This window comes from Ornithinimicrobium pratense, from assembly GCF_008843165.1.
GTDB classification, from domain to species: domain Bacteria; phylum Actinomycetota; class Actinomycetes; order Actinomycetales; family Dermatophilaceae; genus Ornithinicoccus; species Ornithinicoccus pratensis.
This window is the reverse complement of the sequence record NZ_CP044427.1, coordinates 1,203,304-1,259,408: the sequence shown is the minus strand read 5'-3', so window position 1 is coordinate 1,259,408 and position 56,105 is coordinate 1,203,304. Positions and strand designations below refer to the sequence as shown.

Annotated in this window: 56 protein-coding genes (2 of these 56 only partly in view); 19 read left to right on the top strand and 37 right to left on the bottom strand. The window is 71.2% G+C overall.

What is annotated here, in order from left to right; genetic code table 11:
* Positions 1-332, bottom strand: partial view of a hypothetical protein gene (locus tag FY030_RS05670; RefSeq protein WP_158060661.1) — the 5' end (the start) only. Its footprint begins 634 nt before the window's first position; the window shows 332 of its 966 coding nt (coding positions 1-332); the start codon lies at positions 330-332; its stop codon lies off the left edge, out of view.
* Positions 333-464: 132 nt separating this feature from the next.
* Here FY030_RS05670 and FY030_RS05665 point away from each other — a divergent pair, with 132 nt between their 5' ends.
* Both FY030_RS05665 and FY030_RS05660 read left to right on the top strand, forming a co-directional pair.
* Positions 465-1,853 carry a UTP--glucose-1-phosphate uridylyltransferase gene (locus FY030_RS05665; protein WP_238348571.1) on the top strand — a complete coding sequence of 463 codons (1,389 nt, stop codon included), beginning with the start codon at positions 465-467 and terminating at the stop codon, positions 1,851-1,853.
* A 5-nt stretch (positions 1,854-1,858) separates the two neighbouring features.
* The gene (locus FY030_RS05660) at positions 1,859-2,722 is read left to right on the top strand and encodes a helical backbone metal receptor (protein ID WP_158060660.1); all 864 of its coding nucleotides are present in this window, start codon (positions 1,859-1,861) and stop codon (positions 2,720-2,722) included.
* Here the strand turns inward: FY030_RS05660 and FY030_RS05655 are convergent.
* Positions 2,705-3,097, bottom strand: a complete 393-nt coding sequence (locus FY030_RS05655; protein ID WP_158060659.1) for a hypothetical protein — start codon at positions 3,095-3,097, stop codon at positions 2,705-2,707. The two genes, FY030_RS05660 and FY030_RS05655, sit on opposite strands and share 18 nt — an antisense overlap.
* A gap of 43 nt (positions 3,098-3,140) precedes the next feature.
* Positions 3,141-4,046 (bottom strand): DUF429 domain-containing protein, encoded by a 906-nt coding sequence (locus tag FY030_RS05650; RefSeq protein ID WP_158060658.1) that lies wholly within the window; start codon positions 4,044-4,046, stop codon positions 3,141-3,143.
* 57 nt (positions 4,047-4,103) lie between these two features.
* Here FY030_RS05650 and aroQ point away from each other — a divergent pair, with 57 nt between their 5' ends.
* The 3 genes from aroQ (at position 4,104) to FY030_RS05635 (ending at position 6,365) form a co-directional block, all read left to right on the top strand.
* A complete protein-coding gene (gene aroQ, locus FY030_RS05645) occupies positions 4,104-4,562 on the top strand; it encodes a type II 3-dehydroquinate dehydratase (RefSeq protein WP_158060657.1) in 459 nt (152 codons plus the stop codon).
* Positions 4,563-4,644: 82 nt separating this feature from the next.
* The gene (locus FY030_RS05640) at positions 4,645-6,234 is read left to right on the top strand and encodes a sodium-dependent transporter (RefSeq protein WP_158060656.1); all 1,590 of its coding nucleotides are present in this window, start codon (positions 4,645-4,647) and stop codon (positions 6,232-6,234) included.
* A complete protein-coding gene (locus tag FY030_RS05635) occupies positions 6,231-6,365 on the top strand; it encodes a methionine/alanine import family NSS transporter small subunit (RefSeq protein ID WP_158060655.1) in 135 nt (44 codons plus the stop codon). The genes FY030_RS05640 and FY030_RS05635 overlap by 4 nt, the downstream gene beginning before the upstream one ends.
* Before the next feature lie 70 nt (positions 6,366-6,435).
* Here the strand turns inward: FY030_RS05635 and FY030_RS05630 are convergent, their stop codons facing one another.
* The 4 genes from FY030_RS05630 to FY030_RS05615 all read right to left on the bottom strand — a co-directional run bounded on the left by FY030_RS05630 (position 6,436) and on the right by FY030_RS05615 (position 14,172).
* Positions 6,436-7,980: a phytoene desaturase family protein gene (locus FY030_RS05630; RefSeq protein WP_158060654.1), complete on the bottom strand. Its 1,545-nt coding sequence runs from the start codon at positions 7,978-7,980 to the stop codon at positions 6,436-6,438.
* A 14-nt stretch (positions 7,981-7,994) separates the two neighbouring features.
* On the bottom strand, positions 7,995-9,347 hold the full coding sequence (gene gdhA, locus FY030_RS05625) for an NADP-specific glutamate dehydrogenase (RefSeq protein ID WP_202879766.1): 1,353 nt from the start codon (positions 9,345-9,347) through the stop codon (positions 7,995-7,997).
* Positions 9,348-9,421: 74 nt separating this feature from the next.
* The gene (locus FY030_RS05620) at positions 9,422-11,872 is read right to left on the bottom strand and encodes a DEAD/DEAH box helicase (protein WP_158060652.1); all 2,451 of its coding nucleotides are present in this window, start codon (positions 11,870-11,872) and stop codon (positions 9,422-9,424) included.
* 197 nt (positions 11,873-12,069) lie between these two features.
* Positions 12,070-14,172 (bottom strand): DNA gyrase/topoisomerase IV subunit B, encoded by a 2,103-nt coding sequence (locus FY030_RS05615; protein ID WP_158060651.1) that lies wholly within the window; start codon positions 14,170-14,172, stop codon positions 12,070-12,072.
* Between the two features lie 195 nt (positions 14,173-14,367).
* Between FY030_RS05615 and FY030_RS05610 the strand changes: the two genes are divergently transcribed.
* Together FY030_RS05610 and FY030_RS05605 are read left to right on the top strand one after the other, a co-directional pair.
* A complete protein-coding gene (locus FY030_RS05610) occupies positions 14,368-14,583 on the top strand; it encodes a DUF7455 domain-containing protein (RefSeq protein ID WP_158060650.1) in 216 nt (71 codons plus the stop codon).
* Positions 14,584-14,684: 101 nt separating this feature from the next.
* Positions 14,685-15,167, top strand: a complete 483-nt coding sequence (locus FY030_RS05605; RefSeq protein WP_158060649.1) for a DUF456 domain-containing protein — start codon at positions 14,685-14,687, stop codon at positions 15,165-15,167.
* A gap of 98 nt (positions 15,168-15,265) precedes the next feature.
* On the opposite strand, the gene FY030_RS05600 is transcribed toward FY030_RS05605, so the two are convergent.
* From FY030_RS05600 to FY030_RS16315, 6 genes are all read right to left on the bottom strand, one after another.
* Positions 15,266-15,694 (bottom strand): DUF3040 domain-containing protein, encoded by a 429-nt coding sequence (locus FY030_RS05600; RefSeq protein ID WP_158060648.1) that lies wholly within the window; start codon positions 15,692-15,694, stop codon positions 15,266-15,268.
* A 136-nt stretch (positions 15,695-15,830) separates the two neighbouring features.
* Positions 15,831-17,066 (bottom strand): DNA polymerase IV, encoded by a 1,236-nt coding sequence (gene dinB / locus FY030_RS05595; RefSeq protein WP_475475137.1) that lies wholly within the window; start codon positions 17,064-17,066, stop codon positions 15,831-15,833.
* Entirely contained in the window at positions 17,033-20,983 is a 3,951-nt protein-coding gene (locus FY030_RS05590; RefSeq protein WP_192498780.1) for a DNA polymerase III subunit alpha, read from the bottom strand. Before FY030_RS05590 ends, dinB begins: the two co-directional genes overlap by 34 nt.
* A gap of 2 nt (positions 20,984-20,985) precedes the next feature.
* Entirely contained in the window at positions 20,986-21,432 is a 447-nt protein-coding gene (locus FY030_RS05585; protein ID WP_158060646.1) for an SAV_6107 family HEPN domain-containing protein, read from the bottom strand.
* A 98-nt stretch (positions 21,433-21,530) separates the two neighbouring features.
* Entirely contained in the window at positions 21,531-21,872 is a 342-nt protein-coding gene (locus FY030_RS05580) for a DUF6504 family protein (RefSeq protein WP_158060645.1), read from the bottom strand.
* Positions 21,873-22,126: 254 nt separating this feature from the next.
* The gene (locus tag FY030_RS16315) at positions 22,127-22,300 is read right to left on the bottom strand and encodes a hypothetical protein (protein ID WP_192498811.1); all 174 of its coding nucleotides are present in this window, start codon (positions 22,298-22,300) and stop codon (positions 22,127-22,129) included.
* On the opposite strand from FY030_RS16315, the gene FY030_RS05575 reads away from it, so the two are divergent.
* Positions 22,283-23,257: a polyprenyl synthetase family protein gene (locus tag FY030_RS05575; RefSeq protein ID WP_238348570.1), complete on the top strand. Its 975-nt coding sequence runs from the start codon at positions 22,283-22,285 to the stop codon at positions 23,255-23,257. The two genes, FY030_RS16315 and FY030_RS05575, sit on opposite strands and share 18 nt — an antisense overlap.
* A 33-nt stretch (positions 23,258-23,290) precedes the next feature.
* On the opposite strand, the gene FY030_RS05570 is transcribed toward FY030_RS05575, so the two are convergent.
* Positions 23,291-23,647 carry an Rv2175c family DNA-binding protein gene (locus FY030_RS05570; protein ID WP_238348569.1) on the bottom strand — a complete coding sequence of 119 codons (357 nt, stop codon included), beginning with the start codon at positions 23,645-23,647 and terminating at the stop codon, positions 23,291-23,293.
* A 143-nt stretch (positions 23,648-23,790) separates the two neighbouring features.
* Between FY030_RS05570 and FY030_RS05565 the strand changes: the two genes are divergently transcribed.
* From FY030_RS05565 to FY030_RS05555, 4 genes are read left to right on the top strand one after another with little or no spacing between them, the layout of a single operon-like run.
* Positions 23,791-25,083, top strand: a complete 1,293-nt coding sequence (locus tag FY030_RS05565) for a lytic transglycosylase domain-containing protein (RefSeq protein WP_158060643.1) — start codon at positions 23,791-23,793, stop codon at positions 25,081-25,083.
* 49 nt (positions 25,084-25,132) lie between these two features.
* The gene (locus FY030_RS17035) at positions 25,133-25,267 is read left to right on the top strand and encodes a hypothetical protein (RefSeq protein WP_272950544.1); all 135 of its coding nucleotides are present in this window, start codon (positions 25,133-25,135) and stop codon (positions 25,265-25,267) included.
* Complete coding sequence (pknB, locus tag FY030_RS05560; protein WP_158060642.1) at positions 25,213-26,952, top strand: Stk1 family PASTA domain-containing Ser/Thr kinase; 1,740 nt, start codon at positions 25,213-25,215, stop codon at positions 26,950-26,952. Before FY030_RS17035 ends, pknB begins: the two co-directional genes overlap by 55 nt.
* A gap of 5 nt (positions 26,953-26,957) precedes the next feature.
* A complete protein-coding gene (locus FY030_RS05555) occupies positions 26,958-27,164 on the top strand; it encodes a PASTA domain-containing protein (protein WP_192498734.1) in 207 nt (68 codons plus the stop codon).
* A gap of 15 nt (positions 27,165-27,179) precedes the next feature.
* Here FY030_RS05555 and FY030_RS05550 read toward each other — a convergent pair whose 3' ends face one another.
* From FY030_RS05550 to FY030_RS05535, 4 genes are read right to left on the bottom strand one after another with little or no spacing between them, the layout of a single operon-like run.
* Positions 27,180-27,770: a molybdopterin-dependent oxidoreductase gene (locus FY030_RS05550; protein WP_158060640.1), complete on the bottom strand. Its 591-nt coding sequence runs from the start codon at positions 27,768-27,770 to the stop codon at positions 27,180-27,182.
* On the bottom strand, positions 27,767-28,831 hold the full coding sequence (locus FY030_RS05545) for a threonine aldolase family protein (RefSeq protein WP_158060639.1): 1,065 nt from the start codon (positions 28,829-28,831) through the stop codon (positions 27,767-27,769). Before FY030_RS05545 ends, FY030_RS05550 begins: the two co-directional genes overlap by 4 nt.
* 1 nt (position 28,832) lies before the next feature.
* A complete protein-coding gene (locus FY030_RS05540; RefSeq protein ID WP_158060638.1) occupies positions 28,833-30,206 on the bottom strand; it encodes a class II 3-deoxy-7-phosphoheptulonate synthase in 1,374 nt (457 codons plus the stop codon).
* A gap of 35 nt (positions 30,207-30,241) precedes the next feature.
* The gene (locus FY030_RS05535) at positions 30,242-30,940 is read right to left on the bottom strand and encodes a lysophospholipid acyltransferase family protein (protein WP_158060637.1); all 699 of its coding nucleotides are present in this window, start codon (positions 30,938-30,940) and stop codon (positions 30,242-30,244) included.
* A gap of 114 nt (positions 30,941-31,054) precedes the next feature.
* Between FY030_RS05535 and FY030_RS05530 the strand changes: the two genes are divergently transcribed.
* Positions 31,055-31,453: a hypothetical protein gene (locus FY030_RS05530; RefSeq protein WP_158060636.1), complete on the top strand. Its 399-nt coding sequence runs from the start codon at positions 31,055-31,057 to the stop codon at positions 31,451-31,453.
* A gap of 104 nt (positions 31,454-31,557) precedes the next feature.
* Here FY030_RS05530 and FY030_RS05525 read toward each other — a convergent pair whose 3' ends face one another.
* Genes FY030_RS05525 through FY030_RS05515 form a run of 3 tightly spaced genes read right to left on the bottom strand, consistent with a single transcriptional unit; the run spans position 31,558 to position 34,263 of the window.
* Complete coding sequence (locus tag FY030_RS05525) at positions 31,558-32,250, bottom strand: endonuclease/exonuclease/phosphatase family protein (protein ID WP_158060635.1); 693 nt, start codon at positions 32,248-32,250, stop codon at positions 31,558-31,560.
* A gap of 29 nt (positions 32,251-32,279) precedes the next feature.
* Positions 32,280-33,251, bottom strand: a complete 972-nt coding sequence (locus FY030_RS05520; protein ID WP_158060634.1) for an ROK family glucokinase — start codon at positions 33,249-33,251, stop codon at positions 32,280-32,282.
* A 28-nt stretch (positions 33,252-33,279) separates the two neighbouring features.
* Positions 33,280-34,263: an ROK family glucokinase gene (locus FY030_RS05515; protein ID WP_158060633.1), complete on the bottom strand. Its 984-nt coding sequence runs from the start codon at positions 34,261-34,263 to the stop codon at positions 33,280-33,282.
* A gap of 167 nt (positions 34,264-34,430) precedes the next feature.
* Here FY030_RS05515 and FY030_RS05510 point away from each other — a divergent pair, with 167 nt between their 5' ends.
* Entirely contained in the window at positions 34,431-36,233 is a 1,803-nt protein-coding gene (locus FY030_RS05510) for an AMP-dependent synthetase/ligase (protein ID WP_158060632.1), read from the top strand.
* Positions 36,234-36,390: 157 nt separating this feature from the next.
* On the opposite strand, the gene FY030_RS05505 is transcribed toward FY030_RS05510, so the two are convergent.
* Positions 36,391-36,696: a hypothetical protein gene (locus FY030_RS05505; protein ID WP_158060631.1), complete on the bottom strand. Its 306-nt coding sequence runs from the start codon at positions 36,694-36,696 to the stop codon at positions 36,391-36,393.
* A 392-nt stretch (positions 36,697-37,088) separates the two neighbouring features.
* On the opposite strand from FY030_RS05505, the gene FY030_RS05500 reads away from it, so the two are divergent.
* On the top strand, positions 37,089-38,699 hold the full coding sequence (locus FY030_RS05500) for a DEDD exonuclease domain-containing protein (RefSeq protein ID WP_420371872.1): 1,611 nt from the start codon (positions 37,089-37,091) through the stop codon (positions 38,697-38,699).
* A 27-nt stretch (positions 38,700-38,726) separates the two neighbouring features.
* Here FY030_RS05500 and FY030_RS05495 read toward each other — a convergent pair whose 3' ends face one another.
* The 6 genes from FY030_RS05495 to ctaE all read right to left on the bottom strand — a co-directional run bounded on the left by FY030_RS05495 (position 38,727) and on the right by ctaE (position 43,954).
* Complete coding sequence (locus tag FY030_RS05495) at positions 38,727-39,011, bottom strand: Lrp/AsnC family transcriptional regulator (RefSeq protein WP_158060630.1); 285 nt, start codon at positions 39,009-39,011, stop codon at positions 38,727-38,729.
* A gap of 100 nt (positions 39,012-39,111) precedes the next feature.
* The gene (locus tag FY030_RS05490) at positions 39,112-39,453 is read right to left on the bottom strand and encodes a metallopeptidase family protein (protein WP_158062658.1); all 342 of its coding nucleotides are present in this window, start codon (positions 39,451-39,453) and stop codon (positions 39,112-39,114) included.
* Positions 39,454-39,541: 88 nt separating this feature from the next.
* On the bottom strand, positions 39,542-41,353 hold the full coding sequence (qcrB, locus tag FY030_RS05485; protein ID WP_158060629.1) for a cytochrome bc1 complex cytochrome b subunit: 1,812 nt from the start codon (positions 41,351-41,353) through the stop codon (positions 39,542-39,544).
* A complete protein-coding gene (gene qcrA, locus FY030_RS05480) occupies positions 41,350-42,444 on the bottom strand; it encodes a cytochrome bc1 complex Rieske iron-sulfur subunit (RefSeq protein WP_158060628.1) in 1,095 nt (364 codons plus the stop codon). The genes qcrB and qcrA overlap by 4 nt, the downstream gene beginning before the upstream one ends.
* Before the next feature lie 3 nt (positions 42,445-42,447).
* Complete coding sequence (qcrC, locus tag FY030_RS05475) at positions 42,448-43,254, bottom strand: cytochrome bc1 complex diheme cytochrome c subunit (RefSeq protein WP_158060627.1); 807 nt, start codon at positions 43,252-43,254, stop codon at positions 42,448-42,450.
* Positions 43,255-43,318: 64 nt separating this feature from the next.
* Complete coding sequence (gene ctaE, locus FY030_RS05470) at positions 43,319-43,954, bottom strand: aa3-type cytochrome oxidase subunit III (RefSeq protein ID WP_238348639.1); 636 nt, start codon at positions 43,952-43,954, stop codon at positions 43,319-43,321.
* A gap of 129 nt (positions 43,955-44,083) precedes the next feature.
* Between ctaE and FY030_RS16775 the strand changes: the two genes are divergently transcribed.
* The 3 genes from FY030_RS16775 to FY030_RS05460 are packed head-to-tail and all read left to right on the top strand — an operon-like array spanning position 44,084 to position 46,575.
* Complete coding sequence (locus FY030_RS16775) at positions 44,084-44,503, top strand: response regulator transcription factor (protein WP_238348568.1); 420 nt, start codon at positions 44,084-44,086, stop codon at positions 44,501-44,503.
* Positions 44,500-45,567, top strand: a complete 1,068-nt coding sequence (gene trpD / locus FY030_RS05465) for an anthranilate phosphoribosyltransferase (RefSeq protein ID WP_238348567.1) — start codon at positions 44,500-44,502, stop codon at positions 45,565-45,567. Before FY030_RS16775 ends, trpD begins: the two co-directional genes overlap by 4 nt.
* Positions 45,568-45,603: 36 nt before the next feature.
* Entirely contained in the window at positions 45,604-46,575 is a 972-nt protein-coding gene (locus tag FY030_RS05460) for a quinone oxidoreductase family protein (protein ID WP_158060625.1), read from the top strand.
* A 143-nt stretch (positions 46,576-46,718) separates the two neighbouring features.
* Here FY030_RS05460 and FY030_RS05455 read toward each other — a convergent pair whose 3' ends face one another.
* The 9 genes from FY030_RS05455 to FY030_RS05415 all read right to left on the bottom strand — a co-directional run bounded on the left by FY030_RS05455 (position 46,719) and on the right by FY030_RS05415 (position 55,890).
* The gene (locus FY030_RS05455; protein WP_192498733.1) at positions 46,719-47,120 is read right to left on the bottom strand and encodes a cytochrome c oxidase subunit 4; all 402 of its coding nucleotides are present in this window, start codon (positions 47,118-47,120) and stop codon (positions 46,719-46,721) included.
* Between the two features lie 4 nt (positions 47,121-47,124).
* On the bottom strand, positions 47,125-48,900 hold the full coding sequence (gene ctaD / locus FY030_RS05450; protein WP_158060623.1) for an aa3-type cytochrome oxidase subunit I: 1,776 nt from the start codon (positions 48,898-48,900) through the stop codon (positions 47,125-47,127).
* On the bottom strand, positions 48,900-49,784 hold the full coding sequence (gene ctaC, locus FY030_RS05445; protein ID WP_238348566.1) for an aa3-type cytochrome oxidase subunit II: 885 nt from the start codon (positions 49,782-49,784) through the stop codon (positions 48,900-48,902). Before ctaC ends, ctaD begins: the two co-directional genes overlap by 1 nt.
* An 89-nt stretch (positions 49,785-49,873) precedes the next feature.
* Entirely contained in the window at positions 49,874-50,557 is a 684-nt protein-coding gene (aat, locus tag FY030_RS05440) for a leucyl/phenylalanyl-tRNA--protein transferase (protein ID WP_158060622.1), read from the bottom strand.
* A gap of 129 nt (positions 50,558-50,686) precedes the next feature.
* Entirely contained in the window at positions 50,687-51,037 is a 351-nt protein-coding gene (locus tag FY030_RS05435; protein WP_158060621.1) for a HesB/IscA family protein, read from the bottom strand.
* A gap of 148 nt (positions 51,038-51,185) precedes the next feature.
* A complete protein-coding gene (locus FY030_RS05430) occupies positions 51,186-52,313 on the bottom strand; it encodes a glycerate kinase (protein ID WP_192498732.1) in 1,128 nt (375 codons plus the stop codon).
* A gap of 13 nt (positions 52,314-52,326) precedes the next feature.
* Entirely contained in the window at positions 52,327-53,454 is a 1,128-nt protein-coding gene (trpS, locus tag FY030_RS05425) for a tryptophan--tRNA ligase (RefSeq protein ID WP_158060619.1), read from the bottom strand.
* Positions 53,455-53,478: 24 nt separating this feature from the next.
* On the bottom strand, positions 53,479-54,486 hold the full coding sequence (locus FY030_RS05420; RefSeq protein ID WP_158060618.1) for a glutathione S-transferase family protein: 1,008 nt from the start codon (positions 54,484-54,486) through the stop codon (positions 53,479-53,481).
* 3 nt (positions 54,487-54,489) lie between these two features.
* A complete protein-coding gene (locus tag FY030_RS05415) occupies positions 54,490-55,890 on the bottom strand; it encodes a dipeptidase (protein WP_272950543.1) in 1,401 nt (466 codons plus the stop codon).
* A gap of 103 nt (positions 55,891-55,993) precedes the next feature.
* On the opposite strand from FY030_RS05415, the gene FY030_RS05410 reads away from it, so the two are divergent.
* Positions 55,994-56,105, top strand: the start of a protein-coding gene (locus tag FY030_RS05410; protein ID WP_238348565.1) for a DUF3043 domain-containing protein. 506 nt of this gene lie beyond the right edge of the window; the window shows 112 of its 618 coding nt (coding positions 1-112); the start codon lies at positions 55,994-55,996; its stop codon lies beyond the right edge, outside the window.

The window sequence follows — 56,105 nt, the reverse complement described above, 5'->3', positions numbered from 1 at the left end:
GGACGAGGCCCCGGCGAGCGGGCGGTGATCAGCTCACCTACGCCCGTCGCGGCCACGAGCACGAGACCGAAGACGAGCGGCGTGAGCAACAACCCCCGACCCAGGTCGTCCGCTCCCGCGATCAGCGCGACGGCCACCACCGCCAGGGCGGCACCCACCCACCACGCCGTCGCGGAGAGCGTCCGCCAACGCTGCGCCACCGGATCGGGGATCTGCGACCACCGGACCCCGCGCCTCGTCAGCCGCAGGATCAGTAGTCCGACACCCAGGACGACGGCCACCCCGACCCCCAGCGGGACCAGGAAGAACAGGTAAACCCCGACGCCTCTCATAGGCACCCCTCTTGTAGCGACCAAGTGATACAAGCCATATCGTGGACGCACTAGGCGGTTGTGTCAACCCCCCACTACAAACGCCGAGGCGGCCGTGCCCGATGGCCACCCGCCCCCGCTAGGTTGGTCCCCATGACCGCACGTGACCTCGCCCTGACCCGCATGCGGGAGGCCGGCGTGAGCCAGCCCGCGATCGACACCTTCGCCCTGCACTACGACGCCCTCGCAGCGGGCGCGACCGGCCTCATCGCCGAGGCAGATGTCGAGCCGGCGCTGCCGGCCGTGCACCTCGCCGACCTGGACGCCGGTAAGGACGAGGCCCGCGCCGCCCTGGACCGCACGGTGGTCATCACCCTCAACGGCGGCCTGGGCACCTCGATGGGATTGGCCGGTCCCAAGTCGCTGCTGCCCGTGCACGAAAACCTCACCTTCCTCGACATCACCGTCCGGCAGGTGCTGGCTCTGCGCAAGCGGCTCGGGGTCCGCCTGCCGCTGTTGCTCATGAACTCCTTCTCCACCCAGCAGGCCACCGGCGAGGTGCTGACCCGTTACCCCGAGCTGGCTGTCGACGGCTTGCCCCTGGAGTTCCTGCAGAGCCAGGAACCCAAACTGCGCGCCGAGGATCTCAGCCCCGTGGAGTGGCCGGACGACCCACGCCTGGAGTGGTGCCCGCCCGGCCACGGCGACCTCTACCCCTCGCTGCTGGCCAGCGGGTTGCTGGACCAGCTGCTCGAGCAGGGCTACCGGCACGCCTTCGTCGCCAACGTCGACAATCTGGGTGCCGTCCCCGACGCCCGCATCGCGGCGTGGTTCGCGGACAGCGGGGCCGGGTATGCCGCGGAGGTGGTGGGGCGCACCGAGATGGACAAGAAGGGTGGCCACCTGGTGCGGCGACGCTCCGACGGCCGGCTCGTGCTGCGCGAGACCGGGCAGACGGCGCCAGAGGAGCTGGTGCACTTCATGGACGCCGAGAAGCACCCCTACGTCAACACCAACAACCTCTGGTTCGACCTCGAGCGGCTGCACGCCATGCTCACCGAGCGGGACGGGGTGCTGGCCCTGCCGCTCATCCGCAACGCCAAGACCGTGGACCCCACGGACCCGACCTCGACCCCGGTGGTCCAGATCGAGACCGCAATGGGCGGGGCGGTCGAGCTCTTCGAGGACGCGGTCTCCATCGGCGTCACCCGGGAGCGGTTCGTGCCGGTCAAAACCACCAACGAGCTGCTGCTGCTGCGCTCGGACGTGTATGCCGTGGACCCGCAGACCTACCTGCTCACCCGGACGGTGGACGACCATCTCGTGCCGGTCATCGACCTGGCCAAGGACCACTACGGGATGATCGCCGCCTTCGACGAGCGCTTCCCGCACGGGGCGCCGTCCCTGGTGCAGGCGCACCGGCTGGACGTCGAAGGTGACTGGACCTTCGGTCGCGGGGTGCAGGTGGTCGGGTCGGTGCGACTCGGGCCCGAGGGCGGGCAGATCGAGGACGGAGCCACCCTCGACTCCGACCCGGCCTGACCGTCATGGCACCTGCCGCGGCTCACCAGCCTCTCGGCTCCTCCCGCACCGTCACCGACGACCTGGGCACCGCCGTCACCCTCCCGGCCGGCCCGGTGACCCGGGTGGTCTCGCTCGTGCCCTCGCTGACCGAGGCGCTGGCGGCGACACGGCGCGGGGCGCTGATCGGTGCCACCGACTGGTGCACCCACCCGGCCGACCTGGACGTGCCGCGGGTGCGAGGCACCAAGAACCCGGACCGCCGTGCCATCGAGTCTCTCGCCCCCGAGCTGGTGGTGTGCGTGCAGGAGGAGAACCGCGAGCTGGACGTGCGCCGGCTCCGCGAGGCCGGGGTCCCGGTGTGGGTCGGCGTGGTGGAGTCGGTCGACGACGCCCTGCGCGTCCTGCGCACCCTGCTGACCCAGGTGCTGGGCTGGGACGAGCCTGGATGGCTGACCGAGGTCGAACGGCTCTGGGGTCCCGACGACGGCCCGAGACCGATGCGCCGGCACGTCGCGGTCCCGATCTGGCGCGACCCCTGGATGGTCGTGGGGCCGGACACCTACACGAGCGACCTGCTGCGCGTCCTGGGTCTGGACAACGTCTTCGCCGGCCCGCGCAGCACTGGCGGATCCGGCCGCAGCACGGGCGACAACGGGGCCGACCCCGACGGGCAGGTGTCCCGCTACCCCTCGGTCACGGTGGACCAGATCGACGCGTCCGGCGCCGACGTGGTGCTGCTGCCGGACGAACCCTACGTCTTCACCGACGACGACGGGCCGGAGGCGTTCACCCGCACCCCGACCCGTCTGGTGAGTGGTCGGCTCTTGACCTGGTACGGGCCCGCGATGCTCGAGGCGCACCAGGAGCTGTCAGCGCTGGACGGCTGAGGTCTCCTGCCGTGCCAGCTCGGTGCCCGGCTTGCGGAAGGCCAGCGTCGCCAGCGCGATGATCCCGACCAGGTAGAGCACCCCGATGCTCTGGTGCACCAGCGTCACCGACAGGTAGCCGAGCGCCATCTGCACCAGCCCGATGACCGCCATCCCGGCCGCGTGCATGAGCAGGCCCTTGTTGCCGCTGCGGCGGGACCAGACGAAGGCGCCGACGGCGGCGACCAGGGCCAGGACGAACGCGAGCTCACCCGCGCGGCCGTGCCAGGCGGGGCCGGCCCAGCCGAAACCGGTGAACATCTGATAGATCGCGAGGAGCGAGGCCAGCAGGGCGGCCACGCGCAGGACGGTCAGGGACCAGTGGGAGCTCTTCATGGCACCGATTGTCCCAAACGGGGCCCCGCTCAGGTCACAGACGTCACACGTGGACCGCGGCGGGAATGCCGTCGGAGTGGCGCTGCGGCTCCCCGGGGAAGGTGGTGGCCTCGCCATTCTTGACCCGGTGAGCGCTCCACGCTGCGGCGCAGGCGTCCAAGACGTCGTCCGTAGCGATCCCGTGCGGGGCGCTGGTCGGGATGTAGACCCCTCCGGTGGCCAGGGCCGAGCGTCGCTCGGCCGTGCCGTCACCGGTGCGCCGGCGGGAGGTCAGCGGCGCGCCCGCCAGCGTCGCGAAGGCGGCCTCCGGGTGCGTCTCGACCACGAGCGCCGGCAGGTCCTGGCGCACCCAGGCGTCCAGCTCCTGCATCCGGCGACGCAGCTCCCAGGCCTGGGAGGAGACGCCGGAGCCGCCCGCGGCCCGGTTGAAGGCGTTGGCCTCGCTGTGGCTGATGGCGTAGACGGCATCCCGCACCGGAGTGGTCAGCACGGTCGAGCCCTGGTCGCCGAGGAAGCGTCGGGTCTGGACGTCCGCCTCCCGCCTGCCCTGGTCGGGCAGTCCCAGCGGGAGGGTGACCGCCACCACGGCGACCTCACCGGCCTTCTCGAGCAGCTCCTGCAGGCTGGCCGCGGCGATCAGGTGCGGGGTGCCGTGCCCGCTGCTCTCCAGAAGCGCGCCGAGCCACCCGTTCCGGGTGGAGTCCACCCCCAGCACCGGACGGGAGCGGTCCGGCTGCGGCATCCGTCCCGGCTTGCCCTTGGGCTGCTCGATCCCCTTGAGGTGGTCCGGCCCCCCTGGCCCTGCCTTCACCCCCTTGCCGGCCGGACCGCTCCTGGATCCCGACCCGTCCTTGCCGTCCTTGGCGATCCTGCCGCTCTTGCCGGCCCTGTCGTCCGTGCCGCCCTTACCCTTGCCGGTGATCCGACGCCACCACTGCGTGAAGCCCATGCGGCACAGCGTAACCGCCCTCCTCGTGCCCGGATGCAGCTGTGCCACCCTGTCCTCATGACCCGCCGCATCCTGGTCCTCAATGGTCCCAACCTCAACCTGCTCGGGACCCGCGAGCCGGAGGTCTACGGCACGGCTACGCTCGCCGACGTCGAGCAGCTGTGCGTCCAGACGGCGAGCCGGCACGGACTGCAGGTCAGCTGCCGGCAGACCAACCATGAGGGCGGGCTCGTCGACGCGCTGCACCAGGCAGCCACCGACCCCGACGTCGTCGGCTGCGTGCTCAACGCCGGTGCCTACACCCACACCTCGGTCGCCCTGCTCGACGCCGTCCGCGCCAGCAGCCTGCCGGTCGTCGAGGTGCACATCTCCAACCCGCACGCGCGGGAGGCGTTTAGGCACACCTCATACCTGTCCCCCGTCGCCGTGGCGGTCATCGCCGGCGCCGGCATCGACGGATACGGATATGCCGTGGACCTGCTGGCCCGCAGGGCACCCGGCCACGTCCAGGCCTGACGCAGACGCGGAACGCGGAGGCACTACGTGATGCCGCACAGGAACGCTTGACGCCGGGTCACCGCAGGCGCACACTCCCAGGATGACGAGCACCAGCAGCAGGGCGTCCCGGCAGCGTGAGACCTGGACCAGCTCGACCGGCTTCATCCTCGCCGCCATCGGCTCCGCCGTGGGTCTGGGCAACATCTGGCGCTTCCCGGGGGTCGCCTACGAGAACGGCGGGGGTGCCTTCCTCATCCCCTACCTGGTCGCACTGCTGACGGCCGGCATCCCGATCCTCTTCCTGGATTACGCGATCGGCCACCGCTACCGCGCCGCGGCGCCGCTGGCCCTGCGCAGGATCGCGCGGCCGGCCGAGACGCTCGGCTGGTTCCAGATCTGCCTGTCCTTCGTCATCGCCGTCTACTACGCGGCCGTCATCGCCTGGTCGTTGAGCTACTTCGTCTTCTCCTTCGACCTGCGCTGGGGTGATAACACCGCCGCCTTCTTCACCGGGGAGTACCTGCAGGTCGGCGCACCGGAGATCTCCAGCACAGTCGTCCCGGCCGTGGCGATCCCCTTGGTCCTGGTCTGGGTCGCGGTGCTGGTCGTCCTCGTCCTGGGCGTCACCCGTGGTGTGCAGCGGGTCAACGTGGTCTTCATCCCGCTACTCACCGTCACCTTCGCCGCGCTGGTGGTCCGGGCCCTCACCCTGCCCGGGGCAAGCGATGGCCTCAACGCCTTCTTCACCCCCAACTGGTCGGCGCTGACCGACCCCGCCGTGTGGATCGCCGCCTACAGCCAGATCTTCTTCAGCCTGTCCATCGCGTTCGGCATCATGATCACCTACGCTTCCTACCAGCGTCGGAAGGCCAACATGACCTCCTCGGGGCTGGTCGTGGCCTTCGCCAACTCCAGCTTCGAGATCCTGGCCGGCATCGGTGTCTTCGCCACCCTGGGCTTCATGGCTCAGCAGGCCTCCACCACCGTGGACCAGCTGGAAGGGCTGACCGGCCCGACCCTGTCCTTCATCACCTTCCCGGCGGTCATCAGTCAGATGCCGGGTGGAAATGTGTTCGGCATGCTCTTCTTCGGCTGCCTGGTGCTGGGCGGTTTCACCTCGATCATCTCGATCCTTCTCGGGGTCGCCGCCTCCGTGCAGGAGAAGTTCGGGCTGGGGCAGAAGGCGGCTGCGGTCACGGTCAGCGTGATCTGCGCGGCCCTGTCCCTCGCGCTGTTCTCGACCACCTCGGCCCTGCTCGCCCTGGACACGGTCGACCAGTGGGCCAACAACATCGGCATCGTCTTCTCCGCGATCGTGATGGCCGTCCTGGTGATCTGGGTCCTGCGCAAGGGTCCGACGCTGCTGGCCCACCTGAACACGGTGTCCACCTTCCGGCTGGGCTGGTGGTGGATCGGCCTGGTAGCGGTGCTGGCTCCCCTCTACCTGGGCTACATGCTCTACGAGCGCGTACGGACGCTGATCGTGGAAGGGTATGAGGACCTGCCGCAGTGGTATCTGAACACCTTCGGCTGGGGCACCATCGGGCTGGTGGTGGTGGTCGCGATCCTGCTGACCGTCATCCCCTGGCGCGGCCGCGACGACCCGAGCTTCGTCCCCTGGCCGCCGCTGCGCGAGGAGCCCGCGTCCCAGCAACAACCCGTGCTGCCCGAGCAGGAGGAGGTCCGATGAACACTTCGGCCGTGGTGATGATGGTCGTGGCCATGCTCCTGGTCTGGGGAGGCCTGATCGCCGCGATCCTCTTCCTGCGGGCCCGACCCGAGGTGCATGGGCTGGAAGACCCTGACCTCGGCGCCGCCTGAGGGCGTCGACGGCGACAGCTGCGTCCTTGGCCCCGGTCTGACCTGGCCGTGCGGCCGGCGCTGGTGCTGCCTAACCCTCCAGCACTGCACGGGCCGCGTGGTAGCCACCCAGACCGCTGACCCCGCCACCCCGGCGGGAGCCTGCGCCGGCCAGCAGGACGCCCGGGTATGCCGTGTCCACGCCCCAACGCTGCGCCGGTGTGGCCAGCGGGGCGTCGTCCTCGGCCCACGGCCAGGTCAGCGGGGAATGGAAGATGTTGCCGCCGGGCATCGCCAGGCTGTCCTGCAGGTCGCGTGTCGTCCTCGTCTCGATGCAGGGCCGGCCCTGCTCGTCGCGCAGGACCACGTCCTCGATCGGCTCGGCAAGCACCGAGGACAGTGAGTCCAGCACGGCCCGCTCCAGCTGTCCGCGCACCTCTTCCCCGCGCCCGTCCAGCAGCCGGTCCGGCGTCTGCAGGGTGAAGACGGTCATCGTCTGCGCCCCGGCCTCCTGCAGCTGCGGGCTGAGGATGCTGGGGTCGGTGATCGAGTGGCAGTAGGTCTCGGCCGGCATCGGGGTCGGCACCTGACCGCCGTGAGCCCTGCGGTAGGCGTCCTGGAGCTGGCTGTAGGTCTCGTTGATGTGGAAGGTCCCGCCGAAGGCCGCCGCCGGGTCGACTCCCTGGTCCCGCAGCCGGGGCAGCCGGGAGAGCAGCAGGTTGACCTTGACCTGAGCACCCTCGACCCGCTCCCCCTGCACGCCCATCAGCCCGTCCAGCACGGCCGGGGCGGCAGCCCACAGGACGGTGCCCGCAGTGGCGCGGTGCTCCATGCCTTCTGCATCGCTCCACGTGACGGCGCCCTCCTCGACCGCGGTCACGCTCGCGCCGGTGCGCAGCTGTGCTCCTGCGGTGCCGGCGGCGTCGGCAAGCTGGCCCGAGACCTGCCCCATGCCCCCGATCGGCACGTCCCAGTCGCCGGTGCCGCCCCCGATGACGTGGTAGAGGAAGCAGATGTTGTGCCGCAGGTCGGCGCCGTGGGCGTCGGCGAAGGTGGAGATGAGGCCGTCGGTCAGGACCACGCCGCGGACCAGGTCGTGGCTGAACGTCTCCTCGATGACCTCGCCCAGCGGCCGGGCGGTGAAGTCGCGGACCAGACCCGGATCCCCGGCCAGCTCGGCCAGCTCCGCGCGGGTGCGCAGCGGCTCGGTCATCGTCGGCCACCACGCCTGCGCCAGGCGCCCCACCCGGGAGTAGAACTGTTCCCAGCGCGGGGCGTCCGCAGCCGCGCCGACTGCGGCGAACGAGGCGGTGGTCGCCGCCGGGTCTTGGTTGTCGACCAACAGGCCCGCGTCCCGTCCCGGGACCGGGGTGTAGGAGGAGTAGCGACGCCGCGCCAGCCGCAACGAGAGCCCGAGGTCGTCCACGATCTGCTGCGGAAGCAGGCTGACCAGGTAGGAGTAGCGGGAGAGCCGCGCGCCCATCCCCGGGAAGGCCTCGGCGGACACGGTGGCGCCACCGAGCTGCGGCGAACGCTCGAGCAGCAGGACCGAGCGCCCCGCCCGGGCCAGGTAGGCGGCGGCAGTGAGTCCGTTGTGGCCGCCGCCGACGATGACGACGTCGTGGCTGGTGCTCATCTCGCGCCCCTGGCTTACACCACGCCGAGGGCCAGCATGGCGTCGGCGACCTGGATGAAGCCGGCGGCATTGGCCCCGAAGACGTAGTCACCCGGGCGGCCGTAGTCCTCGGCGGTGTCCACGCACCGGCCGTGGATGCTGCGCATGATCTCGCCCAGGCGCTCCTCGGTGTGCTCAAAGCTCCAGCTGTCCCGGGCTGCGTTCTGCTGCATCTCCAGCGCGGAGGTCGCCACCCCGCCAGCGTTGGCCGCCTTGCCCGGGCCGAAGAGCACCCCCCGGTCGGTGAAGACGTGGACCGCGCCCGGGGTGCATGGCATGTTGGCCCCCTCCGCGACGACCTGCACGCCATGCTCGACCAGGGTCCGCGCGGCGTCCTCGTCGAGCTCGTTCTGGGTCGCGCAGGGCAGCGCCACCTGGCACGGCACCTCCCAGACGCTGCCGTCCCGCACGAACCGAGACTTCCCGCCCCGCTCCTCGGCGTAGGTCGCGATCCGCGCGCGCCGGACCTCCTTGACGTCCTGGAGCAGCTCCAGGTCGATCCCGTCCTCGTCCACGACATACCCCGAGCTGTCCGAGCAGGCGACGACGCGTCCGCCGAGCTGCTGCACCTTCTGGATCGCGTAGATGGCCACATTGCCCGAGCCGGAGACGACCACGTCCAGGCCCTGCAGGGAAGATCCGACGTGCTTGGCCATCTCGTCGGCGAAGTAGACGGTGCCGTAACCGGTGGCCTCGGTCCGCGCCTGGGCCCCGCCCCAGGCGATGCCCTTGCCGGTGAGCACGCCTGCCTCATACCGGTTGGTGATCCGCTTGTACTGGCCGAACAAGTAGCCGATCTCGCGCGTGCCGACCCCGACGTCGCCCGCAGGGACGTCCGTGTACTCGCCCAGGTGCCGGTAGAGCTCGGTCATCAGCGACTGGCAGAAGCGCATGATCTCGCCGTCCGAGCGCCCCTTGGGGTCGAAGTCCGCGCCGCCCTTGCCGCCGCCGATCGGCAGGCCGGTCAAGGCGTTCTTGAAGATCTGCTCAAAACCGAGGAACTTGACCGTGCCCAGGAGCACGGAGGGGTGGAAGCGCAGCCCGCCCTTGTAGGGACCCAGCACGGAGGAGTACTCGACCCGGAAACCGCGGTTGATCTGGACCTGACCATGGTCGTCGGTCCACGGGACCCGGAAGATGATCTGCCGCTCCGGCTCGCACAACCGCTCGATGACCCGCTCGGCGAGGTAGTGGGGCTGACGGTCGACCACCGGACCCAGGCTGGAGAGGACCTCCTGCACCGCCTGGTGGAACTCACTCTCCCCGGGATTGCGCCGCAGCACGAGCTTGTAGATGTGCTGGAGCCTGGAGTCGATGGTGCTGGACATGAGCGGCATCCTATGCCCGGGAGTGCATAGGTATGCCATCGGCCCCGCCGGAGAGGCGGGGCCGATGGGGGGGTTCAGCTGCGGGGGCGCCAGTCAGGCCGGCCGTCGGAGCCGCCGGACCGTTCCCGGCGCGGACCGTCCTCGCGGGAGCCGCGGTAACCACCCTCACGGGAGCCGCCCTCACGGGAGCCGCCTTCGCGGGAGCCGCGATACCCACCCTGGCGCCGGTCTCCCTGACGGGGACCACCGGGCCGTCCGCCGGGTCGACCACCCCGGCCGCGGCGTGGGGGACGCAGGATGGCGTCCAGCTCGCTCTGCGGGATCGGCTCACGCTCGGGGACGGACCCACCTGCGGTCTCGATCACGGCGGTGTCCTCCGGCGCGACGGTCAGCGGCTCGGTCTGCACACCCGCGGCGTCGAGCAGGCGAGCGACCTGCCGCTTCTGGTGCGGCAGGGCCAGGGTCACCACGGCGCCGGCGTCACCGGCCCGGGCAGTGCGGCCCGAGCGGTGCAGGTAGTCCTTGTGGTCCGCCGGCGGGTCCACCTGCAGGACCAGGGAGACGTCGTCGACATGGATGCCGCGCGCCGCGACGTCGGTGGCGACCAGCACCGGCAGGGTGCCGGCCTTGAAAGCGTCCAGCACCCGGGTGCGCTGGGCCTGGTTGAGCCCGCCGTGCAGGGCCGCGGCGAAGACGCCGGACTCGCGCAGCTGCAGAGCGATCCGGTCGGCCCCGAGCTTGGTGCGGCAGAAGACGATGGTGCGGCCGGTCCGGTTGGCGATGGCCGCGGTGATCGGCTTCTTGTGGTGCGGGTGCACGAGGAAGACGTGGTGCTCCATCGTGGTCACGCTGGCCGTGGCGTCGTCGGTGGAGTGCGTCACCGGGTCCTGCAGGTAGGCCTTGGCGATCTTGTCGACCCCGTGGTCCAGCGTCGCCGAGAACAGCAGCCGCTGACCCCCGGGCTGGGTGAGGTCCAAGACCTGCTGGATGGCCTCGACGAAGCCCATCTCGGCCATGTGGTCGGCCTCGTCGAGGACGGTGACCTCCACCTCGGACAGGTCCGCGGCGCCGCGCTCGATCAGGTCGATGAGCCGCCCAGGAGTGGCGACCAGCACGTCGACCCCCTTGTCCAGGGCGTTGAGCTGTGGTGTGTAGGACATGCCGCCGGCGACCAGCAGGAAGCGCTTGCCCACGGCCCGCATCAACGGGGCGAGGGCGTCCACGCTCTGCATGGCCAGCTCGCGGGTGGGGCTGAGGATCAGTGCCCGCGGCCGGTGCGGGACGGCCCGTGGCCGACCGGTGAGCCGGTGCAGCAGGGGCAGCCCGAAGGCCATCGTCTTGCCCGAACCGGTCTGGCCGCGGCCGAGCAGGTCGCGACCGGCGAGCGCGTCGGGGATGGTCGCGGCCTGGATCGGGAAGGGCTGGGTGATGCCGACCCGGGCCAGCGCGGCGACGAGGTCCTCGTGCAGCCCAAAGTCCGCGAAGCCGTTGTCCTCGCTCACCTGGGCGGTGGCGTCCTCGACCAGACCGGCAGCCTGCCGCTCCTGGTAGGCCGCGTCCGCCGCGTCGCGCTCGGCCTCGGCGTCCTCGAAGGTGGCCCGCTCCGGCTCGTGGTCACGGCCGCGGCGGTCGTCGCCGCGCTCCCATCGACGGTCGTCCCGGCGGCGGTTCTCGTCCCAGCTGCGGCCCTCGTGACGGCCGCGTTCGTAGGTGCGCCCCTCCCGCTCGTCGCGGTGCGCGCGCCAGGTGTGCTCGGTGCGGGGGTAGCCCTCCCGCTCCTCACGACGCTGGTACCCGCCACGGTCGTCGCGACCCTGGTAGCCGCCACGGCTCTCCCGACGGTCCTGGCCACCGCGGTCATCCCGCTGCTGGTAGCCACCACGGTTCTCCCGACCCTGGTAACCGCCACGGCTCTCCCGACGGTCCTGGCCACCGCGGTCATCCCGCTGCTGGTAGCCACCACGGTTCTCCCGACCCTGGTAACCGCCACGGCTCTCCCGACGGTCCTGGCCACCGCGGTCATCCCGCTGCTGGTAGCCACCACGGTTCTCCCGACCCTGGTAACCGCCACGGCTCTCCCGACGGTCCTGGCCGCCACGGTCATCCCGCTGCTGGTAGCCACCACGGTTCTCCCGACGGTCAGCACCGCCACGGTCATCCCGCTGCTGGTGGCCACCCTGCTGGTATCCACCACGGTTCTCCCGACCCTGGTAGCCGCCACGGCTCTCCCGACGGTCGTACCCGCCACGGTCGTCCCGTCGCTGGTCGCCACGGTCACGGCGCTCGGCACGCTCGCCGCGGCCCCGGGGGTCGGCCTCGTCCCGGTCGCGCCAGCGAGCCTTGCCGGCATCGCCGTCCTCGCGACGGGGGCGGTCATCGGGGTAGCGCTCGGTGCGCCGCTCGACGCGGCGACCCTTGAGCTGGGCGCGAGCCTGCTTTTCGCGCGCCTCACGGGCGGCCTTCTTCTGGGCGGGCGTATGCCGCGACTTCTTGCCGGGGGCACCGGCACGGATGGGCTTAGCCATGATTGGCTCACTCACTTCGGTTTCATCGAGGTGGTTCTCGCCTCGACGCCGCTGTGGGCGTGACCGGACCGACCTCCAGGTGCATCTGCGGCACCCGCATGGGCCTCCGGGAACGGATCGTCCCGGGGCGTCAGAGGCGCCCGGGAGCCCGGGCGCGCAACCCTAGTCTACCGGAGTCGAGCAGTCCCTGGCGACACTCACGCGTCGATACGATCCCGGTCCAGCTCGTGCGCCGACCCGACGATGAAGTCCTTGCGCGGGGCCACCGAGGAGCCCATGAGCAGCTCGAAGACCTCGTCGGCACGGGCCGCGTCGGCCAGCGTGATCCGGCGCAGGGTGCGGTGGCGGGGGTCCATCGTGGTCTCGGCCAGCTGGTCGGCGTCCATCTCGCCCAGGCCCTTGTAACGCTGCATCGGCTGCTTGACGGTCCGGCCCTTCTTCGCCATCTCGCCGAGCTTCTTGCGCATCTCGGCCTCGGTGTAGGTGTAGATGTACTCGCGCCCGGCCCGGCCCCCCATGACCTCGATCCGGTGCAGTGGGGGCATCGCGGCATACACCCGGCCGGCTTCGACGAGCGGGCGCATATAGCGGAAGAAGAGTGTGAGAAGCAGGGTCCGGATGTGGGCACCGTCGACGTCGGCGTCGGTCATGATGATGACCTTGCCGTAGCGGACCACGTCCGGGTCGAAGGACCGGCCCGAGCCGGCGCCGATCACCTGGATGATGGCCGCACACTCGGCGTTGGACAGCATGTCCTGCACCGAGGCCTTCTGGACGTTGAGGATCTTGCCCCGGATCGGGAGCAGCGCCTGGTGGTCGCTGTTGCGGGCGAGCTTGGCGGTGCCGAGGGCACTGTCCCCCTCGACGATGAAGAGCTCGCTGCGCTCGGTGTCGTTGGTCCGGCAGTCGGCCAGCTTGGGCGGCAGCGAGGAGGACTCCAGGGCGTTCTTGCGGCGCTGGGTCTCCTTGTGCAGCCGGGCCGAGATGCGCGACTTCATCTCCGCCACCACCTTCTCCAGCAGGAGCGAGGCCTGGGCCTTGTCCCCCCGGTGGGTGCTGGTCAGCCGCTCGGTCAGCCCCTGCTCCACGACCCGGGAGACGATCGCGCGCACGGCGCTGGTGCCGAGCACCTCCTTGGTCTGGCCCTCGAACTGAGGCTCGGCCAGCCGCACGGTGACGACCGCGGTCAGCCCGGCCGTGATGTCGTCCTTGTCGACCTTGTCGTTGCCGACCTTGAGCTTGCGGGAGCTGACCTCCAGCTGCTTGCGGAAGACCTTCATCAGCGCCTGGTCGAAGCCGGCGAGGTGCGTGCCACCCTTGGGCGTGGCGATGATGTTGACGAAGCTGCGCACCGTGGTGTCGTAGCCGGTCCCCCACCGGACCGCGACGTCCACCTCGCACTCGCGCTCGACCTCCTGGGAGACCATGTGGCCACGGTCGTCGAGGACCGGCACGGTCTCGGTGAACCGGCCCGAGCCCTGCAGCCGCCAGACGTCGGTGACCGGCTGGTCCCGGGCGAGGTACTCGGCATACTCGGCAATCCCGCCGGTGTAGGCGAAGGTCTCCTCGTGCGGACCGTCCTCGGCCGGGGTGCCGGGCAGGCCACGCTCGTCGCGGATGACCATGATCAGGCCGGGCACCAGGAAGGCGGTCTGGCGGGCCCGCATGACTAGATCGTCGTAACTGAACTGCGCGGCCTTGAGGAAGATCTGCGGGTCGGCCCAGTAGCGCACCCGGGTGCCGGTGACACCGCGTCGCGCCTTGCCCACGACCGCAAGATCGCTGCTCTTCTCAAAGGGTGTGAACGGCGCGTCGGGCGAGGGCTCCTTACGGCCGTCGTCGAAGATGCCCGGCTCGCCCCGGCGGAAGCTCATGCCGTAGGTCTTCCCCGCCCGGTCCACCTCGACGTCCAGCCTGGCGGAGAGCGCGTTGACCACCGAGGCACCCACGCCGTGCAGACCACCGGACGCGGCGTAGGACCCGCCGCCGAACTTGCCGCCGGCGTGCAGCTTGGTGAAGACGACCTCGACGCCGCTGAGGCCGGTGCGCGGCTCGATGTCGACCGGTATGCCGCGGGCCCGGTCACGGATCTCGACCGACCCGTCGGGGTGCAGCACGATCTCGATCCGGTCACCGTGCCCGCCCAGGGCCTCGTCGACGGCGTTGTCGATGATCTCCCACAGGCAGTGCATCAGGCCGCGTTCGTCGGTGGACCCGACATACATCCCCGGGCGCTTGCGCACCGCCTCCAGGCCCTCGAGGACCTGCAGATGGCGAGCGGAGTAGTCCTGTGTCTTCACGTCGGGCAGGCTAACGTGGGGGTCTGACAGGCGGACGGAGGCGCGTCGGGGCGGTCCTGCCGATGGCAGACTTACGCGGACAGCGAAACACCCTGGGGCGGGGGCACAAAGACCGGGCGTGGCGGCGTTGACGTGCTTGACTGTGAAGCATCGGTCCCCGCCCTGGGTGCCGCTGCAGGAGAGAGGAGACAGTTCGTGAACAGCACGCTGACCCCCGAGCTGACCACCGCCGACCGCTGCGACCGTTGTGGCGCCCAGGCTTACGTCCGCGCCCGCCTGTCCGATGGCCTCGAGCTGCACTTCTGCGCCCATCACGGGCGCGCGCACCTCGACAAGCTGCGCGACATGCAGGACATCGACATTCTCGACGAGACGCACAAGCTGCATGCCGAGGAGAGTTCCACGATCTGACCCGGAGTCTCCGCGGCTCCTGCTGCGCCCGTCCACACCCCGGTGTGGGCGGGCGTCGTCGTGTTCGGCAGGAGCCGCCGTGCCCATGTGAGAATCGCGCCATGTCAGTGCTGGAGATCATCGCCCTGCTGCTCATGCTTGTCGGGCTCGTGGGCATCGTCTTCCCGGTGCTGCCGGGGCTGCTGCTGGTGGTGGTCGGCGTGCTGGTCTGGGCCCTGGACGCCCGCTCGACGATCGGCTGGGTGCTGCTCCTGGTGACGGTCGCGATCTACGTCGCGGGGGTGGTGCTGCAGTGGGCGGTCCCGGGCAAGCGGCTGAAGCAAGCAGGCGTGCGCACCTCGACGCTGCTGGTGGGGCTGGCCTGCGCCGTCGCGGGGATGTTCGTCATCCCCGTCGTGGGTCTGTTCGTCGGCTTCCCGGTCGGGATCCTGCTGACCTCGCTGGCGCGCACCCGGGACGTGCGGGAGGCCTGGCGGGCGACGGGACACGCCTTGCGCGCGGTGGGCACCAATATCCTCATCGAGCTGGGCACCGCGTTCACCATCATCGCCGTCTTCGTCGTGACAGTTGTCTTTCTGACCTGACGGGCTGTGTCCCGACCGCGCCGCCCTCGCGCCGGGCCCACCAGGACCGGCTCGGCCCTGACCCTCAGGCGGGCCTCAGGTCCGCCCCGCCGGGTCCGTCAGGGACCCTGCTCCTTGCGCTTGTCCCACTGCTGCTCCATGCGGCTCATGAAACTGCCGCCCGGCTTGGCCTTGCCCTGCTGGCCGGGCTTGGCGGAGGGGCCCGCCTGGACGCGGACCGAGCCGTCCTCCTGGACGACGCCCAGTCCACCGCCACGGACGGGGGTGGCGGCCCAGGCACCGCCCAGCACCATCGCCAGGAAACCGATAATGCTCAGCCACAACAGTTGGGTCACCACGCCGACGACCACCAGGGCCAGGCCGACAAGAGCGCCCAGGACACCGAGCGCCAGGCGGCGGCGGTCCAGTCCCGTGGAGGTGCGGGCGGCAGCGGTGCGTTGGAGCTGGCTCGCCAGGCGAGGGTCCTCAGCGTAGAGCGCCTGCTCCATCTGCTGCAGGACGCGCTGCTCGTGCTCGGAGAGCGGCATTGTCACCTCCGGTGTGAGTCGGCCGCACATCGGTGCTCACCGACGTCGAAGTCTTTGGTCCAGGATATGCGGTGAACGCACGAAGCACTAGCCGGAGTTCCCCGGGGGCGGGACCCAGCACGGCACGGAAGTCACCCTAGGCCGAGCGGGAGTGCTCCCGCAGCAGGCTCGCCGGACGCACCGCGCCCTGCCCGAACCTGGCCGCGGCCCGGTCCATCGCCCGTTCGGCGTCCCGCCAGCCGTGCTCCGGCTCGTCCAGCCGCCCCTGCACCAGGGTGCCGTCGGCCTCGGTGATCCCTTCCATCCGCACCCCGAGCATCCGAATGCGGGCCCGTTGCAGACCCAGGGCGGTGTAGAGCGACCAGGCCGTGGCATGCACATCCCGGGTGACGTCGGTGGGGACGGCAATCGTGCGGGACCGGGTGATGGTGGTGAAGTCGGAGAACCGGACAGTCAGCACCACGGTGCGGCCCAGCACCCCCGCATGCCGCATCCGGCTGGCCGTCCGTTCAGCGAGCTGGAGCAGCTGGCGACGAACCACCTCGGGGTCATCCACGTCGTGGGCCATCGTCTGGGAGGAGCCGACGCTGCGCTCCCGACGCGCGGGCACCACCGGGGAGTCGTCCACCCCCCAGGCCAAGGCGTGCAGATGCATGGCCGTCTGCTCGCCGAAGGCTCGGCTCAAGGTGGACCGTGGCACATGGGCCAGCTGGGCGACCGTCCGCAGCCCCAGGCGGTGCAGCTCGGCCTCGGTGGACTCCCCTACCCCCCACAGTGCACTGACCGGCATCGGGTGCAGAAAAGGCACCACCTGGTCGCGGGTGAGCAGACGCATACCGTCCGGCTTGGCCGCCCGGGAGGCGATCTTGGCCATCGCCTTGGTGGGGGCGCCCCCGACGGAGCAGGTGATGCCCTGCTCGTCGGCCACCGTGTCCCGGATCCACTGACCGATCCGGGCCGGTCCGCCCCACTGTCGCCCGGTGGCAGAGACGTCGAGGAAGGCTTCTTCCATCGAGACCGGCTCCAACTGTGGGGTGACCTCCGCGAAGACGGCCATCACCCCCTCGGAGACCCGGGCGTAGGCGTCGTGGTCGGGCCGGACCACCACTGCCGGCGGGCACAGCCTGCGGGCGGTGGCCATCGGCATACCCGAGCGCACACCGTAGGCCCGCGCCTCGTAGGTGGCGCAGAGCACGACGCTGCGCCACCCGCCGCCCACCACCACCGGCTGCCCGACCAGATCGGGGTGCTCCAGCAGCGACACCGCGGCATAGAAGGCGTCCATGTCGACGTGCAGGATGTAACCCTCGTCCGACGCAGGAGCACCCGCCTCGCCCCTCACCATCCCGCGCTCCCGGAGCTGGAGTGCCACAGCTTGCTGCCGGGCTCCTGGACGGTGTCACCAGCGGGTCGGATGTCGGCGTAGGGCGACTGGCGGAAGCCGGAGGCGTGCACCAGCACCCGCCGACCGGTGGCGCCGGTCGAGGCAGCCTCCTGACGGGCAACGGACTCGGCCTCCTCCGCGAGCAGCCGTGCCTGCTCCTCGCTGCGGCGCAGGTGCTCGTGGGCGGCCCTCAGCCCTCCGCGCTCCCAGGTCTGGGCCAGCTCGCCCAGCTCCCAGGCCGCGGTGGCCCGGATGGACACCCCTCGTGGTCCGGTGCGACGAACGACGCCGCGGACGAGGAGGAGCCAGGAGTGGAAGATCGTGCTGGCGTAGGGACCCTGGACATCCTCGAAGAAGGTGGCGTCGGCGGGGCCGGTCCCGTCGTCGAGGGTCAGGAAGACCACCCGCCGGCCAGAGCGCACCGGTGGCGTCTGGGTGGCGACCTTGGCCCCAGCGATCAGCACCTCGGCCCCGCCCCGGCAGGAGAGCAGGTCGCGGGACCTGGTCACCCCGAGCTCGGCGAGCATCGGCCCGAAACCGGCGACCACGTGGGCGCTGACGTCCATCCCGAGCACCTCCAGCTCGGCCCGTAGCTGCTCGGAGGGGGTCATCTCCGGTAATCCGCTGCCGGTCAGCGGCGCCGGGTCGTCCCCGAGGTCAAGGGTGAGCTGCGCGGCTGGTGCCGGAGCCTGGTGCCAGGTGCGCCGACCGGCCGCCTGGGCGCCGGTGCGGGCGGCGACCTCACCGCCGGTGGTGCCGCCCAGCACCGGGGCGGGCGTGCGTCGCCCGGTCCGGCTGCGACCCGTGGCGGTCGTGGCGTGCCGGGTCCACCGGTCCAGGTCACGCACGTGCAGGAGCAGGTCGCGCCGGGTGAGCAGACCACCACCTCCCGGGCCACCCCCGGGCCGGTGCCGGCCCACCCGGTGCAGGGCATCCAACCCGCCGGCCAGCACCAGACGCTCCGCGATCGGCCGGCTCGGCCGGGCACGGTGCCACAGGTCAGCCAGGGAGTCGTAGGGCTGGCCGGCGACGAGCCGGGCGACCTCGTCCTCGCTGATTCCCTTGACATCGGTCAGCGACAGCCGGATGCCGTAGTCGGAGGCGGCCTGTTCCACCCGGGTCATCACCGCATCGACGTGGTCGGGGACACGCCGCAGGCGGCCGGGCGGCACGGCGCTGGTGGCCTGTCCACCCTCAACTCGTCCGGGACCCGGCTCTCCGAAACCGCCCTGCTCCCGCGGGTCCACCCGCTCGACCCGGTAGCTCGCCCCCGAACGGTTGACGTCGAGGCCGAGCACGTGCACGCCCATGGTCCGGGCCTCGTCGAGGATGAGGCGCTTGGGGTACATGCCGGGGTCGTGGGTGAGCACCCCGGCGAGGAAGGCTGCGGTGTGGTGGGTCTTGAGCCAGGCCGACTGGTAGGTGGGCAGCGCGAACGCGGCCGCGTGTGCCTTGCAGAAGCCGAACGAGGCGAACGCCGCCAGCACCTGCCAGATCCGGTCCAGGTCGGCCTGCCGGTAGCCCTTGGCTGCGGCCTTCGAGTGCCACCACACCTTGACCTCCTCCTGGCCGGCCGGCGACCCCATCGCCCGCCGAACCTCGTCGGCCTGGGCCAGGCTCACCCCGGTCGTCTCGGCGACGATCTGCAGCACCTGCTCGTGGAAGACGACCACCCCGCAGGTCTGCTGCAGATAGGGCACCAGGCTGGGGTGCAGATGGTCCGGCTCCCCCCAGCCCTGCCGGGCGTGCAGGAACGGCCGGATCATGTCCGATTTCACCGGCCCGGGACGGAACAGTGAGATGTCGATGATGATGTCGGCGAAGGTCTCGGGGGCGAACTTGCCGACCAGCTCACGCTGCCCGGGGGACTCGATCTGGAAGCAGCCCAGGGTTCGGGTGGACTGGACCAGGGCGAAGGTATCGGGGTCGTCCAGCGGCACCCGGGCACGGTCGTCGAGGTCGACCCGGACCCCGTCCACGCGCTCGATCTCCTGGACCGCGTGCGCCATCGCCGACTGCATCCGGATGCCGAGCACGTCCAGCTTGAGCAGCCCCATCTCCTCGACGTCGTCCTTGTCGAACTGGCTCATCGGGAAGCCCAGCCAGCTGGCCTCCACCGGGGTGCGGTCCAGCAGAGAGGTGTTGGACAGGATCACCCCGCAGGGGTGCATCGCGATGTGCCGGGGCAGCCCGTCGAGAGACTCGACCAGCTCCAGCAGCTGCTGCATGCGAGGGGTGTCCAGCCCCTGCCTGCGCAGCTCGGGCAGGTCGTGGACGGCCGCGCGTGCGTCCTTGGCGCGGATGTGCGGGAAGGCCTTGGCGATGACGTCGATCTCCCCCGGCGGCATCCCCAGCGCGGCGGCGGCGTCGCGCAGGGCGTGGCGCACCCGGTAGGTCTCGGCCATCGACACGCAGGTCACCCGGTCGGAGCCGAAGCGCTCCAGGATCCGTTCGTACATCTCCGTGCGACGTGCCGACTCCACGTCGATGTCGATGTCTGGCAGCTCAGCACGCAGCGGTGAGCAGAAGCGCTCCATGAGCAGACCGTGCTCCATCGGGTCCACACCGCTGATCCCGAGCAGGTAGGTCACCAGGCTGCCCGCGCCCGACCCCCGGGCGGCGACCCGCACCCCATGCTCCCGGATGAGGTCGCAGACCTGGGCGACGGTGAGGAAGTAGGTCGGGTAGCCCAGCCCCGCGATGACGCCCAGCTCATCGTCCAGGCGGGTGCGGATGCCCTCAAGGTCTGCGGTGCCCGCCCCGGGGTAGCGGGTGCTGACGGCCTGGGTGCAGCGTTCGGTGAGCACCTGGTGCGCCTGGCCGATGCCGCTGACCCCCAGCACCTCGGGCTCGGGCAGGTGGACCGAGCCCAGACCTAGGTCGGAGCGGGCATCCTGGTGGCAGGCGGCGGCAAGATCCAGGGTGGCGCGCAGCAGGTCGGCGGCCCGGGAACCACCACCGGAGGCCCGCTCCAGCTGCCGGGCCAGACCGACCATGGTGCCGGTCCCGGCCAGGTGCCCGGCGGTGCTGACCCGGTCCAGGTGCCGCTCGTCGAGGGTGACCATCCGCCGGGCCGCGTCGAGCACGTCAACCACCCGGGCCTGCTCGGGGACGGCGTGCCGGACCGCGGCAGTAAGGACCGCGGGCACCCCGACCTCCCGGGCCAGGGCCCACAGCGCGGTGGCATGCCCCAGGCTGGCGGGGGTCCCCTCCGGACCGCCGTGGCAGACGACCTCGACCCGCACCGTGTCCGGAGGGAGCAGATCGACCCAGGCCTGCAGCAGCAGCCGGGCCTGCCCCCGCCGCCGGGCCAGCAGCGCCCGCCCCACGTCGGAGTCCGGGCCCAGCAGCACCACGACCGGGGCGACCCCCTCGACCGGGGTTGCTGCCCGGGCCAGCAGTTCAGGAGAGGTCCGCGGCACCGAACGCTCACCCGCCAGGTGGGTGTGCGTCACCAACCGGCAGAGCCGGGCCCACCCAACTCCTGGCCCCACGCCACCACGCTGCCCGCGGGCGAGCACGACCACCCGCGGCTGCAGGTCGTCGACCAGGGTCCCGCCCTTGACTGGGGTGCGGGACGGATGTCCTGAGGTGGGGGGCAGATGTGCCGGGGTGCCGCCCTCCCGCAGCCCGGTGACCACGGCAGGGGAGGCCGCGGACGACGGGTCACCGGTCGCCAGCGCCGAGCTGCCCAAGGCCAGGTCGACACCTAACACCGGCAGGATCCCGGCGTCCTGGCAGGAGCGCACGAAACGCACGGCACCGTAGAGACCGTCGCGGTCGGTCAGCGCCAGGGCAGGCTGACCCAGCTCGACGGCCCTGGCCACGAGGTCGGCGGGATGGGACGCGCCGTAGCGCATCGAGGCGCTGGAGGCGACGTGCAGGTGGACGAAGTCGCCCCCCATGCTCATCCCCGCCCGAGCGGTGCCAGCTCGGTGGGCAGCGGCAGCTCGCAGGGCAGGTGCAGGCAGGCCCGCACCAGCTCCAGGAAACGCTCGCCTGAGCGGACCAGGTCGTCGGCGTCACGGGCGGTGACACAGTCGACGCCCCGCTCCAGAGCCAGCCTGCGCCGCCCGGAGTCGGCGAACAGCACCGCCCACTCGGTCAGCTCCGGGGCGACCGTGGGCAGCATCTCCCACACGCTGCGCGGTCGGGCCCGACGACTGGGGGCGGTCCGAGAGGCCACCAGCGCCGCCCCTGCCCGCAGCGCTGCCAGGTGCGCCTGGGTGTAGCGCTCGCCCGCCGTGCTGCTGTGGCAGGCCGCCAGCAGCCCGGCCCGGGCCCGGTCCAACAGGTCCAGCACGGCGCCTGCCGTCATCCCCGGCCCGGGAAGTGTGCTCTGCGTGATCGTCATCTCGTCCATCCCTCCTCGCTGGGGCGGACCGTCCGCCGCCCGCTCCTTGTCTGCATCACGTGCTCTGCATCACGTGCTCTGCATCACGTGCTCTGCTCTCAGTCGCTCACCCGGGCCAACCACCACCGGTCGTCCTGCACCAGGTCGTAGACGCCGGTGCCCATCGACTGCCCGGCTCCTGCCTCCACCCGCCACACCCGACGCTCCAGGTCTTCCCCGTCGTGATCCTCAGCCCGCCACCACGGCACCCGCTGGGACCACTGCCCCAGCACCGCCCGGACCAGGTGCACCCGACCGCGCCACAGGAAGACCGTGGGCACCTTCTGGGCCTGGGCCCCCACCTCCGTCCAGAGCGTGGGCAGCGCGCCCTCCACGCGCACACCGTGCTCGGTCGCTGCTCCCAGCCGGACCTCGACCTGCTCCTCATACCGCCTGCTCATGGGCTCCTCCTCCACCGCCGACCCGCACGTTTTTCGAATACATGTTCGATAAGACAAATGTACGACCTGTGCCCAGCACTCTGTCAACCCCGTCCGACAGACCTGTGGACAGCCGCCGCGACCGTCGACCAACGGCCAGGATGGGAGCCGACCCGGGCCAGCTGGAGGGGATGGCCCGGGTCGACCCGCTCGCGACGGGCTCAGGGGCCAACTCCCGCTAGGCTCGACCTCGGACGCAGCAGCGCCCCTCGTCATCAAGCATCACCGAGCCAGGAGGCCGAGCCCCCGTGCCGTTTGCCCATCCGCTGGATGGCGTCGACCTGCGCCACCGGGTGCAGCAGGCTCTCGATCGCCACCTCCAGCACCAGCGCACGGTGCTCGCCGAGCTCGGCGCGCCGATGGACCCGCTCGTGGACGTCATCGAGCACCTGCTCTCTGGGGGCAAGCGGCTGCGCGCGGCCTTCCTCTACTGGGGCTGGCGCGCCCTGGGCGGCGAGCGCGAGGACGACGCCGCCGCGGTGCGCGCCTCGAGCTCGATGGAGATCTTCCAGGCCGCCGCCCTCCTCCACGACGACGTCATGGACAACAGCGACCTGCGGCGCGGACGACCCACGGCGCACCGCGCCTTCGCCGCCCTCCACCGGGAGCAGGGCTGGAACGGTGACCCGGAACGGTTCGGCCTGGCCGGCGCCATCCTCGCCGGCGACCTGTGCCTGAACTGGACCGACGAGGTCTTCGCCACCAGCGGGCTGTCGCCTGCTGCTCTCCAGCGCGCCCGTCCCGAGCTGGACCGGATGCGCACCCAGCTCATGGGTGGCCAGTTCCTCGACGTCCTCGAAGGTGCCCGTGGGTGGCAGGACCTGAACTACTCCCAGCGGATCGAAGCCTGCCGCACGGTGATCCTCTACAAGAGCGCCCGCTACTCCGTGCAGCAGCCGCTGCTCATCGGGGCACGCGCGGCCGGCGCCTCACCGCAGACCCTGGACGCCCTGGCCGCGTACGGCGACCGGCTGGGCAAGGCCTTCCAGCTGCGCGACGACGTCCTGGGCGTCTTCGGCGACCCGACCGAGACCGGGAAACCGGCCGGTGATGACCTGCGCGAGGGCAAGCACACCGTACTCATCGCGCACGCGCTGGAGCATGCGGACACCTCCGGGGCCGAGCTCGTCACTGCGAGCCTGGGTGACCCCGACCTCGATGACGAGACGGTCACCGCCTGTCGCCAGGTCCTGCTGGACTCCGGCGCCGTCGACCGCACCGAGCAGATGATCACCGACGAGGCGAAGGACGCCTTAACGGCGCTCTCGTCCACCCCGGAGCTCACCGAGGAGGGTCGGCACGCGATGGTTGAGCTGGTGGCCATCTGCACCGACCGCGCGACCTGATCCTGGCGCCCACTGCACTAGGGCACCGGCGTTCTAGAAGGCGTGCTCCTGCGCCCGGCGGCGCACCTCGGTCTTGGCCCCGGCGTGCAGGGAGGCGATCGCGCTGCCGCCGGCGAGACTGTCGTCGGGGGCATGCAGCCAGTCGATGATCTCCTCGTCCGCGAGGCCGCCATCAGTAAGTACGGTGATCGTGCCCCGCAGCGCGACCAGCGGGCCCTCCTCGGTCACGAAGGTGCTGGGGACCATGAGGGCCCGGTTCTGGCCCCGCCGCCGGCCGACGAGCTCGCGCTCGTGCAACCACCGTTTGACCGTGGGCAGGCTCGCGCCGGTCCGCTCCATGATGTCGGGGACCGTCAGCCAGCCGGGAATTACATCGCTGTTACTTACCACATCTTCTAGTCAACCACATGGAACGACACGCCGCGAAGGTGGCGCTCCCGCTTTCTGGGCTGTACTGTCCCTCCTGTCCCAGCAGAACCGGGTTCATCGCCGATCCCGCATGTCCCTAACGTCGCACCTGTCCCGGAGTCAACGTGCCCCTCTTTGCCGCCCTGCCGCCCACGGATCTACCGACCCACGCCTACATCCCGCCGACCGCGGTGCACGGGACCGCGCCGTTATCCCTCGACCTCGCCCTGTCGGTCACCCGCACGCACACGGTGCGCTCGGGCGACACCGTCTACGACATCGCCGCGCGGTATGGCGTGAGCGCGCAGGCCATCGTGCGGGCCAACTCCCTGTCCGACGGAGGCCGCTGGATCCTGCCCGGCGACATCCTGCGCATCCCCGGCGCCGTCGCCGTCCCGGCCCCGGGCCAGTCCTCCGCCTCGGACCGCGCTAACAGCTCGACCCAGTCCGCCAGCCCTTCCACCGGCGGCACGGTGACCGTCCGCGCAGGTGACACTCTGACGCACATCGCCGCCCGGCACAGCACCACCGTGGCCAAGCTGGTCTCGACCAACAACATCAGCAACAGCCGGCTGATCTACCCGGGTCAGATCCTCACCCTGCCCGGCTCGGGCAGCAGCTCGAGCTCCTCGACCTCCTCCAGCTCCTCCAGTTCATCCGGTGCCGTCACGGTGCGGGCCGGCGACACCCTCTACGGGATCGCCGCCCAGCACGGCACCACGGTCGACGCCCTGGCCCGGGCCAACTCTCTCGACGACACCCGGTTGATCTACCCCGGCCAGCGGTTGAGCCTGCCCGGCTCCTCGACCCCGTCCAGCTCGAGCTCCTCCGGCAGCTCGAGCAGCTCGAGCAGCTCCCCCAGCCGCTCCGGCATCCCGTCCTCACTCTCGCGCCCCTACGACGAGCACACCATCGGCAACCTGCTCACCGACGAGGAAGTCCAGAGCACCTTCCTGCACTACCAGTACTCCAGCGCCACCGCCCGCGCCGCAGCCGCCAACCGGATCTACCTGAGCAACGCCCAGGTGCCCAGCCAGGACGAGCTCAAGGCTATGATCATCGACACCAGCAACCGGCACGGGGTCGACCCCAAGCTGATGGTGGCCCTGTCCTTCCAGGAGTCCGGCTGGAACCAGCGGGCTGTCTCCCCCGCCAACGCCATCGGGGCGATGCAGGTCATCCCGACCTCAGGCCAGTGGGCCTCCTCGCTCATCGGCCGCGAGCTCAACCTGCTCGACCCCCAGGACAATGTGACCGCCGGCGTGGTGGTGATGCGGGCGCTGATGCGCTCCGCGGACTCCACCGACGCCGCGATCGGCGGTTACTACCAGGGTCTAGGCAGCGTCCGGCAGTACGGCCTGTTCAGCGACACCCGGCAGTACGTCACCAACATCAAGCACCTCATGCGCACCCAGTAACAGGTCCGGCCTCCCACGCTCGCCCGGTCGCGCTCCGTACCATGGCAGTGTGGACGCCTCGACCCCTGCCGTCATCGACCGCGTCGTTGACGGCCGCTACCGGGTCGAGGCCGAGATCGCGCGGGGGGTATGGCGACCGTCTACCGTGCCCGGGACCTGCGCCTGGACCGACCGGTCGCGCTGAAGGTGATGCGCCCCGACCTGGCGCACGACCAGGCCTTCGTGCGCCGCTTCCAGCAGGAGGCCCGCGCGGCGGCCCGCCTCTCGCACCCGCACATCGTCAGCGTCTACGACCAGGGCGAGGACGGTGACCTGGTCTTCCTGGCCATGCAGCTGGTCGACGGCCCCACCCTGCGTGACGTCATCGAGCACCGCACCCCCGCCTCGGCGCGCCAGGCGCTCACCCTGATGATCCCGGTGGCCGAGGCTCTGGCCGAGGCGCACCGCCGAGGGCTGGTGCACCGGGATGTCAAGCCCGAGAACGTGCTCATCGACCAGGGCCGACACAGCGGCATCAAGGTGGTCGACTTCGGCCTGGCCCGCGCCATCAGCGCGGCCAGCCACCACACCAGCGAGATGTTGTGGGGCACGGCCGCCTACCTCGCGCCCGAGCAGGTCGAGCGGGGCCGGGCCGACCCGCGGACCGATGTGTATGGCGTGGGCCTGCTCCTCTTCGAGCTGCTCACCGGCCGCAAGGCCTTCCCCGGGGACGACCCCCTGCAGGTCGCCTACGACCACGTCCACCGCGGCCTGCCCGACCTGCGCGCCCTGGCGCCCACGGTGCCGCCCGCCATGGTCTTGCTGGTGGCCAGCGCGGCGGCGACCGACCCGGACGAGCGCCCCCGGGACGCCGGTGAGCTGTTAGAGCTGATGCGCGAGCTGCTGCGGGAGCTGCCCGACGCCGCGCTCGACGCCGTCCCCGTCCGGCCGAGACCGGACGGGCAGGACGGGCAGGACGGGCAGGGCCTTGACGGGGAGGACCCCGACGCCACCCGCGCCTTCGGCCTGCCCGACGGCCCCCAGGGCGACCCCACGCAGCTGCTTCCCGGAGGCGGGCATACCCGTCAGCTGCCCGTGGCCGGAACGGGCAGCGGCGACGGCCACTACGCCCGCACGACCGGCAACACCGTGCGTCCCCCGCGCCGGCGGCCGGCGCCGCCCGTCCACGAGCCGCGCCCTGCCCCGCGACGTCGCGGTGCCGGCCGGTGGCTGCTCGCGCTCCTGCTGGTGGTCCTGCTCGCCGGTGGCGGCTACGGCTTCTGGTGGCTCACCGACGGGCCCGGCGTGCACTCAGCGATGCCCGCCGTGGTCGACCTCAGCGAGGAAGACGCACGGGCCGCCCTCGACGCCCGGCGGCTGGACGCCGTGGTCAGCTACGCCTACTCCGAGGACATCCCCGACGGCACCGTCGTCTCAACCGACCGGGAGCCCGGCACCAGCCTGCGGCACGGCACCGACGTGACCCTGGTCGTCTCCCAGGGTCAGGAGCGGTATGCCGTTCCCCCGCTGGTCGGACTTACCCTGGAGTCCGCCCAGGCCGCCGTCGAGTCGGCCAGCCTGACCCTCGGCGAGCAGAGCCGCGAGCACGACGAGGTCGAGCCCGAGGGCCGGGTGCTGCGCTCCGAGCCGGAGGCGGGCGAGCTGCTGCCCCCCGATGGTGAGGTGGACCTCGTCATCAGCTCCGGGCCGGCGCCGGTGGAGGTGCCCGACGTCACCGGACGCCCCCAGCAGGAAGCCACCGACGCGCTCACCAGGGCCGGCCTCACCGTGACCGTCGACCCGAGGCGGATCCACGACGAGGACGTGCCGGAGGGCGCGGTCCTGTCGCAGTCACCATCCTCGGGCGCCCTGGCGCGCGGGGGACCGTGACCCTGGTGATCTCCGATGGCCCGGAGCTGGTCACCGTCCCGGAGGTGGTCGGCTCGCAGTTCCGCAACGCGGAGCGCGAACTTACCGAGCTGGGCCTGGTGGTGGTGCGCGAGGACACCCGCGGCGGCTTCTTCGGCTCGGTGCGCTCGCAGTCGATCGAGCCAGGCGAACTGGTGCCGGTGGGCACCGAGATCGTGCTCGAGGTCGTCTGAGCCGGTCGAGCCCGGCTAGCCCTGGTGGGCGAACCGCTCCTCGTGGACGACGCGAGCCCGGGGGTGGTATCCGTGCGACTCCCACCAGCCCTGCTGCGGTCGGTGGTGGTAGGTCAGCTCGGCCACCCACTTTGGTCCCTTGAAGCCGTACAGGTGCGGCAGCACCACCCGTCCCGGCCAGCCCTGCTCCGGCGTCAACGGCTGCCCGTCGACGTGGGTAGCCAGCAGGCTGTCCGGGTGGACCAGGTCGGCCAGGGTGACGCAGGCGGCATACCCCCGGGCGGCGGCGAGCAGCACGTGACCCGCGTCGGCGGCCGGCGGCGCCAGCGCCACCATGTCTGCCATCCGCACCCCGCCCCAGCGCAGCGGGGGCGTGGAGGTGCGCGCCACACAGTGCAGGCGGGCCTCGACCTCCGCCCACGGCAGCGCGTGCAGCGTCGCCCGGTCCAGCACGGTCATCCCGCCGTCGCGGGTCTCCCCGCCGACGGTCAGGCTCCAGCGCTCCACGTCCAGCCTCGGCACCCGCCCGTAGTGCATCGGTCGCCAGGAGCTCTCCCGCTGCCCCGGGGGCAGCGGCTGGTCATCGGCGGCGTGGACCGGCCTCATCCGCGGTCGTCCACGCCCCGCCCCAGCAGGTCCAGCAGCACCTCGGTGGCGTGGGCGCTCATCGGGTCATCCACGTCCAGGTGCCAGACGAACCGGGCACGCCGCGCGTCCATCGGGTAGCCGAGCACGCCCTGCCCGGCAGCGGCGACGATGAACTCCCCAGCCGTCCAGCCTGCCGCCGAGACGTCGAGCACGAGGATGTTGGTCTGCACCGTCTGCGGGTCGACCACCTGCGGGTATGCCGTGCCGACAGCCTGTGCAACGCGGCGCGCCCGGGCGTGGTCGTCGGCCAGCCGGTCCAGCTGGTGCTCCAGTGCGTAGCGACCGGCGGCGGCCAGGATCCCCACCTGGCGCATCCCCCCGCCCATCCGTTTGCGCAGCACCCGGGCGCGGGCCATCTGCTCGGTCGAGCCGGTCAGCACCGAGCCCACCGGAGCACCGAGCCCCTTGGACAGGCAGACCGAGACGGTGTCGGCGCACGCGCCGTAGTCGGCGAAGGGGACGCCGGTCGCAACGTGGGCGTTCCACAACCGGGCGCCGTCCAGGTGCACCCCTACCCCGACCGCGCGCGTGCCCTCGCGCAGCGCCTTCAGGTCGGCCAGCGGCTGGATGGTGCCCCCGCCGAAGTTGTGGGTGTTCTCGACCACGACGCAGGCGGTGCTGACCTGGTAGGGGCCGCCGTCGGGAACGATGATCGACAGGGCGGTGTCCACGTCGAGCAGCCCGCGGTCGGCCACCCAGGACCGAGCGCTGATGCCGGAGTGGGCCGCCGCGGCGCCCAGCTCGGCGCGCAGCACATGGGCGAGGTGGTCGGTGACGATCTCCTGGCCCGGGCCTGCGTGCAGCGCCAGCCCGACCTGGTTGGCCATTGAGCCGGTCGGCATGAAGAGCGCCGCCTCGTGGCCGAGCAGCCCGGCCACCTGCTCCTCCAGCAGGGCCACCGTCGGGTCCTCGCCGTAGACGTCGTCGCCCACCTCGGCGCTGACCATCGCCTCGCGCATCCCCGGCGTCGGCCGGGTCAGGGTGTCCGAGCGCAGGTCTGCGACTGTGGAGGCCGCCATCTCAGCGCACGCCCCGTTCCAGCATCTCGGCGACGAGGAAGGCCAGCTCCAGGCTCTGCTGGTGGTTCAGCCGGGGGTCGCACAAGGTCTCATAGCGCAGACCGACGTCGGCCAGGTTGATCTCCCCGGCACCGCCGACACACTCGGTCACGTCGTTGCCGGTCAGCTCCACGTGGATACCGCCGGGATGGGTCCCCGCCTCGGCGTGGGCGGCGAAGAAGCCGCGCACCTCCTCCACGACGTCCTCGAACCGGCGAGTCTTGAAGCCGCCGGGGGAGGTGAAGGTGTTGCCGTGCATCGGGTCGCAGATCCAGCTCACCCGCCGGGCTTCCTCCCCCAGCGAGGTCAACAGGGCGGGCAGGACGTCGCGGATCCGCTGCGCCCCCATCCGGGTGATGAAGCTGAGCCGGCCGGGGATCCGGTCGGGGTCGACCTTGTCCATGATCGCCAGCACGGTGTCCCGGTCCGCACCCGGCCCGAGCTTGATCGCCACCGGGTTGTGGATCCGGGAGATGAAGTCGAGGTGGGCACCGTCGAGGTCCCGGGTCCGCTCGCCGATCCAGAGCAGGTGGGCCGAGGTGTCGTAGAGCAGGCCGGTGCGGTGGTCGCGGCGCACCATCGGGCGCTCGTAGTCCAGCACCAGCGCCTCGTGGGCGGAGTAGAACTCCACCCGGCGCATCTCCTCGGCGTCGGCGACGCCGGAGGCCTCCAGGAAGCGCACCGCCCGGTCGATCTCGTTGGCCATCTGCTCGTAGCGCTTCTGCGCCGGGCCCTTGATGAAACCCCGGTTCCAGGCGTGCACGCTGCGCAGGTCGGCGAAGCCGCCGCTGGTGAAGCCGCGGACCAGGTTGAGGGTGGCCGAACTGGCGTGGTAGCTGCGCAGCAGCCGTTCGGGGTCGTGCCGGCGGGCCTCGGGGGTGAACTCGAAGCCGTTGACCATGTCGCCGCGGTAGGCCGGCAGCGTCACGCCGTCCCGGGTCTCGGTGTCCTGGCTGCGCGGCTTGGCGAACTGCCCGGCCATCCGCCCGACCTTGACGATCGGCATACCCGCCCCGTAGGTGAGCACGACCGCCATCTGCAGGATGGTCTTGATCCGGTCGCGGATGTTGGGGCCGGTGACCTCGCTGAGGGTCTCGGCGCAGTCGCCGCCCTGCAGGGTGAAGGCGTTGCCGGCAGCCACCTGGGCCATGCGCTCGCGCAGCTGGTCCGCCTCACCGGCGAAGACGAGGGGCGGGTAGGAGGCGAGCACGGACAGGGTCTGGGCCAGGGCCACCGGGTCGCCCCAGGTCGGCTGCTGCAGGGCGGCAAGGTCGGGCCAGTCGACGTCGTGCGTCCCTAGGGCCAGACCGGTCAGATCGATGCTCACCACACCCATGGTAGGAGACGCGCGGGGATGCTGTTGACGCGCCGTCAGGCGTCGGACCCCTCCGAGGAGGCCAGCCGGGCCTTGACGTCGGCGGCGTACTCGTCCACGTACTCCTGACCGGAGAGGCTACCCAGCGCGCGCATCACCTCGTCGGTGACCTCCCGCAGGGCGGCATGGTTCTCGCTCTGCCCGGCCAGCTCGCGGTGGTAGATCGCAGGCCCGATGCGTACCCCCACCTGCACGATCCGAGGGATCTTCTGCCCGGTGGGCTGGGCCTTGTCGGTGTCGATCATCGCGCACGGGATGATCGGCACGTCGGCCTGCAGCGCCATCCGCGCCACCCCGGTCTTGCCGCGGTAGAGACGCCCGTCGGGGCTGCGGGTGCCCTCGGGGTAGATCCCGAACAGTCCCCCCTCGCGCAGCACCGCCAGCCCCTGCTCCAGCGCGGCCATCGACCTGCTGCCCCCGGAACGGTCGATCGGGATCTGACCCGTGCGTAGGAAGAACTGCTTGGTCAGCCAGCCCCGCACGCCGTTGCCGGTGAAGTACTCCATCTTGGCCGGGAAGGTGATCCGCCGCGGCACCATCAGCGGCAGGAAGATCGAGTCGGAGAAGGACAGGTGGTTGCTGGCCAGGATCGCCGGACCCTGGTCGGGGACGTGGTGCAGACCCTCGACCCAGGGACGGAAGATCAGCCGCGCGGGGGGACCCACGACGAAGTGCTTGAGGAACGTGTAGACCATCGACTCCTCCTGCGTTGGGCCGGCCCGGGGCTTCCGGATGACGGGTGGGACGAGAGGACTCTACCGGCACCGGTCGGCACGAGGAGGTATGTCGTGGCGTGCGAGACTGGCCGGGTGAGCCAGCCGCGCCACCCGGAGGATGGCCCCGGGGACGAGAAGATCGACCGGGAGTTCCGGGAGATCATCGCTGGGCTGCGTCCGCCGAGCCACCTCGGCGAGCGAACCCCGGAGTCGATGGCGACCGATCACCGCTCCTACGAGCCCCCAGAGGAGGACGACCACTTCGTCCCCCCGGAGCCTCCCCCACTACCGGCCGGCGACCTGCACTTCTGGGCGATCACCGTCGGGCTGGTCCTGGGCCCGCTCCTCGTGGTGCTCTCCGCGGTGGTGCCGATCCTCAGCCGTGGGTGGACGACCGTGGGGGTGCTGCTCGCGCTGGCCGGTTTCGTGCTGCTCGTGCTGCGTCAGCCGCAGCGGCGCAGCCCCGACGACGACCTTGGTGCCCAGGTCTAGGGCCGTCTTGGTCTGAGTCCCAGGTCCGAGTCGCACAGGTCTGCGGTCGCGCAGGTCCGCGGTCGCGCAGGTCTGCGGTCGCGCAGACCACAGGCGCAGGGTGGCTAGAACGTCAGGTCCACCCACACCGGCAGGTGGTCGGTCGCGCGCTCCAGCGGCATACCCTGCAGCAGTTGGGGGTCGCCGGGGATGGCCAGGACGTGGCCACGGGAGAAGATCGCGTCGATGCGGTGCTGCGGCTTGCGCGCCGGGTAGGTGGGCCGGTCGTCGCTCACCACGGCCAGCCCGGTGGCCAGAACGCCCCACGCCGCGCCGCTGGGACCCTCGTTGAGGTCGCCGCCCACCACCAGCGGGGCCTGTGCCCCACCCTCTGCGGCCAACCCGGCCAGGAGCGTGCGGGTGTGCTCGGCCCGCTGCTGCTCGCGCAGCGGAAGGTGCACCGAGGCGACCGTGATCGCCGGACCGTGGGGGCTGCGGACCTGGGTGACGGTGTAGCTGCGCGGGTTCTCCCGCAGACCGACGGGCAGCTTGACGTCCTGAGAATCGGTGGGCAGCGGCCGCAGCCCGGTCAGCATCCCGGTGCCACTGACCCATCGGGTGCGGCCGGACCACAGCATCCGGGCCTCGCGCGCGAAAGAGCTGATCGCGTAGTCCGATCCCGGGTATCGGGGCAACTCCTGCAGGAGCAGCACGTCGGGGGCGATGGCGCGGACGACGGCGGCCGCAGTGGCCGCATCGTCCTTGAGACCACGAAGGTTGTAGCTAGCGATGCGCAGGCGGAAGCCGGTGTCGGGCATGATCCGTATCTTCTCTCAGGGCGTCGACATCACTGTGACCGGGCCAGGTCGGCTGCTCCGACCAGCCCGGCACCGGCCCCCAGGGCGGCGGGGACGATCGCGGGGACGGGGCGGTGGCCCCGGCCCAGCAGATGCTGCGCGAGAGCGGCCCGGGCGGGGTCGAGGAGCAGGTCCCCGGCCTCGCTGAGCCCCCCGCCGACGACGACGGTGCCCGGGTCGAGGGCGGCGACCGCACCGGCCAGGCCCGTGCCGAGCCACCGTCCGGCTGCGGCCAGGACCGCGCGGCTGGCTGGGTCGCCCTCGCGGGCCAGCCGGGTCACGTCCTCGCCGCGTAACCGGTCGGGGTCGCCGCCGCAGGCTGCGGCGAGCGCGGCGGATGCGGCTCCCCCACGGCGGACGAGCTCCTGGCCGTCCCGGCGGAGCAGCGTGCCGGAGACGTACTGTTCCCAGCAGCCCCGGTTGCCGCACGGGCAGGCCCGCCCGTCGGGCACGACCCGGACATGGCCCAGCTCGCCCGCCAGGCCGTGCCGACCCCGCTGCAACCGGCCCTCGGTCAGGACGGCCCCGCCGATGCCGGTGCCGAGGGTGATGAGCAGCAGGTGGCTCTCGCCGCGTCCGGCGCCGAAGCGGTGCTCGGCCCAGGCTGCGGCGTTGGCGTCGTTGTCGATGACCACCGGCAGGTCCAGCCGTGCCGCCAGACGGTCGCGCAGGGGCTCCTCCCGCCAGGGCAGGTGGGGGGCGAAGACGACGGTGCCCCTGGCGGCGTCCACCAGCCCGGCGACGGCCACGCCGACGGTGTCCGCGCGGTGCCCGGTGGCGGCCGCGCCGGACCGGAGCTCCGCGATGACGGACAGCAGGGCCTCCTCCAGCACGGCCGAGGGTGCCGACCGAGCCGGCGTGTCGCGCCGGGCGGTCGCGAGCACCGCCCCTGCCCGGTCGACGAGGCCGGCCTTCAGCCTCGTCCCGCCGACGTCGACGCCGATGCTCAGCGGGTCGTGCACGGCCAGGGCTCCGCGGCGGGTGACCGGCTCATCCGTGCCCGGCGGGCGGGCGCAGGCTGGCCGCCGCCAGGTCGGCGACCCCGATCATCCCGGCATCGTTGCCCAGCTGGGCGAGCGCGATGGGCGCGTGGGCGCGATGACCGCGCCCCGAGAGGTGGCGCCCGAAGGCGGCTCGGGTCGGTTCGAGCACTAGGTCGCCTGCGGCGCTGACGCCGCCCCCGACCACGAGGATGGAGGGGTCGAGGATCGCGGTGAGGCTGGCCAGCCCCTCGCCCGTCCATCGTCCGATGTCCTCCAGCAGCTCGACCGCGGCAGGGTCACCGGTGCGGGCCACCTCGGTGACCATGGTCCCGGTGAGCCGCTGCGGGTCCCGGCCGCAGCGATCGGCGAGCCCGCCGGCGTGCGGGCTGCCCCCGGCCACCAGCTGCCGCGCCTCGCGGACCAGGGCTGAGCCGGAGGCATACATCTCCCAGCACCCCTTGTTGCCGCAGCCGCACCGGTGGCCGTCCGGGACCACCCGCAGGTGACCGACCTCCGCGCCCATCCCGTGCGCGCCGCGCAGCAGCTGCCCGGCGACGATGACCCCACCGCCGACACCGGTGCCCAGGGTGACCATGACCATGTCCGTCTGCCCGCGGCCAGCACCGAACCGGAACTCGCCCCACGCCGCGGCGTTCGCGTCGTTCTCCAGCACGACCGGCAGCGGGATCGCCTCCTCCAGTCGGTCCTTCAACGGCTCGTGACGCCAGGCCAGGTTGGGGGCGAAGAGGACCGTTTCCCCCGACCGGTCGATGAAGCCGGCGCAGGCCGCACCCACCGCGACAATGTCCTCCCCCTGCGCCCTGCCCTGGTCCTTGAGCTCACGCACCACGTCGGCGACGGCCAGGACGATCTGGTCGGCGTCACGGGCCGGCGTCTCCCGACGCCCGCGTGCCAGCACCGTGCCGTCGGCCCGTACGGCGCTCGCCGCGATCTTGGTCCCACCGATGTCCACACCGACGCAGATGCTCACGCGGTCACCCTAGTGCGGAGCGCCGGGCCGGCCCCCCGCACCGGAGTCCGGCACGCCGGACCGGGGGCAGCAGTCGGCGCGGCGCTGGGTATCGTGGACGGCGCCCGTCCCCCCGCAGCCCTTGCCCTGACCCCCGGCCCGGGCCCGACCCCCACCCAGAGGTGTCCGTGACCGAGGTGTCCGTCCCACCGCTCGTGCCCCCTTCCCCGGAGGGGAGCCTGGCCGACTACCCGGCCCGCTGGGCGCAGACCGAGCCGCAGAGGGTCATGGTCAGCGTCCCCCGGGACGGCGGCTGGGCGTCGGTCACGGCGGCCGAGCTGCACCAGCGTATAGAGCAGTTGGCCAAGGGCTTCATCGCGGCCGGGGTGGAGGCCGGCGACCGCGTGGCCATCATGAGCCGGACGCGCCTGGAGTGGACGCTGGCCGACTTTGCCCTGTGGACGGTGGGCGCAGTGCCCGTCCCGGTCTACGAGACGAGCTCGGTGGACCAGGTGCGCTGGATCCTCCAGGACTCCGGCGCCGTAGCGATCCTCGTGGAGGACTCGGTGATGACCGCCGGGGTGGCGCAGGTCCGGGGCCAGCTGCCCGACCTGCGCGACGTGTGGCAGATCGAGGCAGGCGCTCTCGAGGAGCTGTCGGCCGCCGGCAGCGAGGTCTCCAACCAGACCCTGCAGGAACGACGGGAACGGGTCCGGCGCTCGGACACGGCCACGATCATCTACACCTCGGGCACGACCGGGGAGCCCCGCGGCTGCGAGCTCACCCACGACAACTTCATGGCCCTGGCCGAGAACGCCGCCGAGCGGCTGAGCGAGGTCATCCGCGCCCAGGGGGCGGCGATGCTGCTCTTCCTGCCGCTGGCGCACGTCTTCGCGCGCTTCCTGCAGGTGGCCTGCGTGTATGCCGGGGCCCGGCTGGGCCACACCGGTGACCCGCGCACCGTGCTGGACGACCTGGCCAGCTTCCGTCCCACCTTCCTGTTGTCGGTGCCCAGGGTCTTCGAGAAGATCTACAACGCCACCGAGCAGAAGGCGGAGGCCGCCGGCAGGGGCAAGGTCTTCCGGTGGACGGCCCAGGTGGCCGAACGCTACAGCCGGGCCCTGGACTCCGGTGGTGCCGGTCCGGTGCTGCGGATGCAGCACGCGCTCGCCGACCGGCTGGTCTACGGCCGGCTCCGGGCCGCGATGGGCGGACAGGTGACCTACGCCATCTCCGGAGGAGCTGCGCTCGGGGAGCGGCTGGGCCACTTCTTCCGCGGTGCCGGCCTGGTCGTGCTCGAGGGCTACGGGCTGACCGAGACCACGGCACCGGCCACGGTGAACACCCCCGACATGATCCGGATCGGCACGGTCGGCCGGCCGCTGCCGGGCGTGTCCCTGCGGGTGACCGAGGACGGCGAGATCCTGCTGCGAGGCGTCAACCTGTTCCGCGGCTACCACGGCGACCCGGATGCCACGGCGCGGGCGATGCGGGACGGCTGGTTCCACACCGGCGACCTCGGCCAGCTCGACACCGACGGCTTCCTGACCATCACGGGGCGGGTCAAGGAGATCCTGGTCACCGCCGGCGGCAAGAACGTCTCGCCGGGACCCCTCGAGGACCGGCTGCGGGCGCACCCGCTCATCTCTCAGTGCATGGTCGTCGGCGAGGGCCGGCCGTTCGTGGCCGCGCTGATCAGCCTGGACGCCGAGATGCTCAGCACCTGGGGCACCACCAACGGGCTGACCGGTCTGACGCTCGAGCAGGCTGCGGAGCACCCGCAGGTGCTGGCCGAGCTGCAGCAGGCCGTGGACACCGCCAACGAGTCGGTCAGCCGGGCCGAGTCGATCCGGGCCTTCCACGTCCTCGTCACGGACTTCACCACGGACAACGGCCTGCTCACCCCGTCGATGAAACTCAAGCGCGGCAGGATCAACGAACTGCTCCAGCGGGAGATCGAGGATCTCTACGCCCGTCCCCGCCCGCGCTGAGCGGACGGCCACGGAACGACCGTCGGGTCGGCCTGCTGCAGCCCGCACCACCGGCAGGCCGGTAAGCCGGTAAGCCGGTAGGCCGGTAGGCCGGTAGGCCGGTGCGGACCTCACCGCGCCGACACTGAGCCCGGTGCGGACCTCGCCGCGCCGCTGGTCAGCCCGCTGCTGACCTCGCGGTGAGTTGGGCTCGCGCCGCAGCCGCCTCGTCAGGGTCGACGAGGCCGGCCCGCACGAAGGCGCTGACCGCGGCCAGCTCATCGGAGTCCAGCGGTGCTCCCCGGGCAGGCTCGGCCTCGGAGCCCAGGGTCACGTCGGGGCGCGTCGGGTCCGGCGCCTCGGTCCGCCGCACCGGCGGATCCTGCAGCCATACCCGTCCCAGGACGGGGACGAAGCAGTCGCCGCACATTCGCCCGCGGCCCGGGCAGGTGTCGCAGTCGATGGTGAACGTCGTGGGGGTCATGGGTTCACCTCCTTGTCCCGACCGACGGTAGGGGCAGCCACCGACACACCCCGTTGGTGACCGTCCTCCGCCCATCCACTGCCCATCTACGACCCACCCACTGCCCAGCGCTTCCCGTCTGCTCCCGCACTCCTCACGCAGGCTCATGCATGCGCGCTCATGCATGCGGGCTCATGCGTGCCCGCTTCCCTCCTACCTCGGCCTGCCTGCCGGGGTCTGTCGGTGGCCCCGTCTACGTTCATGGCCATGCAGATGGTGCAGGAGACGTTCGCGGACCTAGGGACCGCCCTGCCCGACGTCACCTTCGTCGTCGTCGACCTCGAGACCACCGGCGGCTCACCCGCCGGCTCCCAGATCACCGAGATCGGCGCGGTGAAGGTGCGCGGGGGCAGGTGCTGGGGGAGTTTCAGACCTTGGTGCGGCCTACGACCCCGATCCCAGCCTTCATCTCGGTCCTCACCGGGATCACCAACGCCATGGTCGCCGACGCGCCACGGATCGCCAGCGTGCTGCCCCAGTTCCTGCAGTTCGCCTCCGGGTCGGTGCTGGTGGCGCACAACGCCGGCTTCGACGTCTCCTTCCTCAAGGCGGCCGCGCTGGAGACCGGTCACGCCTGGCCGGGGTTCGCGGTGTTGGACACCGTCCGACTGGCGCGCCAGCTGGTCCACAAGGACGAGGCGCCCAACCACAAGCTGAGCAGCCTGGCTCGGCTTTTCGGCGCCGCCACCAACCCCGACCACCGCGCCCTGCACGACGCCCGGGCGACCGTCGACGTGCTGCACGGCCTCATCGCCCGCGTGGGCAACCTCGGGGTCCACACCCTGGAGGAGCTGCAGTCCTACAGCTCCCGGGTGAGCCCGGCGCAGCGCCGCAAGCGTTTCCTGGCCGAGGCCATGCCCGCAGCCCCCGGGGTTTACGTCTTCCGCGGAGCCCGGGGCGAGCCCCTCTACGTCGGGACGGCACGCGACCTGCGGCGGCGCACCCTGACCTACTTCACCGGCTCCGAAACCCGCCGCCGGATGGCGGAGATGATCGGGCTGGCCGAGTCCCTCACCCCGATCGTGTGCGCCACCCCACTGGAGGCCTCCGTCCGCGAGCTGCGCCTGATCGCTGAGCACAAGCCACGCTACAACCGGCGCTCACGCCACCCGGAGAAAGCGGTCTGGGTCAAGCTCACCGACGAGGCCTTCCCCCGTCTTTGCGTGGTCCGCAGCGTCAAGGAGGACCGCGCCCACTACGCCGGCCCCTTCACCAGCCGGCGCACCGCCGAGGCCGCCATCACCGCCCTGCACGAGGTCGTCCCGCTGCGACAGTGCACCACCCGGTTGTCGGTGCGCTCCGTGGCCGACTCCGCCTGCGTGCTGTTCGACCTGGGCCGCTGTGGCGGGCCGTGCGTCGGAGCCCAGACCTCGGATGACTACGCGGACGTCGTGGCCCGGGCCCGGGCCGCGCTGGGCGGCAGCTCACGCGAGGTCGTCACCGCTCTGCGCGAGCGGCTCGACGAGCTGGCCGCCCAAGAACGGTTCGAGGAGGCCGGCACCCTGCGCGACCGGATGATGTCGCTGGTCCGGGCAGCGGCCCGCGCGCAACGGCTGCGGCCCCTGACCCGCACCCCCGAGCTCATCGCCGCACGGCGCCGCGACGAGGGCGGATGGGAGCTGGTCTGCGTGCGTCACGGACGGCTAGCGGGCACCTCTGTCAGCCCGCCCGGGGCCGACCCGATGCCCTACGTCGTGGCGCTGCGGGAGACGGCCGAGGTCGTGCTGGGTGAGGACCACGGGGGGGCGGTCCTGCCCGAGGAGACCGAGCTCGTGCTGGGCTGGTTGGAAAAGCCAGGCACCCGACTGGTCGACCTGCAGGGTGAGTGGACCTGCCCCGTGGACGGCGCCGGTTCGTCCCGGGCCGCGTTAGAGCCGCAGGCTGAGTCGTGGACCGCGGTGGAGCCGTTCGCCCAGGGGCTGGACCGCCCCTGGGACCGCCCCGCAGGTGCCGTGCCGGTCTGAGGCGGCCCGAGTGGGACCGGGCGTGTCCTACTCGCCGTCCAGACCGAGGGCGAAGCCGGCGTCCAGGTCCTCGGCGGAGTAGGTGCGGAAGGCGATGTGGGTGTTGGTCTCCAGGACACCGGCCACCTTGTTGAGCCGGTCGGCGATGACGTCCGCGAACTCCTCGTGGCGCGAGACCCTGGCGACAGCGATGAGGTCGATGTCCCCGGTGACCGAGTAGACCTCGCTGATGCCTTCGATCTCGGCGATCTGCTGGGCAGCCTCGGGGATGCGGTCAACCTCGGCCTTGATCAAGACGATGGCGGAAATCACGGGCCTCACTCTACTTCAGCGGCGGCCCCGCCGGCTCGGTCGGCACCGGCGGGCAGGGCTCGGACCGGACCGCCGGTGCCGGTCCGGCACCTGCGCGGGGTCAGCCCCACCCCAGGTCGTGCAACCGGTCGTCGTCGATGCCGAAGTGGTGGGCGATCTCGTGCACGACCGTGACCGCGATCTCCTCGAGCAGCTCTTCACGGTCCTGGCACATGCGCAGCAGAGGCCCGCGGAAGACCGTGATCCGGTCCGGGACGTGCCCGCCCCAGGCCAGGTCGCGCTCGGTCAGCGGGATCCCCTCGTAGACCCCCAGCAGGTCCGGGTCCTGCGGCGGCGGCTCGTCCTCGATGAGGAAGACGACATTGTCCAGCTGGTCCATCAACGCTGTGGGCACCAAGTCCAGCGCGTCCCCCACGGCGTCCTCGAACTCATCCCGGGACATCTCCAGGGGAACGTGCACCTGCCCGCACTCCGGGCACGGCGACGCCGCCCCGTCCACGTCGGGATCGGGGCGGCGCTCGGCGTCGTGCTCAGGAGTGATGGCGCGGTGCCTGCACGGCAGAGCCGTGCGCGTCCGCGAACTCCTCATCACCCGCCGCGTCGTCCACGGGGGCCCCGAGCTGCGGGGTCCGTGCAACCTCCAGCGCCTCGGCCTCGCCGTGGTGCTGAGCGGCCGCCAGCTCGACCGGGGTCACCGGCTCGACGACGTCGCGGTAGAAGAAGTTGGACAGCCCGTTGCGCAACCCGGTCATCGGGCCCCGCTTGCGGGCTACCCCGTGCTCGTCGGTGTCCGGACCAGTAGTGAGCGCCAGCGGCTTGGGCATCTCGTGCTGCACCAGCGCCCAGCGCTCGTAGGCGTCCATCGGCTCGTGCAGCTCGAAGAACTTGCCTTCCGGCGTGCGGATGATCGTCCCGGTCTCGTGACCGTGCAGCACCTTCTCCCGATCATGCCGCTGCAGGCTCTGGCACAGTTTCTTGACCACGATGAAGACCACGACCGGCAGCACGAAGAACATCGTCCGGAAGACGATCGTGATGTCGTTGATCGACAGGTTCAGCAGCACCGCCAGGATGTCGTTGATGGTCGCCAGCGAAAGCACCAGGTAGATCGAGATGGCCGCGGCGCCGATCGCGGTCCGCACCGGAGCATTGCGGGGACGCTGCAGCAGGTGATGCTCCCGCTTGTCGCCGGTGACCCAGGCCTCGACGAAGGGGTAAGCCCCCATGACGATGAAGACCAGCGGCAGCAGGACCAGCGACCCCAGGAAGATGTTGAAGCTCCAGACCGTGCCGAAGATGGTGAACTCCAGCCACCCCGGCAGCAACCGCAGGGCACCGTCGGAGAACCACATGTAGAAGTCGGGTTGGGACCCGGCCGTGACCTGGGTGGGGTCGTAGGGCCCGTACACCCAGACCGGGTTGATCTGGACCAGTGCCGAGATCAGCGCGGTCAGGCCGAAGACCACGAAGAAGAAGCCACCGGCCTTGGCGGCATACACCGGCATCACCGGGAAGCCGACCACGTTGTCGTTGGTGCGGCCCGGGCCGGGGTACTGGGTGTGCTTGTGCACGACCACCAGCAGCAGGTGCGCCACGAACAGACCGACGATCAGGGCGGGGAGGAGCAGCACGTGCGCGATGTACAGGCGCGGGATGATCGCCTCGCCCGGGAACTCGCCGCCGAAGACGAAGAAGGTCAGCCAGGTGCCGATGACCGGCGCCGACATCATGAAGCCGTTCATCGCCCGGATGCCGGTGCCGGAGAGCAGGTCGTCGGGCAGGGAGTAGCCGGCGAAGCCCTCGATGATCGCCAGCAGCGCCAGCACGGTGCCGATCACCCAGTTGATCTCACGCGGCTTGCGGAAGGCGCCGGTGAAGAAGACGCGGGCCGCGTGGAGCGCCAGGCCGATGATGAAGAACAGCGCCGACCAGTGGTGCAGCTGGCGGATCAGCAGCCCGCCCTTGACCTCGAAGCTGATGTCCAGCGTCGAGGCGTAGGCCTCCGACATCCCCACGCCCTTGAGCGGGACGTAGGAGCCCTCGTAGGTGATGTGCCCCAGGCTGGGCACGAACCACAGGGTCAGGAAGGTGCCGGTGATCAGCGCGATGATCATGGAGTACATCGCGACCTCGCCGAGCAGGAAGCTCCAGTGGTCGGGGAAGACCTTCCTCAGCAGGTACCGCATGCCCTTGGCTGCGCCGGTGCGGTCGTCCGCCCAGATCAACGCCTTGGGGAACTGGGCGTCCGGGGACGCCTGGTTGTTCGGGTCGTGTGCCGAGCCTGAGCCACCCTGCGCGTCGTCGCGCAGGCTGTCGGCCCCCTGGGGGACGTAGGCGGTCATGAATTACCTCCAGGCAGGAGTCCGGGACGCTCGCGCTCCCAGAAGCTGACCCCGATCGGCTCGCGGAAGTCGTCCGCGGCGACGAGATACCCCTCGTCGTCGATCGTGATCGGCAGCTGGGGCAGCGGCCGCTTGGCGGGACCAAAGATGACGTTGCAGTCGTCGGTCATGTCGAAGGTGGACTGGTGGCACGGGCAGAGCAGGTGGTGCGTGCGCTGCTCGTACAGCGCCACCGGGCAGCCGACGTGGGTGCAGACCTTGGAGTAGGCGACGATCCCGTCGATGCCCCACTCCCGTTGCTTCTGGCTCTTGATCTCGGCCGGGTTCATCCGGACCAGGATGACCGGGTCCTTGGACCGAGAATGCATGACCGCCTCGGCTCCGTGCTCCTCGATGGCGGCGTGCCCGACGAAGCCGTCCGGCATGACGTGGAAGACCGATCCCTGGGTGAGGTCCGCCGCGCGGATGGGCGTCCCGGAGGGGTCGATCATCAACCGCCGACCCGCCTCCCAGTTGGTGCTGAAGAGCTGCTCGCGCCGGGGCGCGGGACCCAGGCCGGCGATGGCCGGCAGCACCACGGGCAGGGCGAACAGACCCAGCGCCCCACCGGCGGAGCCGAGGATGGCACCGCGCCGGTTCAGCTGCGAGCTGCGCCAGCCGTGCGAGAGCACCTGACCCGCGCCGAGCCGGTCCTCCTGGCTGGAGGCCTGCGGGTGGCGCTCCTCCACGAACTCCTCGTCGGGCATCAGGGTCTTGGCCCAGTGGATGGCGCCCACACCGATGCCCAGCAGCGACAAGGCCATGGTCAGGCCGAGCGCCAGGTGGAAGCCGTTCATCTCGCCGATGCCAGGGACCCACGCCCGGGCCTGGGGGTCGATGGCGAAGTAGGCGACCACGAACGCGATCGAGGCGATGACGGAGAGGGTGAACAGAGCCACCACCTGCATCTCGGCCCGCTTGGCCGCCTTGGGGTCCAGGTCCGCGCGCCGCGGACGGTGCGGCGGCAGGCCGGGGTTCTCGAACCGCTCGGGCTGGGCCGGCCGGTCCTGTGCCGGACGGGCCGGCAGGTGCTTGTCGTCGTGCGTGCTCATGTCTTAGGCAGCCTTCCGTCCGAGCCAGACCGCGGCACCGAGGAAAGCCGCGATCCCGAAGGTCCAGGCGAACAGCGTGTCCCCGGCCGGGCCGAGGTTGCCCATGCCGGACCCGCCATGGTCGTTGACCCCGTTGTCGATGGCGTCGATGAAGGCGATCACGTCACGCTTCTCCTCGGGGGTGATGTTCTGGTCGTTGAAGACCGGCATCGCCTGCGGGCCGGTCACCATGGCCTCGTAGATGTGCACCGGCTGCACGCCCATCAGGCTCGGCGCGTACTTGCCCCGGGTGAGCGCCCCACCGGTCCCGGAGGAGTTGTGGCACATCGCGCAGTTGGTCCGGTAGATCGCACCGCCGTTGGCGGGGTCACCCAGCGAGGGGTCGACCCACTCCTCGTCGGGCACCGCCGGCCCCGCTCCGAGGGAGTCGACGTAAGCGGCCATCGCCGAGATCTCCTCCTGGTTGAAGCGCACCTGCTGCTCGTTGCGCTCCGACTGCGTCGAGGGCGAGGCCAGGGGCATCCGACCGGTCCCCACCTGGAAGTCCACCGCGGCGGCACCGACCCCGTGCAGGGAGGGCCCGATCGGCTCGTTGCCCTCGGCGTTCAGCCCGTGGCAGCTGGCGCAGTTGGCCAGGAAGAGCTGCTGCCCCTGGGCGACCTCCTCCGCCGAGGAGGTCGCGGCGGAGGTGCCAGGGCGGGCGGTGCCGGGCTGCAGGGCCGCATACGCGGTCCCGGTGAACATCAGCCCCAGCACGAGCAGCACCAGCAGCGCGTAGGGGCTGCGGCGACGGGCGGCGAGAGAACTCACGCGGCGGTCCTTCCGGAGTCGATGAGGTTGGGCCTTCGGGGCATCGGTGCGGCGTCCCACGCGCTTACCTGACCAGGTAGATGACGGCGAACAGGGCGACCCACACCACATCCACGAAGTGCCAGTAGTAAGAGGTGACGACGGCGCCGGTGGCCTGGGCGTGGGTGTACCGCCTGGCCGTGAAACTGCGGCCGATGATGAAGAGGAAGGCGACCAGGCCGCCCATGACGTGCAGCCCGTGGAAACCGGTAGTGATGTAGAAGGCCGAGCCGTAAGGGTCGGCGGCAGGCGTGACACCTTCGCTGACCAGCGTGGCGTACTCCCAGACCTGGCCGGCGATGAAGGTGGCGCCGAAGAGGTAAGTCAGGGTGTACCACTCCCGCATCCCCCACTTGCCGATCTCCAGCAGTCGGCCGGTCCGGTGCGGGATCCCCTTCTCCGCCGCCCAGACACCGAGCTGGCACCACACCGAGGAGATCACCAGGATCGTGGTGTTGATCGAGGCGAAGGTGAGGTCGAGGTACTCGGTGCGCTCGGCCCAGAGGTCGGGCGAGACCGAGCGGATCGTGAAGTACATCGCGAACAACCCCGCGAAGAACATGATCTCGCTGCCCAGCCAGACCATGGTGCCCACGGCCGTCATATTGGGCCGGGTGGCCGGTCCGGAGGCGGTTGCGTGGAACCGCTCCGCGTCGGTCATCGTTGATGCAGGTGTTGTCGCCACCAGGACATTATGGCCTATCGGTTCGCGAGGTGTGCCACCCCCTTGCCGCGCGTCGCCCCACCCCGTGCTCGCCGATCGCGCGCCGGCCTGGCTACCATCGTCTCTATGAGCTCTCCCGCTGCTGCGCCGGCCGTCGGCACCGTCTCCCGCTCCATCTCCGTGCTGCTCTACAGCAACGACCGCGCGGTCCGGGATCAGGTGCGCCTGGCGGTCGGCACCCACCCTGCGGACGACGTCACCGTGTCCAGCTGGACCGAGTGCGCCACGCCCGACGCGGTCCTGATGGAGGTCGACAGCAACGACTTCGACGTGCTCATCCTGGACGGCGAGGCCCGGCCCTACGGCGGCATGGGCCTCTGCCGCCAGCTCAAGAGCGAAGTCTTCCAGTGCCCGCCGATTCTCGTCCTCACCGGGCGACCTGGAGATGGCTGGTTGGCGACCTGGTCCCTGGCCGACGTCTTCTTGTCACGGCCGCTGGACGAGTCGCGCCTCTGCGCCGCCGTCGCCGACCTCGCGCGCCGGTGAGCGAGCAGTCCCCCACCTGGCCAGACCTGCTGACCGCGCTCATCCGCGGTGAGGACCTCGACAGCACCCAGGCCGCCTGGGCGATGGACCGGGTGATGTCCGGCGAAGCCACCCCCGCCCAGCTCGCCTCCTTCCTGACCGCGCTGCGCGCGAAGGGTGAGACCGTGCCGGAGATGACGGGTCTGGCATCGATGATGCTGCAGCACGCCCACCGCTTCGAGGTGAAGGGCCCGAGCATCGACATCGTCGGCACCGGCGGTGACCGCGCGATGACCGTCAACATCTCGTCCATGTCCGCGGTGGTCATGGCGGCGGCGGGCGCGGTCGTGGTCAAACACGGCAACCGGGCCGCCTCCAGCCGGTCCGGCTCCGCCGACATGCTCGAGGCCCTCGGCGTGCGCCTGGACCTGACCCCTGAGGACGTTGCCGCCGTCGGCCGCGAGGTCGGGATCACCTTCTGCTTCGCCCAGACGTTCCATCCCTCGATGCGGCACTCGGCCGCGGTCCGGAGGGACCTCGGGGTGGCGACCGCCTTCAACTTCCTCGGGCCACTGACCAACCCGGCCCAGCCCAGGTATGCGGTGGTCGGCTCGGCCGATGCCCGGATGGCCCCCCTGCTCGCCGGCGTCTTCGCCGAGCGTGGCACCCAGGCCGTGGTCTTCCGGGGTGACGACGGGCTGGACGAGGTGACCCCCGCGACCACCACCCGGCTGTGGTGGTCCCCTGGCACCGGTGAGGTCCACGAGTGGGTCCTGGACCCCGAGCGGCTCGGGGTGCCCACCCATCCGGTGCAGGCGCTGCGCGGGGCGGACGCCGAGCACAACGCCCAGGTGGCCAGAGACCTCTTCGCCGGAGCGACCGGCGCGGTCCGGGACGCGGTGCTACTCAACGCGGGCACCGCCCTGGCGCTGCTGAGCGCCGGGGAGGAGGACCGGCACCCGACCGACGAGGCGGGACTGCATACTCGTGTGCGGGCCGGCATGGAGCGGGCGGCCCGGGCCATCGACGAGGGCGGCGCGGCCGCCGTCGTGGACCGCTGGGTCGCCGCCACCCGGGGCCGTTGAGGTCACCGCCGTCCAGGGCAAGGTAGCGTCCATCGCATGCGTGCAGTCATCGTGGAACGAACCGGAGGACCCGAGGTCCTCACCCTCGTCGAGCAGGAGACCCCCGAGCCGGGTGCCGGTGAGGTCCTGGTCCACGTCGCGGCCGGCGGCGTCAACTTCATCGACATCTACCAGCGCTCCGGTGCCTACCCCCTCCCCCTACCGTTCGTGGCGGGCAGCGAGGGGGCTGGCACCGTGTCCGCGCTCGGGCCGGGCGTGGAGGGGGTCTCGGTCGGTGACCGGGTCGCCTGGGCCATGGTGCCGGGCACCGGGTATGCCGAGCAGGTGGTCGTCCCAGCCGCACGGCTGGTGCCCGTCCCCCAGGAGGTGGAGCTGGAGACCGCAGCCGCGGCCATGCTCCAGGGGATGACCGCGCACTACCTCGTCAACTCCACCTTCCCGGCCCAGCCGGGTCAGACCGCCCTGGTCACCGCGGCGGCCGGGGGCGTGGGCCTGCTGCTGTGTCAGCTGCTGCGCGACAAGGGCGTGCGGGTGATCGGCACCGTCGGCAGCGCCGAGAAGGCGGAGCTGGCCCAGGCCAACGGTGCCGACGAGGTCGTCCTCTACCGGCAGGATGACCTGGTCGAGACGGTCGAGCGGCTCACCTCCGGCGACGGCGTTGACGTGGTCTACGACGGGGTCGGCAAGGACACCTTCGACAGCGGGCTGCGCCTGTTGCGCCCGCGCGGGACGATGGTGCTCTTCGGCGCCGCCAGTGGGCCGGTGCCCCCGGTGGACCCCCAGTCGCTCAACACCGGCGGCTCACTCTTCCTGACCCGGCCCACGCTGGCGCACTACGCTGCGGACCGGGAAGAGTTGCTGTGGCGGGCCGCAGACGTGCTCGGCGCGATCGCCGAGGGACGGCTCTCCATCCGGGTGGGCGGTCGCTACCCGCTCGCCGGCGCGCGCCAGGCCCACGAGGACCTCGAGGGAGGCCGGACCACCGGCAAGCTGCTCCTGCTGCCCTGAGCACGGCGCCTTGTGCCTGAGCCCGAACAAGGGGAGCCCGAACAAGGGGAGCACGAACAAGGGGAGCACGCAGAAGAAGAGCACGAAGAAGGGGCCCGACCGGGTGGTCGGGCCCCTTCGTGATCTCGCGGGGGTGCGGGCCGTTAGATGGCTCCCTCGCCGCGGAAGTGCTCGAAGGTCCAGCCCACGATGGAGATGACCAGGAAAGGCGCAGCCGCGACGGCCAGCCACCAACCGACGCCGATCCCCAGCACCACGATCGCGCTCGACAGCCCCAGCCACAGCGGCCACCAAGAGTACGGCGTGAAGTGACCGTAGTCGCCGGAGAGGTCGGCGATCTCGCCCTGCATGTCGTCCTCGGGCCGCGGGTCGGTCTTGCGTCCGACCAACCACAGGTAGGCAGCGACCCAGGCGGCGAAGAGCATGGTGAGGAAGAACCCGATGATGCCGACCCACTCACTGAAGTTGGTGAAGTAGGCGTAGATCACCGTCATCACCCCGAAGAACGGGATGAGGGCGGCGAAGACCTTGACCTCTGTCTTCATGGGCTCAGCGCTCCTCTCCGGTGTAGCCACCGGTCTCGGTCCCGACATCGCCCTGCGGGTCCGTCTGCGGGCCGCCCAGCAGTTGCTCCGCCACACCCTTGTCGGGCTCCGGGGACTCCAGGACGCCGATGTTCGGGTGGTTCATGTCGAAGGCAGGACGCTCGGAACGGATCCGCGGTAGGGAGGTGAAGTTGTGCCGCGGGGGCGGGCAGGAGGTTGCCCACTCCAAGGTGGTTCCCCAGCCCCAGGGGTCGTCGACGGTGACCTTGGGGGTCTGGAAGCTCTTCCACACCGCCATGAAGAAGGGCAGCATCGAGATCGCCAGGACGAAGGAGGAGATCGTGCTCAGCTGGTTCATCCAGGTGAAGTTGTCCTCCGGCATGTAGTCGGCGTAGCGCCGCGGCATACCTGCCGCACCCAGGAAGTGCTGGACCATGAAGGTGCCGTGGAAGCCGACGAAGAGCAGCCAGAAGTGGATCTTGCCCAGGGTCTCGTCCAGCATGTGGCCGGTGAACTTGGGCCACCAGTAGTAGTAGCCGGAGAACATCGCGAAGACGACGGTGCCGAAGACGACGTAGTGGAAGTGTGCGACCACGAAGTAGGAGTCGTGCAGGTGGAAGTCCAGGGCTGGGCTGGCCAGGATGACACCGGTCAGGCCACCGAAGAGGAAGGTGACCATGAAGCCGACCGCCCACAGCATTGGGGTCTCCAGCGAGATGGAGCCGCGCCACATGGTGCCCACCCAGTTGAAGAACTTCACGCCGGTGGGCACCGCGATGAGCATGGTCATGATGGCGAAGAACTCCAGCAGGACCGCGCCGGTGGCGTACATGTGGTGCGCCCAGACCGCCACGGACAGGGCAGCGATCGTCATCGTGGCCATGACCAGGGTCTTGTAGCCAAACAGCGGCTTACGGGAGAAGACCGGGATGACCTCGGAGATGATCCCGAAGAAGGGTAGGGCGATGATGTAGACCTCGGGGTGGCCGAAGAACCAGAACAGGTGCTGCCAGAGCATCGCCCCGCCGTGCGCGGGGTCGTAGATGTTCCAGTTCCACAGCCGGTCCACGACCATCCCGAAGAAGGCCGCCGCCAGCACCGGGAAGACGATGAGCGCCAGGATCGAGGTGATCAGGATGTTCCAGGTGAAGATCGGCATCCGGAACATGGTCATGCCGGGGGCGCGCATGCACACGATGGTGGTGATGAAGTTGACGGCACCGAAGATCGTCGCGAAACCGGTCAGCGCCAGACCGAGCACCCACAGGTCACCACCCAGGCCGGGGGTATGCGACGGGCCGGCCAGCGGCTGGTAGGCGGTCCAGCCGAAGCCTGCGGCACCCTCGGGAGTGAGGAAGCCGCCGACTGCGATCAGGCTGCCGAAGAAGAAGAACCAGAAGGCCAGCATGTTCAGCCGCGGGAACGCCACGTCAGGCGCACCGATCTGCAGGGGCACGATGGCGTTGGCGAAGCCGGCGAAGAGCGGCGTCGCGAACATCAGCAGCATGATCGTGCCGTGCATGGTGAACATCTGGTTGTAGATCTCGGGGTTGTCCACCACCTGCAGGCCGGGGGTGTACAGCTCGGCCCGGATCACCAGCGCCATCAGGCCGCCGACCATGAACCACGCCATCGTGGTGACGAAGTAGAGGTTGCCGATGACCTTGTGGTCGGTCGAGGTCAGGATCCGCACCGCGTTGCGGACGAACGAGCTGCGCTCCGCGTCACGCCGGGGCTGCGGGCTCCGCGTCTCCTCGGGGGTGCTGAGGGTCGTCGCCATCAGTTACCGCTCCTTCCGCGCAGAGGCTCGTCCTGGTCGCTCTGCAGCTCGTACTGGTCGAGCTCGGGACCCAGCTGCCCGGTCTGGCCAGCATCGCGCAGGGACTCGATGTGGGCGTCGTACTCCTCCTGGGAGACGACGGAGACGTTGAAGAGCATCTCGGAGTGGTAGGAGCCGCACAGCTCGGCGCACTTGCCGTCGAAGGTGCCCTCTTGGGTGGTGGTGACCTGGAAGATGTTGACCCGGCCGGGGATCATGTCCAACTTGATCAGGAACTGCGGGACCCAGAAGGAGTGGATGACATCGCGGGAGGTGAGCACGAACTCCACCCGGCTGTCGACCGGCAGCACCAGGGTGGGCAGGGTCTCCGGCACACCTTCTCGCCCCTCGTTGAGGGTGTAGGCCTGGACACCGGTCTCGTAGACGTCCTCGTTGACGTAGTTGAAGTCCCAGCTCCACTTCTTGCCCGCCACGTTGACGACCACGTCGGGGTCCTCCTGGATGTGCAGGAGCGTGTTCTCAACCTTGACGGTCTGGCCGAACAGCGTGAGGACGAGCAGGATCGGCACCGCGGTGTAGAGGATCTCGAAGGGCACGTGGTAGCGGAACTGGGTGGGGATCTCGTCCTCGCTCCGGCGCCGGTAGGCGATCACGCACCAGAAGATCAGGACCCACATGAAGATGCCGATCGCCCAGGCCGCGATCCAGGTGCCGTTCCAGAAGGTGAGGTACTCCGCACCCTCGCTGGTGATCGGCTCGGGCAGGAAGCCTCCTCGTAGCTGCTCACCGCAACCGGTGAGCAGCAGCGCACCGGCTACCGCGACCGCGGCCAGTCCCCACCGCCTGCCGACCGGACGACGTTGTTTCTGCTCAAGCCGTCGCACTGATACACCTCACACTTCTCGGGCTCCCGGGCATGACTGTGCAGAACCATACCTCCAGCACTCGATGATTCTGGCACGCGGGGCACGGCTTAGGTCGGTCCGGCGCGCCACCGGCTGGGCAGGGGTCGAGACCGCAGCCGACGCACCAGCTCCAGGTAGGTGGTGCGGCCCACCTCCCGGACCCCCAGCCGGGCCAGGTGGGGGGTGCTCCACTGGACGTCCAGGACCCAGGGCTCGGCGTCCTCGGAGAGGACCTCGACCAGGCGGACGAGAGCCACCTTGGAGGCGTCGGTGGCGCGGTGGAACTTGGACTCGGCGGCGAACAGGCGCCCGACGGCCAGGCCGTACAGGCCGCCGGCCAGCTCCCCCTCCCGCCAGACCTCCACCGAGTGCGCCCACCCGAGCCGGTGCAGCTCGATGTAGGCCTCGGCGACCTCGGGGGTGATCCAGGCCCCCGCCCGGGCCGGGTCGGCGCAGGCCTCGACCACGTCCCGGAAGGCCGTGTCCAGTGTGGTCTCGAAGCGTCCGACGGAGCGCCGCAGCGAGCGGCTGACGTGCAGGTCACCGGGCAGCAGGATTCCCCGCGGATCCGGAGACCACCAGCCCAGCGGCGGTCCCCCGCCCACGCCGACCCCCATCGGGAAGATCCCCTCCCGGTAAGCCTCCAGCACCGTGCCGGGCGCGAGGTCGGCCCCGATCCCGACCAGGTCCTCCCCGGCCCGGGCGCCCTCGGCACTCAGGCGCCATGCGGTGCGGGGCGGCGGGGTCGGCATACCGACCATCATGCACCCGGGACGCGCCAGGGCCCGACCAGTAACGGGCGCGGATGGTGCCGCGGCCGGTCGGGCCCTGGAGCTGGTTGCGCTCTGCGGACGGGCGCCCGTGGGGCCCGTACCGCAGGATCAGCTGAAGCTGTCGCCGCAGGCGCAGGAGGACCCGGCGTTGGGGTTGTCGATCGTGAAGCCCTGCTTCTCGATCGTGTCGGCGAAGTCGATCGAGGCGCCGTCCAGGTAGGGGGCGCTCATCCGGTCCACGACGACCTCGACGCCGCCGAACTCGGCGACCAGGTCGCCGTCCAGGCTGCGCTCGTCGAAGTAGAGCTGGTAGATCAGGCCGGAGCAGCCACCGGGCTGCACGCCGATGCGCAGGCGCAGGTCGTCGCGGCCCTCCTGCGCGAGCAGGCTCCTGACCTTTTCGGCGGCGACGTCGCTCAGCTGCACTCCATGGGTCGCGGTGCTCTGGATGTCGGTCATGCTCGGGATCCTCTCGCAAGGGGGTCGGTGCTCGTGGGGTCAACGCCGGTGATGGGCGTGCTGTTCCCAGGTCCCAGGCTACGCCACTGCGTCAGGCGCGGCGGGCCTGCGTGCGGACCCGCCCGGCCGATGCGGACCGGTGGGGGCCTCACCTGACTGGTGTCCAGGTTCGGGCCACCCGGGCGGCCAGACCGGCCAGGTCCTCACCCTCACGCAGTTCGTAGGCACCACTGACGCCCAGGCTCATGCCCTCGCGGCGTCCGACGGCCACCTCCCGGGCCAGCACCACCGTGGGAGTGGCGAACCCCAGCGCGGCCCGGGCGGTCTGGGCGACCACGCCGTCGTGGACGGTGGTGTAGTCGTACCGGTCGGTGACCAGGACCAGCAGGGACCCCGGCAGCCGCGTGCGGATACCGAGCTCGTCCAGCAGGAAGCGGGCGCCGTCGTCGGTGCGCGCCCCGATCAGCTGCAGGGCGTACCCGACCCCTCCCCCGGCCCCCGAGCCGGGCTCTCGCTCCGGGCGGTGCGGTAGTCCGGTGAGCAGGTCGCGCGGGGGCGGCAGGACGGCGTTGACCCGGTCGGTAAGATCCCCCATCCGGGCCTCCAGGCGCTGGGTGACCTCGGGGAGGACGCCGTGCTCCCCGAGGCTAGCGCTGGCTCCCTGAAAGCCCAGCAGCGGCGCCTCGGTGGTCGTCACCAGCACCAGCCGGGTGCAGTCCCACTCGTCCCGGACCGCGGGGAGAGCTGCCAGGTCCGCCCCGGCGCCGAGCTCCTGGAGCAGACCGACGCCCCCGTCATGGGCGGCCAGCGGCCCCACGCCCACGACGATCCGGTCCACGCCTAGGTCGCGGGCATGCCGCAGCAGGCGGGCCACACCCGCGCTGGACAGCCCCTCGGGGTCGGTCAGGCGTTCCCGCGGCACCAGGTGGCGGCCGGCCACCTGCGCGGTGTCGAGGTATGCCGTGCCGCCGGCTCCGATGTCAGCGCCGTCGCCGTCGGTCGCCGAGACGACGGCCACCGCGGCCGGCACCTGCGCACCGGCCGGCCCGGGCACCACCACCGGGTGCAGGGTGGCACCGAGCCGGTCTGCGATGACCGCCGTCAGGCCGGCGCCACCGTCGTGGCAGTCGTGTGCCTCAACCAACGTGTGCGGTGCGGTGCGGGTCCAGCCCTGGGCCACGCCTGCGGCGGCGGCGGCCGTCAGCCGCTCCCCGGCGCGGTCGACGACAACCACTACGCGGGGGCCCGACGGGCCTGGGGTCGCGCTCGCGCTCACGGGCGGGCCCAGCTCAGCCGTAGACCATCTGCATGGCCTGGCGCACCTCGGCCAGCGTGGCCTCAGCGACTTCGCCTGCGCGCGCGTTGCCCTCGGCCAGGATGCGGGACAGCTGCGCCGGGTCGGCCGCGAGCTCGGCACGCCGGGCACGCAGCGGGGCGAAGTACTCGTTCACCGCCTCCGTCAGTAGTTTCTTCAAGGTGCCGGAGCCACCGTCACCGATCTCCTCGGCGATGGAGTGCGGGTCGCGGCCGGTGGTCAGGGCGGCGAGCTGGACGAGGTTGGACACCTCCGGCCGGCCCGCCGGGTCGAAGGTGATGCGCCGCTCGGAGTCGGTGACCGCCTTCTTGACCACCCTGGCCGTGTCGTCGGCGCTCATCCGCAGCTCGATGGTGTTGCCCCGGGACTTGCTCATCTTCGCCCCGTCGGTGCCGAGCAGGTGGGGGACCTCCGACAGCAGCGCGTCGGGGGTGGGGAAGACCGGCACGCTCTTGTCGCCGGCCCGGCCGTAGCGCTCGTCGAAGCGGCGGGCGATGACCCGGGTCTGCTCCAGGTGCGGCAGCTGGTCCTTGCCCACGGGCACGACGTTCGCCTTGCAGAAGAGGATGTCGGCCGCCTGGTGCACCGGGTAGGTCAGCATCAGCCCGCTCATCGGCCGCCCGCCCGTGGCGTCCTGCTCGGCCTTGACCGTCGGGTTGCGGCGCAGCTCGCTGTCGGTGACCAGGGACAGGAACGGCAGCATCAGCTGGTTCAGCGACGGGATCTGGGAGTGCGCGAAGATCGTGGTGCGCCCAGGGTCGATGCCGGTCGCCAGATAGTCGGCGACCAGGGAAAGCACCCGCTCCTGGATGGAGTCGACGCCGTCCCGGTCGGTGATCACCTGGTAGTCGGCGATGAGCACGAAGGTGTCCACGCCCAGGTCCTGCAGCGCGACCCGGTTGCGCAGGCTGCCGAAGTAGTGGCCCAGGTGCAGGTGGCCGGTCGGCCGGTCACCGGTCAGCATCCGGAACTGCCCGGGGTCGGTGCGCAGCTCCTCCTCGATCTGCGCGCTGCGCGCCACGCTGCGCTGCAGCGAGGCGGCGGAGGTCGAGTCGGCGAGGACGTCGCCGGCGGAGTCGTCGAGCGGAGCGGTGTCAGTCACGCTGGACGATGCTACGCCGATCCGCTAGCGCAGCCCGTCCCGCCCGTGCGGCAGCTGCCAGACGGAGGTGTCCGGGCCCTTGGGCACGACCCCGGTGGGGTTGATGTCCAGGTGGGTGGCGTAGTAGTGCGCCTTGACGTGCTCAAAGTTGACCGTGGCGCCGAAGTCGTGGGTCTGCCACAGGTCGCGCGCGTAGCCCCACAGGGCAGGCATCTCGGTCAGCTTGGAGCGATTGCACTTGAAGTGGCCGTGGTAGGCCGCGTCGAAGCGGACCAGGGTCGGCCAGAGCCGCACGTCGGCCAGCGTCAACCGGTCGCCGACCAGGTAGCGCTGCCGAGACAGCCGCTCCTCCAGCCAGTCCATCCGCGCCCACAGCGCGTCGTAGGCCTGGTCGTACGCCTCCTGGGCGCCGGCGAAGCCGCACTTGTAGACCCCGTTGTTCACGTCGTGGTAGACGAGGTCGGAGACCTCCTCGATCTCCTCGCGCAGGTCCTCGGGCCACAGGTCGGGCGCGCCCGGACGCTGGTGCTCGGTCCACTCGGTGACCAGGTCCTTGACGATCTGGTGGAAGTCGTTGGTGACGACCTGCCCGGTGGTCGTGTCCACCATGGCCGGCACCGTCACGCCGGACTCCGGGAAGCCGTCGGGCCGGGCGTCGTAGGCGTCCTTGAGCCTGGGGATGCCCAGCACGGGATCCACACCGCCGGGGTCAAGGTCGAAGGTCCAGCTGTCCTCGTCGTGCACCGGGCCGGCGACGGCCATCGAGAGCACGTCCTCCAGGCCCAGCAGCTGCCGGGTCAGGATCGCCCGGTGCGCCCACGGGCAGGCGCGGGAGACGGCGAGCCGGTAGCGGCCCGGCTCGACAAGAAAATCGCCATGGCCGTCTCCGTTTCGGGTGATCCGCGTCTCGATGTAGCGGGCCTTGCGCTCGTAGCCGCCCTCGCCGCTGACGTAGCTGCCCGGGGTGCTCGGCGCGTCCGCGTCCTGCGCGCCCTCGTTCTGTGCGCTGTCGTTACCGTTGTCATCGACCATGGCTCAATCCTTGCCCACGGTCCCGAGGCGGTCCAGCAGGAGAGCCTCGGCCAGGCAGACCCGCTCGAACTCGCCCAGGTGCAGGCTCTCGTTGGCGGCGTGCGCGCGGGTGTCCGGGTCCTCCACCCCGGTGACCAGGATCGCCGCGTCCGGGAACCGCTCGGCGAAGGCGGCAACGAACGGGATCGACCCACCCACCCCGATGTCGACCGCCTCGACCCCGGCCCAGGCGTCGCGGAAGGCGGACCGGGCCACGTCATACACCGGGCCCTGCGCGTCGGCGGCGAACCCGGAGCCCTCGTCGTCGAGGGTGACGCTCACCTGGCAGCTCCAGGGTGCGTTGTCCTCCAGGTGCGCCTTGAGGGCCAGGTATGCCGTCTCCGGCGACTCGGCCGGGTGGATCCGCATCGAGAGCTTGGCCCGACCGACCGGCGTGAGCAGGTTCGCGGCCTTCTCGACCGAGGGCGCATCGATGCCGATCACGGTCATCGCCGGCTTGGTCCACATCCGGGACAGGATCGAGCCGGTGCCGATCGGGCTGACGCCCTCAGCCAGCCCGGAGTCGGCCCGCAGGTCGTCCTCGGTGTAGTCCAGGTCGGCGGCGTGCGAGGTCATCAGCCCGGGGACGGCCACGTCGCCGGCCTGGTCGTGCAGGGTCGCCAGCAGCCGGGCGAGCGCGGTCAGGCCGTCGGGGACGGCGCCGCCGTACATCCCGCTGTGCACACCGTGGTCGAGCGCGCGGACCTCGACCACGACGCGGACCATCCCGCGCAGGGTGGTGGTCAGGGCCGGGACCCCGACCTTCCAGTTGTGTGAGTCGGCCAGGACGATCGCGTCGGCGGCCAACCGGTCGCCGTGCTTGTCCAGGATCGTCGGCAGCGAGGCGGACCCGACCTCCTCCTCGCCCTCGATGAAGACGCTGACCCCCACGGGCGGCCGTCCGCCGTGGGCGCGCAGGGCGGCGACGTGCGCCATCACCCCGGCCTTGTCGTCGGCCACGCCGCGGGCATAGAGCCGCTCCCCCACCTGGGTCGGCTCGAAGACGGGCGTGTCCCAGTCGGCGTCGTCGCCGGGCGGCTGGACGTCGTGATGGGCGTAGAGCAGTACGGTCGGCGCACCCTCGGGCCCAGGCAGGTGCCCGATGACCGCCGGCCGCCCGCCCTCGCGGACGATCTCGACCTCCAGGCCTTCGGCGCGCAGCAGGTCGGCGGTGGCCAGGGCGCTGTCCTCGACGTGCCGCTGGTCGAAGGAGTCCAGGGACACCGACGGGATGCGGGTCAGTGCCTCCAGGTCGGAACGGATCCCGGGCATGATCTCGTGCACGCGGGCGGTGAGCTTGGCGGTGCGGGGGTCGGCGGTGCGGGGGTCGACGGCGGGCGTGGTGCTGGCGGTGTCCTCGGTCACGATCCCGACTCTAGCCAGCCCGACCGCGCCCACCGGACCCAGACCTGAGCGAGGCCGGGCGGCGGCCGTCGGGGGCGGTGCAGGGGCCGCATACACTGGGCTGGTGCTTTTCGGGAAGAAGACTGCCACGTCAGAGGCCAGCGACACGGCCGCGGCGGAGTATGCCGCGCAGGCCCAGGTGACGCCGGTGGACTCCTCGGGTCCCCAGGGCAAGG

Bases quoted from the DNA above. Each gene is read 5' to 3' on its own strand.
- FY030_RS05665 (WP_238348571.1), top strand. From the start codon at position 465: ATGACCGCACGTGACCTCGCCCTGACCCGCATGCGGGAGGCCGGCGTG.
- FY030_RS05660 (WP_158060660.1), top strand. From the start codon at position 1,859: ATGGCACCTGCCGCGGCTCACCAGCCTCTCGGCTCCTCCCGCACCGTC.
- FY030_RS05655 (WP_158060659.1), bottom strand. From the start codon at position 3,097: ATGAAGAGCTCCCACTGGTCCCTGACCGTCCTGCGCGTGGCCGCCCTG.
- FY030_RS05650 (WP_158060658.1), bottom strand. From the start codon at position 4,046: ATGGGCTTCACGCAGTGGTGGCGTCGGATCACCGGCAAGGGTAAGGGC.
- aroQ (WP_158060657.1), top strand. From the start codon at position 4,104: ATGACCCGCCGCATCCTGGTCCTCAATGGTCCCAACCTCAACCTGCTC.
- FY030_RS05640 (WP_158060656.1), top strand. From the start codon at position 4,645: ATGACGAGCACCAGCAGCAGGGCGTCCCGGCAGCGTGAGACCTGGACC.
- FY030_RS05635 (WP_158060655.1), top strand. From the start codon at position 6,231: ATGAACACTTCGGCCGTGGTGATGATGGTCGTGGCCATGCTCCTGGTC.
- FY030_RS05630 (WP_158060654.1), bottom strand. From the start codon at position 7,980: ATGAGCACCAGCCACGACGTCGTCATCGTCGGCGGCGGCCACAACGGA.
- gdhA (WP_202879766.1), bottom strand. From the start codon at position 9,347: ATGTCCAGCACCATCGACTCCAGGCTCCAGCACATCTACAAGCTCGTG.
- FY030_RS05620 (WP_158060652.1), bottom strand. From the start codon at position 11,872: ATGGCTAAGCCCATCCGTGCCGGTGCCCCCGGCAAGAAGTCGCGGCAT.
- FY030_RS05605 (WP_158060649.1), top strand. From the start codon at position 14,685: ATGTCAGTGCTGGAGATCATCGCCCTGCTGCTCATGCTTGTCGGGCTC.
- FY030_RS05600 (WP_158060648.1), bottom strand. From the start codon at position 15,694: ATGCCGCTCTCCGAGCACGAGCAGCGCGTCCTGCAGCAGATGGAGCAG.
- FY030_RS05590 (WP_192498780.1), bottom strand. From the start codon at position 20,983: ATGGGGGGCGACTTCGTCCACCTGCACGTCGCCTCCAGCGCCTCGATG.
- FY030_RS05585 (WP_158060646.1), bottom strand. From the start codon at position 21,432: ATGACGATCACGCAGAGCACACTTCCCGGGCCGGGGATGACGGCAGGC.
- FY030_RS05580 (WP_158060645.1), bottom strand. From the start codon at position 21,872: ATGAGCAGGCGGTATGAGGAGCAGGTCGAGGTCCGGCTGGGAGCAGCG.
- pknB (WP_158060642.1), top strand. From the start codon at position 25,213: ATGGCGACCGTCTACCGTGCCCGGGACCTGCGCCTGGACCGACCGGTC.
- FY030_RS05550 (WP_158060640.1), bottom strand. From the start codon at position 27,770: ATGAGGCCGGTCCACGCCGCCGATGACCAGCCGCTGCCCCCGGGGCAG.
- FY030_RS05545 (WP_158060639.1), bottom strand. From the start codon at position 28,831: ATGGCGGCCTCCACAGTCGCAGACCTGCGCTCGGACACCCTGACCCGG.
- FY030_RS05540 (WP_158060638.1), bottom strand. From the start codon at position 30,206: ATGGGTGTGGTGAGCATCGATCTGACCGGTCTGGCCCTAGGGACGCAC.
- FY030_RS05535 (WP_158060637.1), bottom strand. From the start codon at position 30,940: ATGGTCTACACGTTCCTCAAGCACTTCGTCGTGGGTCCCCCCGCGCGG.
- FY030_RS05525 (WP_158060635.1), bottom strand. From the start codon at position 32,250: ATGCCCGACACCGGCTTCCGCCTGCGCATCGCTAGCTACAACCTTCGT.
- FY030_RS05505 (WP_158060631.1), bottom strand. From the start codon at position 36,696: ATGACCCCCACGACGTTCACCATCGACTGCGACACCTGCCCGGGCCGC.
- FY030_RS05490 (WP_158062658.1), bottom strand. From the start codon at position 39,453: ATGTCCCGGGATGAGTTCGAGGACGCCGTGGGGGACGCGCTGGACTTG.
- qcrB (WP_158060629.1), bottom strand. From the start codon at position 41,353: ATGACCGCCTACGTCCCCCAGGGGGCCGACAGCCTGCGCGACGACGCG.
- qcrA (WP_158060628.1), bottom strand. From the start codon at position 42,444: ATGAGCACGCACGACGACAAGCACCTGCCGGCCCGTCCGGCACAGGAC.
- ctaE (WP_238348639.1), bottom strand. From the start codon at position 43,954: ATGACCGACGCGGAGCGGTTCCACGCAACCGCCTCCGGACCGGCCACC.
- FY030_RS16775 (WP_238348568.1), top strand. From the start codon at position 44,084: ATGAGCTCTCCCGCTGCTGCGCCGGCCGTCGGCACCGTCTCCCGCTCC.
- FY030_RS05460 (WP_158060625.1), top strand. From the start codon at position 45,604: ATGCGTGCAGTCATCGTGGAACGAACCGGAGGACCCGAGGTCCTCACC.
- FY030_RS05455 (WP_192498733.1), bottom strand. From the start codon at position 47,120: ATGAAGACAGAGGTCAAGGTCTTCGCCGCCCTCATCCCGTTCTTCGGG.
- ctaD (WP_158060623.1), bottom strand. From the start codon at position 48,900: ATGGCGACGACCCTCAGCACCCCCGAGGAGACGCGGAGCCCGCAGCCC.
- aat (WP_158060622.1), bottom strand. From the start codon at position 50,557: ATGCCGACCCCGCCGCCCCGCACCGCATGGCGCCTGAGTGCCGAGGGC.
- FY030_RS05435 (WP_158060621.1), bottom strand. From the start codon at position 51,037: ATGACCGACATCCAGAGCACCGCGACCCATGGAGTGCAGCTGAGCGAC.
- FY030_RS05420 (WP_158060618.1), bottom strand. From the start codon at position 54,486: ATGGTCGATGACAACGGTAACGACAGCGCACAGAACGAGGGCGCGCAG.